The organism is Chitinophaga ginsengisoli, from assembly GCF_003014595.1.
Taxonomy (GTDB): Bacteria; Bacteroidota; Bacteroidia; order Chitinophagales; family Chitinophagaceae; genus Chitinophaga; species Chitinophaga ginsengisoli.
The window spans coordinates 57,672-115,342 of sequence record NZ_PYGK01000018.1 but is presented as its reverse complement, the minus strand read 5'-3'; the positions used below and the strand labels follow the sequence as shown (position 1 = coordinate 115,342).

The 57,671-nt window shown below is 43.2% G+C and carries 52 protein-coding genes, 1 tRNA gene and 1 pseudogene (1 of these 54 only partly in view); 25 read left to right on the top strand and 29 right to left on the bottom strand.

What is annotated here, in order from left to right:
- Together CLV42_RS29260 and CLV42_RS29255 are read right to left on the bottom strand one after the other, a co-directional pair.
- Window positions 1-215, bottom strand: the start of a protein-coding gene (locus CLV42_RS29260; protein WP_106605495.1) for a helix-turn-helix domain-containing protein. Its footprint begins 700 nt before the window's first position; the window shows 215 of its 915 coding nt (coding positions 1-215); it begins with the start codon at window positions 213-215; its stop codon lies off the left edge, out of view.
- 14 nt (window positions 216-229) lie between these two features.
- Entirely contained in the window at window positions 230-1,120 is an 891-nt protein-coding gene (locus CLV42_RS29255) for an NAD(P)H-binding protein (protein ID WP_106605494.1), read from the bottom strand.
- A gap of 170 nt (window positions 1,121-1,290) precedes the next feature.
- Between CLV42_RS29255 and CLV42_RS29250 the strand changes: the two genes are divergently transcribed.
- Window positions 1,291-2,043 carry an SDR family NAD(P)-dependent oxidoreductase gene (locus CLV42_RS29250; protein ID WP_106605493.1) on the top strand — a complete coding sequence of 251 codons (753 nt, stop codon included), beginning with the start codon at window positions 1,291-1,293 and terminating at the stop codon, window positions 2,041-2,043.
- 112 nt (window positions 2,044-2,155) lie between these two features.
- On the opposite strand, the gene CLV42_RS29245 is transcribed toward CLV42_RS29250, so the two are convergent.
- Window positions 2,156-2,602: an SRPBCC family protein gene (locus CLV42_RS29245; protein ID WP_106605492.1), complete on the bottom strand. Its 447-nt coding sequence runs from the start codon at window positions 2,600-2,602 to the stop codon at window positions 2,156-2,158.
- 228 nt (window positions 2,603-2,830) lie between these two features.
- Here CLV42_RS29245 and CLV42_RS29240 point away from each other — a divergent pair, with 228 nt between their 5' ends.
- Window positions 2,831-5,206 carry an ABC transporter permease gene (locus CLV42_RS29240; RefSeq protein WP_106605491.1) on the top strand — a complete coding sequence of 792 codons (2,376 nt, stop codon included), beginning with the start codon at window positions 2,831-2,833 and terminating at the stop codon, window positions 5,204-5,206.
- Window positions 5,207-5,293: 87 nt separating this feature from the next.
- On the opposite strand, the gene CLV42_RS29235 is transcribed toward CLV42_RS29240, so the two are convergent.
- From CLV42_RS29235 to CLV42_RS29225, 3 genes are all read right to left on the bottom strand, one after another.
- Window positions 5,294-8,023, bottom strand: a complete 2,730-nt coding sequence (locus tag CLV42_RS29235; protein WP_106605490.1) for a glycoside hydrolase family 78 protein — start codon at window positions 8,021-8,023, stop codon at window positions 5,294-5,296.
- Window positions 8,024-8,218: 195 nt separating this feature from the next.
- Window positions 8,219-13,480, bottom strand: coding sequence for a PKD domain-containing protein (locus CLV42_RS29230; protein WP_106605489.1), 5,262 nt, complete (start codon window positions 13,478-13,480; stop codon window positions 8,219-8,221).
- A gap of 288 nt (window positions 13,481-13,768) precedes the next feature.
- Window positions 13,769-14,509: a hypothetical protein gene (locus tag CLV42_RS29225; RefSeq protein ID WP_106605488.1), complete on the bottom strand. Its 741-nt coding sequence runs from the start codon at window positions 14,507-14,509 to the stop codon at window positions 13,769-13,771.
- A 314-nt stretch (window positions 14,510-14,823) separates the two neighbouring features.
- On the opposite strand from CLV42_RS29225, the gene CLV42_RS29220 reads away from it, so the two are divergent.
- Window positions 14,824-16,776, top strand: coding sequence for a M1 family metallopeptidase (locus CLV42_RS29220; protein ID WP_146154519.1), 1,953 nt, complete (start codon window positions 14,824-14,826; stop codon window positions 16,774-16,776).
- An 18-nt stretch (window positions 16,777-16,794) separates the two neighbouring features.
- Here the strand turns inward: CLV42_RS29220 and CLV42_RS29215 are convergent, their stop codons facing one another.
- Window positions 16,795-17,289, bottom strand: coding sequence for a hypothetical protein (locus CLV42_RS29215; protein WP_146154518.1), 495 nt, complete (start codon window positions 17,287-17,289; stop codon window positions 16,795-16,797).
- Window positions 17,290-17,493: 204 nt separating this feature from the next.
- On the opposite strand from CLV42_RS29215, the gene CLV42_RS29210 reads away from it, so the two are divergent.
- Window positions 17,494-17,967 carry a CYTH domain-containing protein gene (locus CLV42_RS29210; RefSeq protein ID WP_106605485.1) on the top strand — a complete coding sequence of 158 codons (474 nt, stop codon included), beginning with the start codon at window positions 17,494-17,496 and terminating at the stop codon, window positions 17,965-17,967.
- Between the two features lie 116 nt (window positions 17,968-18,083).
- On the opposite strand, the gene CLV42_RS29205 is transcribed toward CLV42_RS29210, so the two are convergent.
- The 3 genes from CLV42_RS29205 to CLV42_RS29195 all read right to left on the bottom strand — a co-directional run bounded on the left by CLV42_RS29205 (window position 18,084) and on the right by CLV42_RS29195 (window position 20,321).
- A complete protein-coding gene (locus CLV42_RS29205; RefSeq protein ID WP_106605484.1) occupies window positions 18,084-18,842 on the bottom strand; it encodes an SDR family oxidoreductase in 759 nt (252 codons plus the stop codon).
- A gap of 424 nt (window positions 18,843-19,266) precedes the next feature.
- The gene (locus tag CLV42_RS29200) at window positions 19,267-19,977 is read right to left on the bottom strand and encodes a hypothetical protein (RefSeq protein ID WP_106605483.1); all 711 of its coding nucleotides are present in this window, start codon (window positions 19,975-19,977) and stop codon (window positions 19,267-19,269) included.
- Window positions 19,978-20,021: 44 nt separating this feature from the next.
- Window positions 20,022-20,321, bottom strand: a complete 300-nt coding sequence (locus tag CLV42_RS29195) for a hypothetical protein (RefSeq protein WP_106605482.1) — start codon at window positions 20,319-20,321, stop codon at window positions 20,022-20,024.
- A gap of 189 nt (window positions 20,322-20,510) precedes the next feature.
- On the opposite strand from CLV42_RS29195, the gene CLV42_RS29190 reads away from it, so the two are divergent.
- A complete protein-coding gene (locus tag CLV42_RS29190) occupies window positions 20,511-21,740 on the top strand; it encodes a vWA domain-containing protein (protein ID WP_106605481.1) in 1,230 nt (409 codons plus the stop codon).
- Window positions 21,741-21,817: 77 nt separating this feature from the next.
- Here CLV42_RS29190 and CLV42_RS29185 read toward each other — a convergent pair whose 3' ends face one another.
- Together CLV42_RS29185 and CLV42_RS29180 are read right to left on the bottom strand one after the other, a co-directional pair.
- Window positions 21,818-22,453 carry an OmpW/AlkL family protein gene (locus tag CLV42_RS29185; protein ID WP_106605480.1) on the bottom strand — a complete coding sequence of 212 codons (636 nt, stop codon included), beginning with the start codon at window positions 22,451-22,453 and terminating at the stop codon, window positions 21,818-21,820.
- Window positions 22,454-22,689: 236 nt separating this feature from the next.
- Entirely contained in the window at window positions 22,690-23,079 is a 390-nt protein-coding gene (locus CLV42_RS29180) for a hypothetical protein (protein WP_106605479.1), read from the bottom strand.
- Between the two features lie 444 nt (window positions 23,080-23,523).
- Here CLV42_RS29180 and CLV42_RS29175 point away from each other — a divergent pair, with 444 nt between their 5' ends.
- Both CLV42_RS29175 and CLV42_RS29170 read left to right on the top strand, forming a co-directional pair.
- Window positions 23,524-24,063: a lipid-binding SYLF domain-containing protein gene (locus tag CLV42_RS29175; protein WP_106605478.1), complete on the top strand. Its 540-nt coding sequence runs from the start codon at window positions 23,524-23,526 to the stop codon at window positions 24,061-24,063.
- Between the two features lie 219 nt (window positions 24,064-24,282).
- Window positions 24,283-24,906 (top strand): annotated as a pseudogene (locus CLV42_RS29170) (RagB/SusD family nutrient uptake outer membrane protein); the annotation flags it as partial.
- Between the two features lie 384 nt (window positions 24,907-25,290).
- Here the strand turns inward: CLV42_RS29170 and CLV42_RS29165 are convergent.
- Window positions 25,291-26,241 (bottom strand): hypothetical protein, encoded by a 951-nt coding sequence (locus CLV42_RS29165; protein WP_106605476.1) that lies wholly within the window; start codon window positions 26,239-26,241, stop codon window positions 25,291-25,293.
- Window positions 26,242-26,654: 413 nt separating this feature from the next.
- Between CLV42_RS29165 and CLV42_RS29160 the strand changes: the two genes are divergently transcribed.
- Window positions 26,655-27,173 (top strand): YkgJ family cysteine cluster protein, encoded by a 519-nt coding sequence (locus CLV42_RS29160; RefSeq protein WP_170117696.1) that lies wholly within the window; start codon window positions 26,655-26,657, stop codon window positions 27,171-27,173.
- A gap of 165 nt (window positions 27,174-27,338) precedes the next feature.
- Here CLV42_RS29160 and CLV42_RS29155 read toward each other — a convergent pair whose 3' ends face one another.
- A complete protein-coding gene (locus CLV42_RS29155; RefSeq protein ID WP_106605474.1) occupies window positions 27,339-28,223 on the bottom strand; it encodes a right-handed parallel beta-helix repeat-containing protein in 885 nt (294 codons plus the stop codon).
- Window positions 28,224-28,439: 216 nt separating this feature from the next.
- Here CLV42_RS29155 and CLV42_RS29150 point away from each other — a divergent pair, with 216 nt between their 5' ends.
- From CLV42_RS29150 to CLV42_RS29135, 4 genes are all read left to right on the top strand, one after another.
- Entirely contained in the window at window positions 28,440-29,348 is a 909-nt protein-coding gene (locus tag CLV42_RS29150) for an AraC family transcriptional regulator (protein ID WP_106605473.1), read from the top strand.
- Window positions 29,349-29,496: 148 nt separating this feature from the next.
- Window positions 29,497-30,348 (top strand): oxidoreductase, encoded by an 852-nt coding sequence (locus tag CLV42_RS29145; protein WP_106605472.1) that lies wholly within the window; start codon window positions 29,497-29,499, stop codon window positions 30,346-30,348.
- 63 nt (window positions 30,349-30,411) lie between these two features.
- Window positions 30,412-31,290: an NmrA family NAD(P)-binding protein gene (locus CLV42_RS29140; protein WP_106605471.1), complete on the top strand. Its 879-nt coding sequence runs from the start codon at window positions 30,412-30,414 to the stop codon at window positions 31,288-31,290.
- Between the two features lie 75 nt (window positions 31,291-31,365).
- Window positions 31,366-31,731 (top strand): DUF420 domain-containing protein, encoded by a 366-nt coding sequence (locus CLV42_RS29135; protein ID WP_106605470.1) that lies wholly within the window; start codon window positions 31,366-31,368, stop codon window positions 31,729-31,731.
- A 16-nt stretch (window positions 31,732-31,747) separates the two neighbouring features.
- Here the strand turns inward: CLV42_RS29135 and CLV42_RS29130 are convergent, their stop codons facing one another.
- Together CLV42_RS29130 and CLV42_RS29125 are read right to left on the bottom strand one after the other, a co-directional pair.
- The gene (locus tag CLV42_RS29130; protein WP_106605469.1) at window positions 31,748-32,506 is read right to left on the bottom strand and encodes an oxygenase MpaB family protein; all 759 of its coding nucleotides are present in this window, start codon (window positions 32,504-32,506) and stop codon (window positions 31,748-31,750) included.
- A gap of 12 nt (window positions 32,507-32,518) precedes the next feature.
- Window positions 32,519-33,004: a hypothetical protein gene (locus tag CLV42_RS29125; RefSeq protein WP_106605468.1), complete on the bottom strand. Its 486-nt coding sequence runs from the start codon at window positions 33,002-33,004 to the stop codon at window positions 32,519-32,521.
- Window positions 33,005-33,223: 219 nt separating this feature from the next.
- Here CLV42_RS29125 and CLV42_RS29120 point away from each other — a divergent pair, with 219 nt between their 5' ends.
- Both CLV42_RS29120 and CLV42_RS29115 read left to right on the top strand, forming a co-directional pair.
- Window positions 33,224-34,198, top strand: a complete 975-nt coding sequence (locus CLV42_RS29120) for an NADP-dependent oxidoreductase (RefSeq protein ID WP_106605467.1) — start codon at window positions 33,224-33,226, stop codon at window positions 34,196-34,198.
- A gap of 1 nt (window position 34,199) precedes the next feature.
- Complete coding sequence (locus tag CLV42_RS29115) at window positions 34,200-35,132, top strand: AraC family transcriptional regulator (protein ID WP_106605466.1); 933 nt, start codon at window positions 34,200-34,202, stop codon at window positions 35,130-35,132.
- Window positions 35,133-35,184: 52 nt separating this feature from the next.
- Here the strand turns inward: CLV42_RS29115 and CLV42_RS29110 are convergent, their stop codons facing one another.
- From CLV42_RS29110 to CLV42_RS29100, 3 genes are all read right to left on the bottom strand, one after another.
- Complete coding sequence (locus tag CLV42_RS29110) at window positions 35,185-36,084, bottom strand: LysR family transcriptional regulator (RefSeq protein WP_106605465.1); 900 nt, start codon at window positions 36,082-36,084, stop codon at window positions 35,185-35,187.
- 282 nt (window positions 36,085-36,366) lie between these two features.
- A complete protein-coding gene (locus CLV42_RS29105) occupies window positions 36,367-38,316 on the bottom strand; it encodes a sigma 54-interacting transcriptional regulator (RefSeq protein WP_106605464.1) in 1,950 nt (649 codons plus the stop codon).
- Window positions 38,317-38,328: 12 nt separating this feature from the next.
- Entirely contained in the window at window positions 38,329-40,803 is a 2,475-nt protein-coding gene (locus tag CLV42_RS29100; RefSeq protein ID WP_106605463.1) for a sensor histidine kinase, read from the bottom strand.
- 219 nt (window positions 40,804-41,022) lie between these two features.
- On the opposite strand from CLV42_RS29100, the gene CLV42_RS29095 reads away from it, so the two are divergent.
- From CLV42_RS29095 to CLV42_RS29065, 7 genes are all read left to right on the top strand, one after another.
- Window positions 41,023-41,736, top strand: a complete 714-nt coding sequence (locus CLV42_RS29095; protein WP_106605462.1) for an antibiotic biosynthesis monooxygenase — start codon at window positions 41,023-41,025, stop codon at window positions 41,734-41,736.
- A 187-nt stretch (window positions 41,737-41,923) separates the two neighbouring features.
- Complete coding sequence (locus tag CLV42_RS29090) at window positions 41,924-42,592, top strand: type 1 glutamine amidotransferase domain-containing protein (RefSeq protein WP_106605461.1); 669 nt, start codon at window positions 41,924-41,926, stop codon at window positions 42,590-42,592.
- A gap of 76 nt (window positions 42,593-42,668) precedes the next feature.
- Complete coding sequence (locus CLV42_RS29085; protein ID WP_106605460.1) at window positions 42,669-43,472, top strand: alpha/beta fold hydrolase; 804 nt, start codon at window positions 42,669-42,671, stop codon at window positions 43,470-43,472.
- Between the two features lie 65 nt (window positions 43,473-43,537).
- Complete coding sequence (locus tag CLV42_RS29080; RefSeq protein WP_106605459.1) at window positions 43,538-43,840, top strand: putative quinol monooxygenase; 303 nt, start codon at window positions 43,538-43,540, stop codon at window positions 43,838-43,840.
- Window positions 43,841-44,029: 189 nt separating this feature from the next.
- Entirely contained in the window at window positions 44,030-44,509 is a 480-nt protein-coding gene (locus CLV42_RS29075; protein ID WP_106605458.1) for a DUF2975 domain-containing protein, read from the top strand.
- A gap of 30 nt (window positions 44,510-44,539) precedes the next feature.
- Window positions 44,540-44,740, top strand: coding sequence for a helix-turn-helix domain-containing protein (locus tag CLV42_RS29070; RefSeq protein WP_262510014.1), 201 nt, complete (start codon window positions 44,540-44,542; stop codon window positions 44,738-44,740).
- Between the two features lie 196 nt (window positions 44,741-44,936).
- Window positions 44,937-45,010: transfer RNA gene (locus tag CLV42_RS29065), tRNA-Pro, on the top strand.
- 244 nt (window positions 45,011-45,254) lie between these two features.
- Here the strand turns inward: CLV42_RS29065 and CLV42_RS29060 are convergent.
- From CLV42_RS29060 to CLV42_RS29025, 8 genes are all read right to left on the bottom strand, one after another.
- Window positions 45,255-45,890, bottom strand: coding sequence for an NAD(P)H-dependent oxidoreductase (locus CLV42_RS29060; RefSeq protein WP_106605456.1), 636 nt, complete (start codon window positions 45,888-45,890; stop codon window positions 45,255-45,257).
- Between the two features lie 110 nt (window positions 45,891-46,000).
- Window positions 46,001-46,894 (bottom strand): helix-turn-helix domain-containing protein, encoded by an 894-nt coding sequence (locus CLV42_RS29055; RefSeq protein ID WP_106605455.1) that lies wholly within the window; start codon window positions 46,892-46,894, stop codon window positions 46,001-46,003.
- 48 nt (window positions 46,895-46,942) lie between these two features.
- Window positions 46,943-47,794, bottom strand: coding sequence for an SDR family oxidoreductase (locus CLV42_RS29050; RefSeq protein WP_106605454.1), 852 nt, complete (start codon window positions 47,792-47,794; stop codon window positions 46,943-46,945).
- Window positions 47,795-48,463: 669 nt separating this feature from the next.
- Complete coding sequence (locus tag CLV42_RS29045; protein WP_106605453.1) at window positions 48,464-49,360, bottom strand: helix-turn-helix domain-containing protein; 897 nt, start codon at window positions 49,358-49,360, stop codon at window positions 48,464-48,466.
- A 63-nt stretch (window positions 49,361-49,423) separates the two neighbouring features.
- Complete coding sequence (locus CLV42_RS29040; protein ID WP_106605452.1) at window positions 49,424-49,720, bottom strand: putative quinol monooxygenase; 297 nt, start codon at window positions 49,718-49,720, stop codon at window positions 49,424-49,426.
- Window positions 49,721-49,725: 5 nt separating this feature from the next.
- Window positions 49,726-50,130: a YybH family protein gene (locus tag CLV42_RS29035; RefSeq protein ID WP_106605451.1), complete on the bottom strand. Its 405-nt coding sequence runs from the start codon at window positions 50,128-50,130 to the stop codon at window positions 49,726-49,728.
- Window positions 50,131-50,172: 42 nt separating this feature from the next.
- Window positions 50,173-50,970: an SDR family oxidoreductase gene (locus tag CLV42_RS29030; protein WP_106605450.1), complete on the bottom strand. Its 798-nt coding sequence runs from the start codon at window positions 50,968-50,970 to the stop codon at window positions 50,173-50,175.
- 306 nt (window positions 50,971-51,276) lie between these two features.
- Window positions 51,277-51,690 carry a winged helix-turn-helix transcriptional regulator gene (locus tag CLV42_RS29025; RefSeq protein ID WP_106605449.1) on the bottom strand — a complete coding sequence of 138 codons (414 nt, stop codon included), beginning with the start codon at window positions 51,688-51,690 and terminating at the stop codon, window positions 51,277-51,279.
- 104 nt (window positions 51,691-51,794) lie between these two features.
- On the opposite strand from CLV42_RS29025, the gene CLV42_RS29020 reads away from it, so the two are divergent.
- The 4 genes from CLV42_RS29020 to CLV42_RS34045 all read left to right on the top strand — a co-directional run bounded on the left by CLV42_RS29020 (window position 51,795) and on the right by CLV42_RS34045 (window position 55,597).
- On the top strand, window positions 51,795-52,520 hold the full coding sequence (locus CLV42_RS29020; protein ID WP_106605448.1) for an SDR family oxidoreductase: 726 nt from the start codon (window positions 51,795-51,797) through the stop codon (window positions 52,518-52,520).
- Window positions 52,521-52,594: 74 nt separating this feature from the next.
- Complete coding sequence (locus CLV42_RS29015; protein WP_106605447.1) at window positions 52,595-53,362, top strand: SDR family oxidoreductase; 768 nt, start codon at window positions 52,595-52,597, stop codon at window positions 53,360-53,362.
- Between the two features lie 87 nt (window positions 53,363-53,449).
- Entirely contained in the window at window positions 53,450-54,451 is a 1,002-nt protein-coding gene (locus CLV42_RS29010) for an NADP-dependent oxidoreductase (RefSeq protein ID WP_106605446.1), read from the top strand.
- A 987-nt stretch (window positions 54,452-55,438) separates the two neighbouring features.
- Window positions 55,439-55,597: a hypothetical protein gene (locus CLV42_RS34045; RefSeq protein WP_170117695.1), complete on the top strand. Its 159-nt coding sequence runs from the start codon at window positions 55,439-55,441 to the stop codon at window positions 55,595-55,597.
- Between the two features lie 1,151 nt (window positions 55,598-56,748).
- Here the strand turns inward: CLV42_RS34045 and CLV42_RS28990 are convergent.
- Both CLV42_RS28990 and CLV42_RS28985 read right to left on the bottom strand, forming a co-directional pair.
- Window positions 56,749-57,144 carry a hypothetical protein gene (locus CLV42_RS28990; protein WP_106605442.1) on the bottom strand — a complete coding sequence of 132 codons (396 nt, stop codon included), beginning with the start codon at window positions 57,142-57,144 and terminating at the stop codon, window positions 56,749-56,751.
- 59 nt (window positions 57,145-57,203) lie between these two features.
- A complete protein-coding gene (locus tag CLV42_RS28985; protein ID WP_106605441.1) occupies window positions 57,204-57,503 on the bottom strand; it encodes a hypothetical protein in 300 nt (99 codons plus the stop codon).
- Between the last annotated feature and the right edge of the window lie 168 nt (window positions 57,504-57,671).

Sequence of the window (57,671 nt, the reverse complement as noted above, 5' to 3'; positions counted from 1 at the left end):
TATTCCTGTTGACCATATTTCAGCTTGCCATGAAAATTTTTTTTCAATGCAATAGAATAGAAGTTTTGTGTAAGCGCTTTCGGTTCATTATCCCGGAGTTGTCTTACAGATTCCAGGTTTACTACACTCACCAGGGGATGTTCAGGCTTTGGTAAGTTCCTGAACTGGTGGTAGTCGCTGATTGTCTTGAGTTGATGCGGTTCTTTGTTCTTCATTCCCTAAAGCATTATCATCGTTGGTTAAAAACAGCGGCAAATTCCTTCACAAAATCTTCCAGTTTTACCTTTCCGAGGGGGATAGGTTTGTGTTGCTCGTAATCTTCCGCAAAGGCGCCACTGTGAACGCAGGCATACATTTCGACAAGACTGGCAGCAACAGGTGGCCGTACACCTGCCTTTTCCAGACCATCCTGCATTTCTTCATCCGTGCATACTTCCCATCGCAGATCAGGCTTTCCGATAGCTGTACCTAAAAGGTGGACAATCTCGTTGACGGTACGTTCATCGCTTGCAATATACCGCACTTTTCTGGCAGGAGCAGTGGTGGTTATTTCTTCTGCAGCAGCGGCGGCTATGTCTGCCGGTGACACCAATACGATCTTGTCATCTCCGCCATAATTTGCCCGGACAAAACCAGCTCCTTTAATCATGGGCAGATAGTTGTAAAGATTGTAGAAGAAGTAACCGGGTCGAAGGCTGGTGAGGGAGATACCCGGTATTTCACCCAGTACCTGCTCTACATCATGGGCACCGAGCAGGAGGCCGGTACCTTTGTCAAGATGCGCTCCCATTGTGCTTAGGTGAACGACTCTTCGCACGCTTGCCTGCCGGATAGCCAGTGCATAGTTGCGGCCTACTTCCCGGTAGTAAGTTCTCGGATCGTCTGTCCCGGCGTGATTGGGAGGTGTCATCACATATACAGCATCAGCACCGCTGAATGCTTTCGCGAGAAAGCCAGCATCTTCTACTGAACCAATAGCTGCGGTAGCACCTAAAGCTTCGATGTCCTGTTGTTTTTCCGGGTTGCTGCTGATAACGGTAACGGTACGACCTTTCTGTAGTAATTCTTTTGTAAGCGGCTTGCTGATATTGCCTAAGGAGCCTGTTACGATCACTTTCATGGTGTTGAATTTTATGCTACAAAGGTCAGTCGTCGTAGAAAAACGGACGTAGCCAGATTTAACATTGTTGTAGTCAAAACCGGGGTACTTATCCCGCGGTACTAACAAATTTGTAGGTAACCAACGTTCGGATATTATCTGATACCTTTGATCGAAATATTTCGATAGATATGGACTTGTATTTAAAAGGAAAAACAGCAGTCATAAGTGGTGCCAGTCAGGGTATTGGCCGTGCTATTGCAAAGGGATTGGCTGCAGAGGGTGTGAAGGTTTTCGCTACAGCAAGGAATGAAGCATTGCTGCATAGCTTAAAAGAGGAAATAATTGCTGCAGGAGGGAGGGAGCCTGTTATTTTCGTACAGGACTTCGTGGCAACAGATGCTCCGCAGCAAATTGCAACCGCAGCGTTGTCGGGTCTGGGGCATGTAGATATGCTTGTAAATAATACGGGACGTAGTGCGCCTATGGATGTTGCAGGACCGGAGGATGAGTGGGAGGGGGCTATGACGATGGACTTCGATCGTCACCGGCAATTGACACAAGCCTTGTTACCTCATTTCATGGAGCGTAAGCAGGGAGCTATCCTGAATATCATCAGCACGTATGAGTTACGTTCAGTCAATGGTTCTGCTGTTGCAAAGGCTGCTATCGTGGTATGGTCAAAGCAGCTTGCCGGACAATTAGGTAAGTATGGCATCAGGATTAATTGTCTGCAGCCGGGATTGATTGATACGGAGAACATCCGCCGTTTCTTTTCCGCTGAAGAACGGAGGCAGTTTGCAGAAAGAGAGATCCCATTAGGTGATTTCGGTGAGCCAGAGGATCTGGCTAATATGGCGGTGTTCCTTGTGTCGCCCAGGGCGCGATACATTACAGGCTCAGTAGCGGTGGTGGATGGAGGCATGCGGCATTATCCTTTTTAAGGACCGGTTCTTTTTGCGCCAGGGGAACAACTGGCACGGCAAGAAGCCCAGCTGGGCGGCCTAAGTTGCCCAGCTGGGCTTCTCGGGGTAATCATTGATGAGGCCAGTGGATTTAGGATAACACGTCTGTTAACACATCCAGCATTTTTCCCCATGCCTGTTTAGACTGCTCAATAAAATCCTCTGATCCTGGTGGCATCTGGTGTGTCAATGTCAGCTCACATCCTTCCAGGATTGGCGCAATATCGATCACTACCCGGGAGTGGCTGCCGCTGGGGTCCTGTTTCACCGACCAGGTGAATGCCATATGATGTGGCCTGTCTATGGCCAGGAATTCACCTACATGATCGAACTGGTTACCTTGTCTGCGTACCGAGTAGGTAAATTTTCCGCCGACAATAGGTTCGTTGGTAAGGCTGACGATCTCTTCATCTCTTACACACGGACCGAACATGAACTGCCCGATCTGCCGGGTATCGAGAAATGCGTTAAAAGCCTGGTCCGGTAGTGCTGAGAATATACCGGTGATTACTGCATGAACGGGGAATTTATCTGACATGTCTGCTGGTTTTTCTTCCTGCTATCAAATATACGGCAATACCTGCACCCGGCGAGCACGGCCCCTGTTTTTAGACACTGAAAAGGGAACATAGGTAATAGGAGCGGACATACAGTGTTCGTTCCCGGACATTCTGCAGTCGCAGTTTTTTCTGAAATGCTTGTCCCTCGCAGCTTCCATAATTGGCATGGCAGTTGAAAAAGGATAACATTACATAGCACCTGATATATGTTCAAAAACTATTTCAAAATCGCCGTCCGCAACCTGCTACGCCAGAAGCTCTTTACCGGATTGAATATTTTCGGACTGGCTATAGGGATGACCTGCAGTTTGCTTATTTTTCTGTGGGTACAGGATGAGCTGAGCTTTGACAGGTTCAATAAGAATGCAGGTAATATATATCGCCTTACGTCCAGAATAAGTGACAATGATGCTGCCACTGTTCCGCCGGCTATGGCGGCCGCGATGAAAGCGGAGATTCCCGGTGTGAAGAATGCAACAAGGATCGCCCCGTTTCAGCGGATGGTAACAGTCGGTACAGCGAAGTTTGATGAGAAGAATATTTATTTCGCCGATGCCAACTTTCTGAAGATCTTCAGTTATCCTTTACTTAGCGGAAACGTAAATACTGTACTTGCTGCACCAGACGCAGTCGTGCTTACTGAAGCAACTGCCATCAGGTACTTTGGTACCGCAGATGGCGTTATTGGAAAAACTATCTATATCGACAATGATATAAAGGGAACTACGCTGACGGTAACGGGCATTTTAAAGAATGTTCCGGCCAATTCTCATTTACAATTCGACCTGCTGCTACCCATACAGCTGTATGATAAGATTAATGGTCCTGTGGGCGCCTGGACTAATTTTGACTTGTATACCTATTTCGAGCTCGCCGATCATTTTTCCGCTACTCCGGCTGCGCTCAGTGAGATTGAGCGACAAGTCTATGAGATACGCGCCCGGAACGATAAATTTCCGCTACCTGTAACCTTCTTTGCACAGCCGCTCCTGGATATTCACCTGCACTCGCATTATATGCTGGACGTACCTGGACAAGGTAATATCGACTACGTAATGATATCTTCGCTGGTAGCGATTTTTATTTTGCTGATTGCCTGTATCAATTTTATGAACCTGTCTACCGCGCTTTCTTCACAGAGAGCTAAGGAGGTGGGATTACGTAAAACCATCGGCGCCGAGCGTTTTCAGCTCATCCTGCAATTCATGGGAGAATCCTTGTTGATCACATCGGTATCATTGTTGATCGCCATTGTATTTGCAGCATTGCTTTTACCTTTATTCAATGACCTGACTTCAAAGCGTATTTCCATTAGCCTGTTGAATTTAAAGCTGGTGGCATTACTTCCAACGGTTGCTGTACTGGTAGGCGTCGTGTCTGGCAGCTATCCTGCATTTTTCCTTTCATCTTTTAAGCCGGTGAAGGTATTAAAAGGTGTAACGAACCTACAGGGCAGGAAGTCCTTTTTAAGGAATGGACTGGTAATCGTACAATTTGCTATATCGGTTGTTTTAATGGTCTGCACGCTGGTAGTGTACAAACAACTGCAGTTTATAAAGAACAAAAACATCGGCTTTGATAAGGAGAACCTGTTGTATGTAAAGATGCCTGAAGTGGGTGATCTGCATAATAACAAGGAAGCGCTTACCGCCACACTCGAACAATATTCAGGCATCTCTTCCTACACGATTACCGATAACCTACCTACCTATATTACTAACGGTATGGAGCTTCGGGGCCCGGCAATGAAATCTACGGATTACCTGATGGGTTATCGCCTGCGTACAGATGCCAATTTTATAAAGACCTTCAACATGCATCTGGTTGCCGGCCGATTCTTTTCTAAAGATATGAAAGGTGATGATACTACTTATGTAGTGAATGAGACAGCATTAAAGGCGCTGCATCTCATGCCTTCAGAAGCAATCGGTCAGGAAATTACATTGAACGACGCAAAGGGCGCTATCATTGGCGTAGTGAAAGATTTCAACTTCAAGCCCATACAGCAGCCTGTTGAACCTTTGATAATGAAAGATAATTTTGCTGGTGGTTATGTGGTGATGCGTACAACGCCGGGCAATATGCCGGCTATTATAGCTGCCATTAAAAAGGTGTTTGAAAAGGTATACGGCGATTATCCTTTTTCCTATGGTTTTGTAGATGAAGACCTGCAGAAAATGTATCTCGCAGAACAGCGGATGGGCAAACTGTTTAACATTTTTTCCGTTTTGTCTATTATCATTTCCTGCCTGGGACTTTTCGGACTGGCAACCTTTGCTACGCAGCAACGTTTCAAGGAAATAGGTGTCCGGAAGGTATTGGGTGCGAGTGAGGCTGGCATTGTAGCCATGCTTACGAAAGACTTCATCCGGCTGGTGGCGTTGGCACTTGGAATTGCTTTTCCTGTAGCCTGGTGGGCGATGAATAAATGGCTGGATAATTTCTTCTATCGTATTAATATCGGCTGGTGGATGTTTGCACTGGCAGGATGTGTGGCCCTGGTAATAGCGCTTTTAACCGTGAGCTATCAGTCGGTAAAGGCCGCAGTTGCTAATCCGATAAAGAGCCTGAGGACGGAGTAAAACGGTATTTAATATCATTTATAAGTGGTCCCGCAATTGTTATTAGTAAACAATTGCGGGACCACTTCGTGTAAAGATAATATTTGCTTATTGTGCAACAGTGAAATGGTATTGTCCCGATCCTACTTCCAGGATGGTTTGTTCCTTGTCAACGCTGGCCAGTTGTATCTCTTTTTGAGCTGTGACGGGCTTACCGCCTTCCATCACGGTATTATTGTTTTTAGCCGGTATATAGACAGTTGCTGTTGTATTGGCAGGTATGTCCACGTCAAGGCTAAGCTGTCCGTTTTGGAGCCGCCAGGACGATTTAATCTGCCCATAATAAGTCTGCAGTGTAGCATTCGCGTCTGTCAGTGAACCACCGGGATTCGGCCGGATGATAATATGATGATACCCCGGTGCATCCTCTTTCGTATCAATCCCTGTAATGACCCTGTACATCCAATCGCCAATAGCGCCATAAGCATAGTGATTAAATGAGTTCATACCAGCATTTTCAAAGGTATGATCAGGCTTTTCTCCATCCCATCTCTCCCAGATGGTCGTAGCACCCATTTTAACCGGGTACAACCAGGAAGGATAGGTGTCCTGCAACAAGAGTGTATAAGCCATATCCAGGTGCCCAAAGCGGCTTAAAACATGGCATAAATAAGGTGTACCCAGGAAACCCGTAGTAAGATGGTTGTTATAGCTTTTGATATTCTCTACTAAGCGATTGGCAGCCTGTTCCCGCAGGTTCTCAGGTAACATATCGAAATTTAAAGCCAGTACATAAGCTGTCTGGGAGCTGGATACCAGGCGGCCGTTAGGCGTAACATATTCCTTCATGAATGCAGCCTTAACACGTTGCAGTAGAGCAGTATATTCTGTTACTTCAGCTGTTTTACCCAATACCTGCGCGGCATTGATAAGCAATTGTGTGGAATGGGCATAGAAACACTGTGCAATGAGGTATTTATCTGTGATAGCCGCTCGTCCATCCAGGTCATCATCCGGATGATAGAATAGCCAGTCGCCAAAATGGAAGCCGGTATTCCAGAGGTCCTGCGGACTTTGTTTATGCATATATTCCACCCAGGCTTTCATGCTGGGATATTGTTGTTCCAGCAATCGCTTGTCTGCATAAGCCAGGTACATATTCCAGGGAACAATAGTGGCTACATCCGACCAGCCGGCGGAGCCCATAGACCCTTCCCCAAGGACATTGGGTACCACAAAAGGAACACTACCATCGGCACGTTGATCCGCTGCAACGTCTTTCAACCATTTGGCGAAGAAGTTATTCACCTGGCGATTGTATGCTGCTGTTCTGGAGAAAGCCTGTGCGTCGCCGGTCCAGCCTAAACGTTCGTCACGCTGAGGGCAATCGGTAGGAACATCGAGAAAGTTACCGCGTTGGCCCCATTGGATATTATGCTGCAACTGGTTGATCAATTGATTGGAACAACTGAAATTACCGGTTGCCGGCATATCGGAATAGATAGCAAAGGCGGTAAAATTATCCGGGTTGATGTCGCCGTTAAAACCACTTACTTTCACATAACGAAAGCCCTGGAAAGTGAACTGGGGCTCAAAAGTTTCCGTGCCATTTCCTTTAAAAATGTAAGTGTCTTTTTGTTTGGCCCGGCGAAGGTTTTCTGTATAGAAATTGCCTTTCTTGTCGAGCACTTCTGCATGTTGTAGTATAATACTGTCGCCTGCATGGCCTTTGAGTTGTACCTGTACCCAGCCCACCAGGTTCTGGCCGAAGTCCATCACTTTCTCGCCAGCAGGGGTGGTAAATATCCGTACAGGTTTGAATTGTTCGTGCTTTTTCACCGGTTCATTTACGGTGGCGATCAGGTTGCTTTTATTATTGTCGTTGCTTAGCTGAACACCTGACCAACTCTGATCATCATAACCAGGGGTGGACCAGCCTTCTTTTTCTTTCCTGGCATCGATAGTTTCGCCGTTGTAGATCTCGGAATAAAGAATGCTGCCGGTGGATGATTTCCAGCTGTTGTCAGAAGTGATCACTTCTTCAGTACCATCCGTGTATTGGATATTTAACTGGAACAGCAGCCCTATTTTAGCCCCAAAATGGTTCTTACTGTCTTCCCATGCCAGATAACCACTATACCATCCTACGCCTAATGTTACCCCAATAGCATTGGCACCCTGATGAAGCAGGTTGGTTACATCATATTGCTGGTATTGCAGTCTTTTCCGGTAGCTGGTCCATCCGGGAGTGAGGAGCGCATCGCCTACCCGCTGGCCATTGATACGTGCCTCATACATACCACGGGCCGTGATATAAGCGGTGGCTGACTGTATTTTTTTCCCAGCCTGGAATGTTTTGCGGAACAGGGGACTGGGTCGTGAAATGCTGTCCTGGACGAATCCCGGTTCTATCCAGCTGGCTTTCCAGTCGCCGGGTTGCAGGAGGCCCATTTGCCATTCCGCTACAGGACTCCAGCCGGACGCCTGGCCTTTGTCGTCCCATATCCTGACCTGCCAGTAATATTTTTTACCGGAGGTTAGCGGAGCGCCTCCATAGGGCACGTGAACAGATTGTTCAGCGCTTACTTTACCACTGTTCCACGCCAGTTCCTTACCCTGGCTGAGAAGTTTTGAGGAGGTACCGACACGTACTTCATAGGCTGACTGGTGGATATTCCTCCTGTTGCCCGATAACTGCCAGCTAAGCAAGGGCTGGTGTACATCGACACCTGTTGGATTGATACGATTCTCACAAAGCAGAGATGCAACCTGGGTCTGCCCCAATGCATCTATACAGAAAGCATAGATCAGCAGAAAGAAAAGGACCTGTTTTTTCATTTACGCGAAATTTGTTGTTTACGTTTAGATCGTTAAATATAAGGAATGACTGCTTTTAACTGTCCTGTACTTTCATAGTGAGGGCGGAACATTAATAGGTTAGGAAAGAAGGGGGAAGAGATGATAATAATTTATCAAATAAAAAAACTGCCGGCGAAGGACCGGCAGTTTTGTTGTTGTAGATAGATTGTTTTTTTAGTACAACATCAGAGATAATACTTTTTTTGTACCGTATCCCGTCAGTTCTACCATGTAATAACCCTTTGGCAATGCAGAGAGATATAATATATGCTGCTGTTGCGATGTTGTTGTGTTATAAACAACACGTCCCTGCAGATTATAGACGTTGATGACCACTGGTTTTAGCAATGGTTTTTCAAACTTGAGGTATACTTCACCTTCTGATGGATTTGGGAATGCCTTTACTTTATTGGTGCCGGAAGAGACTTCGCCGATCGCGGTAATAACAACCGCGACCGATGACGATATGCTTCTGCAGTCGCCTCCGTTGTACGCTTCTACCGTGTAACTGGCATTAGCCCTTGCACGGTAATAAGAGGCCATAGCACCCGGGATAGCGATATCATTTTTATACCACTGTAACTGATAGTTGCTATTTGTAAACAGGCTGTCGCCACGTTGTGTGATAACCGGCTTTTCAGGCTGGTTGATGATTGTAACGGGTACTGACCATATGGTTGTATCCGCCGGTGAGCTGGAGACGATGCGTATGGCGTAATTAGAGGAACATGCCAGTGAATCGGGGAGGGTTGCTGTCAATGTTACTGACTGCATATCGCTTTGTAATGTGGTCAGTGTGATCACTTGCCCTGGCTCCAGTCCGTTCATTCGTCCTCCGGGATTACTTAAGGTAAGTTGCAGCGTATAGACGTTATCTGGATTTCTGGGCCAGTGGAATCTACCCGCTACTGACAGATCATCCTGGATGTCGAAAACTGGCGTCTGGTTGCCAAACGTCACCGTATCAGGCCATGCTTCCGTTTCCGGAACACTGTAGATGCTGGTAAGGCCCGGGCAGCCGTTAGGTTGTACCACCTTTACCTGGTAATTGCCCGGTGTGATAGGCGTAATATAAGAGGCATGAGTGGGCAGCTCCTTATCATTAAAATACCAGGTGAAGGTATAGCCCGGTAATGAATCGTTCAGCGGAAAGATAGCACTGTTGCCAACTGCCTGATAGATGGCTAATGTATCTTCTATTAATCCGTAAGCCAGCTCCGGCTGAAAACCAGCACTGAGTTCGAGGTGTATAGTGTCTGCCGCACGGATATTGTGGCAGCTGTCAAATATACTGACAGTATAGTTGCCGGAACTGGTAACCTGTATGTCTCTGGTAGTAGCGCCGGTGTTCCACTCGATATAAGCTGCTTCGGCCGGGGCATCAACAGATAGTGTGGCTTTATCCCCGCAAGGGGCTGGATTGCTGTTGATTTTCGCCGTCCATTCTTCTCCTGTGGATTTTATAACCAGTTGTCGTCTGGCCAGACCTTGTTTACCAGACGCAGTTACCACACGCATGAAGACATTGTAAGTGCCGGGTCTGTACAAATGTACAGGCTCTTGTGTACTGCCGGCATTGAGATCGCCAAAGTCCCAGGTATAACGAAGGATAGAATCGCCGGGAACAGATGCCGGACCATGGAAAGAGACCTGAGTAAGGCACGCAGATCCCAGCGTATCATAGGTAAATGAGACAGGGTCAGGCAATGGTGGTAAATAACCAACATTGAAAATCGCATCTACATAGTTGCTGCAACCGCCTTTAATCTCAACAAGTCCTTTGTAGTTCCCGTCCAATGGGTCCACGAAATATGGCTCATGACTAACCCTGACGATCTCGCCGTCTCTCCACCAGGTGAATGTGATATTCGGTGATGGATTCTCAATAGAGAATACATAATCATCTCTGTTTGATAGAATGACTATTGTATCATGCTCGCCCTTTCTCAGAAAGTCCCAACTAGGCGCGAAGTATGGCTTGAGGTCTACATCTACAAACGCAGTTCCCCGTACATTATGACAGGTGTCTCTAACTGTCAGTGTATATCTGCCTGATGATGTGACGAGTGTAGAGTCATCCCATCCATAGTTACTCCAGTCAAGAACAGGAACCTTTAAAGTAGTATTGGCTATTAGCCAGGCGCCGTCTCCGCATGGTGTCTTTCTTACGGTGATAGTAGGAGTATAGTCGATCAGCTCCACCGTTATTTCCCGGCTGGCAAGGCCTTTCAGTCCTGATTTTGTTCTTGTGGAGAGAGAGACAGTGTATGTTTTACCTGGTTTAAATTCATGTAGCGGGTTTTGCAGAACGGAGGTGGCATTATCTCCGAAATTCCATGAATACGCTACCATAGAGTCTTCAGGGAAGCGAGGTCCATTGAACTGTAGTATGTAATTGAGACAAGGGTCAGTAGTATAAGTAAAATTAGCTGCCTGGCCCTCATAGGGAAATTGAACCGATCTGCTTTTACAACCGTTCCTGTCTTGTACCTCTACTACATAGCTCCCTCGTATCAGTCTTGTGTTGAGCGGCGTAGTGACAGCGGGAAGTATTGTGTCATTCCTATACCATTTATACGAAAATTCGCTGGAATCCGGAAGTGCTGTGAGCGTATCACCGGATGGAGCGCTATGAAGTGTAATGCTGGCTTCGAACGGCCTGATGAGGGTCACCTGAACGGTATCTCTCGCGCGTATATTACCTTGTTTGTCTATCAGGCGCACGATATATGTACCGGAGCCTGTAACATAAGTAGTGTCTTTGTTGCCGCCATTGCTCCATACAAGGCTATAACCATTTAAAGGACCTTTGGCATTGGCTATAAGCATCGCACTGTCCTGACAAGCGAAGATCTTACTAATTTGTGCATCTAATGACCAGGTAGTTATTGAAGACGCTTTTACTTCGAGACTGTCGGTATATAGAATGCCACTGCAGGTGTCTTTTACTGTTGCTTTATAGTAACCTGCTTTCAGTACATGTATTGTATCCTTGCGAACGCCCGTGCTCCATAGTACTTGTTGGCCGGCAGGTGTGACAGTTGCTTTCAGGATGTGCACACCCGGGAGTGATGTTACATCGTCGGTGATCTTCACTGAATAATTGAGAATCGGATCAATCACTACTGTTTTCGATATATTGAACTGGCGACCTGATACGGTGCGTGCATTCATTTTAGCAGTATATGTACCTGCTGTTGCATACTGGTGCTGAGTCGTATGGCCGGATGTGAGAGTATCGGGCGTACTGTCACCGTAGTTCCAGATGATTGATCTTACGGTATCTGTGCTCGACGAAGCCGTATAGATGCCTGACTTGAAATTAACTTTCAGCGAGTTACAATGCTCGCGGGAAAAGCTAAAATTAGCAATAAGGCTGTCCTTAGGCATCTGATACTCAAAAGGTATTGATGTGTTATAGCATCCGGCGATGCTTTCTATCCCCAAAACATAAATCCCCCGGATAAGCTCTCCCTGTTTGTACCCATCGCGCGAACCATATCCCACCAGGGAATCATTTCTATACCAGTAATATTGTTGATTGGGTATTACCGGAGCTGGTACAAGATAATCTTCGCCGCTGATATGCTGGAGTGTAATGGTGGGCACAATAGGTTGTTCAATGGTAACATCGCGATTGGCTGTACGTGTTTTGCCGGTATTATCTTTAAAAACGGCGGAGTAGTTGCCACCTGCTGTTACATGAATTGAATCGGATATAATACCTGTGTTCCATGTAACAGTATAAGTACCTGCCGGGGCATTGGTACCTGTCTTTAGCCATGCCTCGGTCATACAGTTGTCTTTGTATACTGTTTTGATACCAAAATTCCACTGACTGGAGCCGGGGGGCAGTACTTCTATCGTGTCTCTGGCGCGCTCCAAGCCACAACTGTCCTTAATAAAGGCAGAATAGCTACCGTAGGCAGTGACATGTAAGGACGCTGTAGGCTGGTTATATCCCTCGAAATATACAGGGATATCCGCAGGGGTGGTAGTGGCAGTCAGTATGTGCACACCGGGTATTGACAGTGTGTCATCTTTGAGAGCGATGGCCCAGTCGCTGGTTTCCCGGGGCACATTAATCTGTTTGGTGAAAGTATCTGTAACGCCGGATTGTGTAAATGCCACCAATTCAACAGTATGCATACCGTAGGTGCCGAAATTATAGATGAAGGCAGCAGCAGTATTAACATTTTCATCATCAATACGCCATTGCCATGCGATCACTTTATCCTGACTACCCACCGGAAATGCCATTGCACTATTGAAACTTACGGATTGTTCATGGCAGGGCGTTATCGTATATAAGAAATCTGCGGTTGGCCTGGTGACAGTTGTAACGCGAATGGAATCTGTGATAGCATCAGGGTATTCGGCGTTTTCTGTTATATCAACCCAGTATTTCCCCGCCTTTGTGATTGTCAGGGTCTGACCATAGTAGCTGAAAGAAGGATCTTCACTTCTCCAGTTAAAGCTTGCGCCGGTATTGCCCGCAGACAGTGTGAGTTGTGTTGCGGTAACGGGCAGAATGGTGTCCCTGCCGTTCCAGCTATTATGTTTAACCCTGCTGCCACGGATAAACGCCGGTATTTCCAGTGCCGCCTCGCTACAAAACAGGGTATTATTACCATATTCATAGTACGGTTTAACGGAAATCCTATACTGCCCGGGGTTGGTATAATAGTGCTTTATCTTGTTTGAACGGGTGCTTGTAGAAGTTGTGCCATCGCCCCAATACCACATCAATTTGTTAAAGGTGCTAGGCTCGGAAGAGGCATTGACCCAGGCGCTTATTGCGAAACCATCACTGGTCCAGGTCATGGCGTTACCATAATTGGCTGTCACCTCCGGACCAATGAGTGGTCCTACAAGGGTGGTATCATACAGTGTAGTACCGCATGCTGTATAGGCTACTGTGTAAGTACCCTCCGAATTGATCCGAAGGTCTTTTGCTGTACCGACTTGCGTCTCGTTCCTGAACCAGCGGTAAGTACCGAGGCTGTCGAAATTGGCCGGGGCCAGTTCATTTTTTAATGTGAAAGGGAGAAAGGTATTACTGCAGAAAGCATAGACAGGTGGCAACTGAAGGGCGGCGCCTATTCTGACAGGACCAGTATACTGATTGCCTTGTCTCGTAGCTGAGTAACCAAACTGATCTCTCACGGTAAGTTTTACGGTGAAGATGCCTTTTTGTGTGTACGTGTGTGTTACAACAGGTCCCGAGCTATCGATCGCCCCGTCACCGAATTCCCATTTCCATGCCACAAAGGCAGCATTGATAGGGGACCAGCTGCTATCTTTAAATGAGACAGTGAAAGGGGCAGTACAGGATTGTGTTCCGGATTGTACAAAATCTGCATCAGGGTTTCTCTGCTGAGATGAAACTACATGAGACAGCAATAGCAATACAAACACTTGTAGTGTTGCCTTCATAAGGTATAAGGAATTGTTGAGAATATAGTGGTGCAAATATATGTTAAAACATTTATTTGTGTTAAGGGGCCTTCTGATATGTTTTAAAGTACCGCTATAGGGAGCGCAGGGATAAAGACAGCCCCACTATACAGCTTTAATATGTGATAAGATCAAATACTAAAGCCTCCATGTCAACAGGAGGCTTTAGTATCATAATTTATTATACTGCTGGGCTTAAGGGGAGGTTGCCCAATCATAAAGATAATCTGACGTGTCCCTATTTTCATGTGGGAAACCAGGATGTTATCAATAACGCTTTACTACCCGGAATACAAACCGTTTGGGTTCACCTTCAACCCCTGCATCTTTCATTTTCGTTTTAAGCATATCTGATTTCCAATAGGCATATGCTTTCGCCGTATCTGTCAATGCGACTACCACGAATACTTTGTGATTATCGTCTACATCATGACCATAAGCCCTTGTGACCAAACCATTTTCCATTCTGGTTTGTTTGCCTTCTTCGAAGGACTTCTGCCAGGTATCCCAGTCTTTGACCTTAAGCAATACGCTGGCGCGGATGTCTGTACTGACCTGGGCTGTGTCCTGAAACATCATGGTAACAAAATTAAAGGTAGGGGCACCCATAACGCCTCCTTTTTTCATGGCCTCTTTCAGGCTGGCGTCTTTGCTAAATGCTTTTGCTTTATCCATGTCATCCACTTTTACGGCCACCATTACCATGTTTGAATCGTGCACGCCACGGCCAATTACATAGCTATGTATCTGGCTTGCCAGGCGCATAGGGTCATGTTCTTCGTATGAGGTCATCCATTTTGCAAAGTTGGCAACCTTGTGTGTTGCTACCATCATACTTTGCGGTGTTGTCACTACAGTGCTCGTTACCGGAGCAACTTCAGCTGGGGGAGTAGTGTCCATAGCAGTAGTGTCTGTGTTGGTTTTTTGTTTGCCACCACCACCACAGGATGTCAGGAGAATGATCGCAGTTGCATAAACGAACATACATGAGAATCTTAATTGCTTCATCGACTTTGGTTTTTTAAAATTAAAAAATAGGTAGAAAGGAGGGAGGGGTAATATGTTGATAATGAGTGATAAAGTTAAATGATATTCATTTAATGGCCGAATTTTTATTTACGAATGTGACAATGCTATGATATCTGTTTAAATGGCAGATGGAACAAAGTTATTGTAGTTTGCCTATATTGGACATTCGGAATCGGTTGCGCTCAGGGGCTGTCATGGAAATGTACGGGCAGAGTAATGAGGTGATGAATTGCTTTCATGCAGATAAGGGAGAATGGTTGTTTTCCGATAATATTCATAACCTAATTACAAAAATGGATAAGAGTTTCGTAAAAATTGCAGCCATTATTATCGTCGTTTTTACCGGTCATATATCACTTAGTCAATCAAGGTATGATCCTTCTGTACTATTTCCAGCACTTCCATTGTTGCCGCCAGGTAATGAATACCGCACTGCCACAGGGGAACCTGGCCCTGCCTATTGGCAGAACCAATCAGATTATGTAATAGATGCAACGCTTGATGACCAGCGAAATGTTATTGAAGGCGTAGTAACAATTACTTATACAAATAATAGCCCGGGAGCGCTTTCCTCATTATGGTTACAGTTGGATCAGAATGTCTATAAGAGTTATTCCAGGGGAATTTTGTCAGGATTATTTCAATATAAAGATGCTGGTGAACAGGTGAAGGATGGTGGGTTTGAAATTGCGACGGTAAAACTTGCGGACAATGCAAAAACTAGTATTACCTATGATATTTATGATACGAGAATGAAATTGTCTCTGCCAAAACCACTACAAAAGGGGCAGCAATTGACCTTTCAGATACAATACAGTTATCTGTTTCCTGTCAACTATAAGAATGCGGATTTTCAGGTGAACAGAACAGACATTATGCCGTCCAGGAATGGTAATATCTATGCGGTGGCACAATGGTATCCTAGGATGTGTGTATTGGATGATATAGAAGGTTGGAACACCTTACCATATCTTGGCAATGGAGAGTTTTATCTTGACTTCGGTAATTTTCAGGTGAATATTACCTTGCCTTCATCTTACCTCGTAGAGGCGTCCGGCGATTTGATGAATCCGGAGGAAGTGCTTACGCCTGTTCAGCTTAAGCGGTGGCAATCTGCCAGAGATGGCGCGAGCCGGGTGTTCATCAGAGCAGCAAATGAGGTATTGGAAGCCTCTTCCAGGCCAGCAAAACCAACATGCACCTGGAAGTTTAAGATGGACCGTACAAGGGATTTTGCGTGGACGGCGTCTAAATCATTTATCTGGGAAGCGTCAGCATTCAATTTGGGCGATGGGAAAAAGGTGATGGGCAGTTCGTTATATCCGGTTGAATCTGATAAATCTAACAGCTGGGCAAGATCCGGCGAGTACATCAAATTTACATTACAGCATTTTTCCGAAAGGTGGTTTACGTATCCGTTTAACAAAGCTGTGAATGTTGCGTCCAATCTGGATGGTATGGAATATCCAGGTATTGTATTTTGTTCTGCCAGAGATACAGGTAATATTTATTGGGCAGTGGTGAATCATGAATTAGGCCATACCTGGTTTCCTATGGTAGTGGGTAGCAATGAGCGTAAGTATGCCTGGATGGATGAGGGTTTTAACCTCTTTATGGATAATATGGCAACAAAGGAGTTTAATAAAGGAGAGTTCAAAGGTTATGCGGAGATTGACATGCCTGTCGCCGCCCTTTTTGTGGATACGCTGTTGCCCATTTTAAGCCGTCCAGATATTATACCCGGTAACCAGGTATATAGCATCCAGTACCAGAAAGTAGCTTATTTGTTGGCCTTGCTACGCAATGAAATAGTAGGTGCTAAACGTTTTGATGCAGCTTTTAGAAAATATATCAGTGACTGGGCGTACAAACATCCTACTCCATGGGATTTTTTCAGAAGCATGAATGCTTCCATTGGTGAAGACCTTACCTGGTTCTGGAAATCCATGTTTATGGAGAATTTTAAGCTGGATCAGAAGATTACCAAAGTTGAAAATGGGGATAAAGAAAGAACCTTTGTGACCATTGAGAATACTGAAAGGGCAGCAATGCCACTTGTCGTTGATATAACATATGTCAGCGGTATACATGAACGAAAGTCCTTCCCTGTCGAGATATGGCAATATAATGCTGTGTATACTTTTGCGGCGTCCAGGAAAGAGGTTGTTTCGAGGGTAGTTATTGACCCGGATCAGGTTTATCCTGATGTGGACAGGAGCAATAATATTTATGACCTTAAAAAATAGCCGGAAGCTTATAAATTATCAATGCCACTGATCAAGGATTTTTCTTTTCATTTGCCAGTCAGTTGTATTCCCGTTTATAGTGATGGTACTTCTATTTTGAGCTACTGAAATAATGGTACCTACAGCGGCACCGACTACAATACCAACAAGCGCACCTGCGGCAACGTCATTGCCAGGGGAACTCTCATAGCCCAAAGAGCCATATACGTCCTCATTTGCCTGGCCTGTTGCTAAGCCCAGCAATGCGCCGGATACCACTCCGATAGTTGCCCCTATTGCGATTGCATGACCAAATGTTCTTTTTGTTTTGATGGTGCCGATTTCTCTTACGGGAATCTCAAGTTGTGTTTTGTGGCTCTGAAGTATAATGGAGGTATCTGTGGTGGCCGTAAAATCTCCTTTGGCAATCTTTTGACCCTGTAGGTCATATAATCTGATAAATCTTTTTTGAGCTTCAAGGGGGCTTATACCGCAGAACAGCAGTGCCAGAAGTAAGCAATAGTTCTTTTTCATAACCAGCATTTATAGGTTGATATACTGATAATTTCTGCAAAGCGTTGTTGTAATCAGGGGTTTTTTATAAGATCTGGTGGCCCAGTTTTTGGGGAGTTGCTGTATTGAAGTTACTGGTTTTCTGTAATCTGCCCATATTTAATTTAGCATGGCTTGGGCTGTATATAATAAGCCTCTACCTTTGATCCCACAAACGCATTATGTATGGCAAAAGAAATTGAGAGAAAGTATCTGATTGATATTGAGAAATGGCAAAAGCTAGACAAGCCTTCGGGGCAACATTACCGGCAGGGTTATATAGTCACAGATCCGCAGAAAACTATAAGGGTCCGGCTTACAGATACAAAAGGCTTTCTGACGATAAAAGGGATTTCTGTTGGCGCTACAAGATTGGAATATGAGTATGAAATACCAGTTGTTGAAGCGAGGGAATTATTGGATAATTTCGCTGTCTCTGAATTATCAAAGATCAGGTATCATATTGGGTTCAGGAACAAGATGTGGGAGGTTGATGAGTTCTTAGGCAATAACGCCGGACTTTTTGTTGCGGAAATTGAATTGCTGAGCGAGGATGAAACTTTTGAACTTCCGGAATGGGTAGGTAGGGAAGTTACTGAAGATGAGAAATATTATAATTCTAATCTGACGATAAATCCCTATAGAAATTGGAATCAGTAAAGAACTGAGGTCGGTCTTGGTTTTGTTTGTTAGGCAATACATGTAACAGGCCCCTCTCAATGTTGAAAAAGGGCCTGCATTCGTCTGTGTTATTGAAAGATGTTGTTTCACCCTGATTAGCCTACTACCTGAACTTGTTTGTCCAGCCACTGTTTGAGGGTGATTTTACCCAATCGTACTTCTCCAAGAGGAACCAGGGAGCGGCCATCTATGAGACTTCCAAAATAAGGCGCCTGTGGATCAGCGACCACTTTCCGGCTATCTCCTTTTGCTTTGAGGTACTGGCCTACAAATTCAGCCATGCTGAAACGTTCAGGCCCTGCTACTTCCGTAATGCCATTGATCGGTGCTGCTTCCGCCGCGTCAGCCAATGCCTCGGATACTTCTGCCGCTGCAATCGGCTGGATAGCACCGGTAGACAGATGAACCTCATTTCCCTTCATGGAGAAGTCTGCGATGCCGCCTGCGAACTCCATAAACTGAGTCGCGTGTACGATGGTATAAGGTATGCCTGATTCCCGGATCAGTTTTTCCTGGGCCACTTTTGCGCGGAAATAGCCATTATCCGGCAGGCGGTCTGTACCAACGATAGAGAGGGCTACATGGTGTTTTACACCTGCAGCAGTTTCTGCCGCGGCAATATTTTTCTGGGAGGTCTGAAAGAAATTAAGAACCGCAGTATCTTCAAAAGAAGGGGAGTTTGAAACATCTACCACAACATCTGCTCCTTCAAAAGCTTCGCTTAAGCCTTCACCAGTGATAGCGTTAACTCCTGATGATGGAGAGGCCGCAATTACCTGGTGGCCACGCTCGCTTAATATTTCAACAAGTTTTCTACCAATGAGGCCGGTGCCTCCTATTACTACTGCTTTCATGATTGATGTGTTTTGCGGTTTGGGGCCGGTTAAAAAATCATGTATGTGCTGATTTATGATAAGAAAGTTGACAGTAATCCCGGTAGGGAATATTAATCTATAACAAGAAATAAGAAGAGGTGTTCACCAGTAGCCGGGAATGAAAAAGAAATAATTTCTGGGGGTGTTCCGGAAGGAATAGGAAGAAGGCGATATTGCTTATCTCTTATGACTTTATATCAAAACACGATCAACAAACCACAATAGGACTCTTTAGGAGTCACCCTTGTTTGTAGCCCGGGGTGATAACCCCCGGGGACCCGCGTTATGGTAAAGAACCGGGGTTCCATACACAGATTGAACCGGAGACTTGTTATGGCTGCCGTATTATTATTTCCTACCAGGATAAGCGCTTTGCCTGGCCAGTTAATATGGTTATAAGCAGTTATTTTTTATAGAAATGGAAACAAGCTATCGTGGTATCTGACCAATCAAGGCATCTTTTGAATAATTGTCCTATTGCCATTTCTTCTGCCGCCCAACGATAAATTGTTTTGTGCTTTTCCTTAGATCCATTTATGCCGATCTTGTAGCCAGTAATATAAAGGCTTGATCCGTCGAATCCTGATCTGCTTTCCATTTCTTTAAGTCCCCAGAAATCACAATAGAAAATGCCTTTAGTTAGCTCTTCCCAATCCTGTTTGGTTAGCTGCTTTATTGTGTGACTTTTGACTTTACGTGCCATATCGTCTTGGGAATCATATAAGCAGAGATCCAATATAATACTGTCAGTACGTTTCCCAATGGTCATTATAGCAGTTGTCGGGCAAAAGGCTGCGTCATAGCAAAACCTATATGCTTCCTCAAAATGCTTTTTGTTGATCGGAATCGTGTCTTCAAAAAAGATTGGCTTCCACATTTTGGGAGCATATTTTAATAATTCAGCTATTTCGGCATAAGATTTTTTCAGATAACCTGTATCATTACGGTGATAAGCCATTAGTAGTCTGAAATCTTCTCCGGATGTATCTGCAAAGGGCAGCGAATCCATTGCCAGAAAGTAATTGTTCATAATTAAATCCCTGTTCTGTGGCGAAGGCTGTTGGCTGCAGGCTACAAAGAAAAATATCAGAAGGGTAAAAATAAATTTTGTCATGGGAGGCTGAACTCTCGTTTATTATAGTATATAAAGTGTGTAATTCAAGGCAATTTTTGTACCTCACTAATTAATTCGGCAACTAACTTGTTTGAATAAATCAAAATCTCCTGTTCAATTTTGCCTTGTTTCAGCGTTGTTTTCTTTCCCTGAAAATCCATTTCCTGAATAGCATGCAGTTGCGCTTTTAACAAGCTTAATTGAGCCTGACGATATTTCTCCGCAAGCTTTTCCAGTTTGTCATCAGTAACCTGATTCTTGATGGCAAGGGCCAACTCTTTCTCTCTTTGCTGTAATTGTTCCCGCTTTTTGGTTGGCTCTGATCGTGGGGCGAAAAGTGGCATACGTATGATTTAAAGCAATAAGCACCCCGAAGTTAAAATACTTCGGTTGTTTCTGCAAAAGGAATACTCTTCTCAATAATCATTGAATGAAAATCAATCTTTTCCCCTTTTATGATTTTCTTAACAGTTGTATTTATGGAAATCTGATCTGGTGGGAATCCTGTAAGGTATCACCTAAATCAATCACCCATGAGCCAAAAAATTCTCTTTCCTATTCTGACAATTGTCGGAGCCTCATTGTTTATCAGCGGTTTATATCCTCTTATGCAGAAAGACAGTATTGAAGATCAACGATCTTTAACAATACTGCATGATACAACTTCAAATAAAGCTGCGGATAAACCTGTTCAGTCGAGAATCCAGATCGTATTTGCTTTAGACGCCACCGGTAGTATGAGTGGTCTTATAGGTGCTGCAAAAGAGAAGATATGGTCAATTGCAGGGAGCCTCGCGCAGGCAGATCCGGCGCCTGTAATTGAAATGGGCTTGTTGTTCTACCGGGATAAAGGAGATGTGTTTGTAACCAGGAAAGTCGCTTTATCGAGTGATATAGACGATGTATATGGAAAACTGATGCAGATAGCTGCAGAGGGTGGGGGTGATGAGCCGGAAAGTGTTAACCAGGCCTTGTATGAGGCGGTGACAAAATTTAACTGGGACACGTCTGACAATACATATAAAACGGTGTTCCTGGTGGGAGATCGCCCTCCACATATGGATTATCAGGACGATATAAAATACCCGGTGAGTTGCGGACTAGCTAAACAAAAAGATATCGTGTTGAATACCATCCTGATGGGGAATGACAGTAAAGCAATGCGTATATGGCGGGAGATCGCATTATGTAACCAGGGCAGCTATGCACAGGTAGGGATGGACGCCAATGATATAGCTGTGAATACCCCTTATGATACTGCGATAGCTGATTTGTCGGACAGACTGGATGATACCAGGATCTATTATGGTAGTGTAAAGGAGAAGTCTGTTGCTTATGAGAAAGTTGCCAATAGTAAAATGATCGCTGGTTCAGCGAAGGTAAACGTAAAGGCACAACGGGCGGAGTATAATTCGACGAAAGCGGGTAAAGTAGCGTATTATGGTCAGCAGGAATTGCTGGAAAATTATAGGGATAAATCAGTGTCTCTTGAGACTATCAAGGAGGAAGAATTACCCGATGTTATGAAAAACATGACTGCTGCACAAAGAAAGATATTCGTTGAACAAAAAATTGCAGAGAGGGATAGTCTGAACAGGGAGTTGATCAAATTTACCAAACAACGGCAGGAGTTCATAGAGAAGGATCTTAAGAGCCGTAAATCATCCGAAGTAGATAGTTCGTTTACAAACAGGATATACAAGAGTATCCAAAAACAAACTGAAAAGAAAAATATCCATTTGAAGGCTGATGCGAAGTTTTAGGTAAGAAAATAAAGAGAGCTGCGATTAAATGCAGCTCTCTTTTTATTGATGAATCGCCGATCTTTTGTGTATATGTTTTAAAACTTAAATCCCGCACCTACGCTCAACAGCCAGGGATTGATCTTTGTATCAGCATGTACAGTCGCGCCTCCGGCCACTTCGGGAACTGTGGTGACTGTATTCTCTGTTTTCAGCCAGATCTTCTTTGCGTCTATGTTGATGAACCATTTTTTACTGATATCTATATCAAGGCCCAGTTGGGTTGCAAAACCGAATTTATTCTTGTAGGAAATATCAGCAATGGCAGGACCTTCTTTGATACCGTAGAATATCGTGTAGTTAATACCCGCGCCAACATAAGGAAGTATTCCTTTGCTGACCGGCTGGTGATACAGGAAGGTCAGCGTAGGTGGCAGGAGCCATACTTTTCCCAGGTCTACGTCACCAAGGGCAGTACCCGTAGCTGTTACCTTATGTCTCGTAGTGCCAAGGATAAGGTTAGCCGATACACGGTTAAAAAGAAAGTAAGTGAAGTCCAGTTCCGGGATAACGGTATTGGATATGTCAGCGCTTCCGCCTATTGTACTGATGGTAGCACTGGCGTCAGGAACTACGGCGGTGGCTCTCAGGCGAGCACGCCATTCTCCTTTCTGTTGGGCAAATCCTAATAAACTGAGGCAGCATAGCACATTAAATAATAGTAACTTTTTCATAATGTCATTGGTTTCTTGTTGATGCAAACCTAGAGCAGATACACAATGAAAAAGGTGATGGGAAGCAGGGGCATTACTGATTCTGAGGGCTTAAATAACTGATGTTGCTCAGAAAATAAAAAGACCTTCCCGATGTAGCGGGAAGGTCTAATACATTTAGAGCTAAAAAAAAGCAGCGGCATCAACGGGTATGCTGGAGATGCCTGATTGTGTCCTACAGCAAGATTAGCGAGGCATCAAATTCCACCAATGAACTCTAAGCAATATCCCGTACCACAAGCGCTGCTGATGTGAAAATAAACACCGGAGATAGATGTTTGTGCTTTCATACCACCGGCCAGGTAGTTGTTGGGAGAACTTAAGCTGAAAGCGTAAGTACCCAATACAGTACCGGACAATGTTTTGAAAGTAATAGAAGATGGAATGGTTCCACTGCCGTTTACTTCGTAGGCAATGGTGCCGGCAGGCTGGCCGGCTCCCGGTGTACCATCAGTTGTACCGGTGATCGGAAAGGAGTAGCGACGGGCACTCTTTTTGATCACAGGAGCATCAGAGCGTACAGGAGCAAAACTTGACAAGGAAAAAAATGCGCATAACAGGAATGCGATAGGGAACAACTTTTTCATAGATAATGGTACTTTTTTTGAGTCCGGGTTAAAAAATTATCGTAACAAATATAAGTGTTTTTGGGACAGGAATAGCAGCTAAACATTTGCTAATGTGAAATAAAATTTCCACCTGTATGGTGCTTCACCAACAAGATAAAACAAACAGAGACCTGGGGAAAAGACAGAAGGTTTGTTGAAGGTATCAACCATATTGCGAAGCTATTTAAGCAGACTGCTCCGTGGGTTGATAGAATGGGACATCCAGCATTCATATTGAAGATGCATGTTGCCAGCTGAAAATGAGAATTAATCCTATATGCAACATGTGGATAGCTTGTGCTTTTAAGCATGATTTCTGATGGCATGTTACTTGTGTTATAGATATGGATCGTGCCGGCTGCTTACTGTATAAATGTATGCATTGCCGCGTCCGGTTGTATTTTTTAACCAAAAGGTATTACTATGAAAAAGTATCTTTTTGGCCTTGCTATCATCCTCTTGGCAGGATCATTGCTCCCTGCGATAGTGAAAGGTCAGGACAAAGAAAGGATAATTGCTGATAGTAAAAAGGCCAGAGCTGCCTTCGTTAAGACAGACAAACTGATGGATGCTCTTTTCGACCACAGTTACGGGTATGTTATTTTCCCTAATGTCGGTAAAGGGGCTGCAGGTGTTGGTGGAGCCGCCGGTAGAGGTGCGGTATATGAAAAAGGACGTTTTATTGGTCTTGCGAAAATGATACAGGTAACTGCCGGTTTCCAGTTTGGCGGTCAGGCGTATAGGGAAGTAGTATTTTTTGAAGACAAAGCAGCATTGGACCACTTTAAGGATAATAAACTTGAATTCTCAGGACAGGCTTCTGCGATTGCTGCTAAAGAGGGAGCAGCAGCCAATGTTAAGTACCGGGACGGTGTACTTGTGTTCAGCCAGGAGAAGGGTGGTTTGATGCTTGAGGCAGCGCTTGGAGGACAGAAGTTTACATATCAGCCACATGCGAAGTGACATTGAGCCTATTCAATCCAGGGGATGAATCAGCTATGTGTTTATGAAAAGGGTGAAATCACTTGCATGGTGATTAAACGAAAGCCTGTGAACTGTGGGGTTTACAGGCTTTTTTATGTTTATAGATGTATGCTGATAAGGACTTCGTATATCTATGCTGTTATATGCTAAAAGCCGGTAAAAATTTACCGGCCTGTTTTATAGGTTGGTGAATGCAGTTTTTTGCGGGCATTATTGTATTTCCACTTAGTTCAATTGTTTGGTGATGTACCGCTGGTGAAGATTACTGACTATACAGTAACGAGTACTTTACCAAGGGCTAATGTTGATCTTGTATGGGAAACTATTTTTAGTGATCTGCAACTTGCAAAAGAATTGCTTCCCGCTAATTATCCTTCCGCAGGCCGGGTGAGGGCCAATAAATGGAGCGCCGCGGCTCTGCTTGCGAGGTGTTATCTGTATAAGCGTCAATGGGCAATGGCGGAAGGAGAAGCAACAGCAGTCATCAATAGTGGTCTTTACAGTTTGGAAAGCCTGGAAAAAGTTTTCCTTACGGCAAGTAAAGAAGCCATTTTCCAGGTATTTCCCACTATGATCGGTTATAGTACGATGGAAGGTTTTATGATTATTCCAATAGGAAGTGCCCGACCACCCTTTGAGCTGAGTGGTTCACTATTGGCGTTATTTGCGCCTGACGATAAGCGAAAAAATGCATGGATAAGAAGCCGGGCGATTAACGGACGAACATACTATTATCCATTCAAGTATACCAAACGACCTGATTTTTCAGCCGGTTTCAAGGCTACTGAATACAGCACATTATTTCGGCTGGCGGAGATCTAGAGGTTTGCTAATAGTAGATCTTTACGATACAATGTCTGTTTTGAATGCTTGTATTATCCTTGCGTTCTTAGCCTGTGCGTTGGGTGTTAATCTGCGGCTTTTGAGCAGGTCCTGTAGCTGAAATATAGTAGTCACTTTCCCCCGCCTTCTATTGGGCGTTTAATTGTATTGTACAAGCGAACTGGCTGGCTGGTTATATTGATGCTGATTAATTCCCCCGTAATTAGAATAAGCCAATTCTGGTAAAGTTCATGGTCATTCGTGCTGCAGTATACAAAAAAAGTTCACCAAGTTGGTTAATGATTAGTTAATAGAATACATTTCCCTATTAAAAAGACCCACTTTGAGGGTGGGTCCTTTATCGTGTTTCATATATGACGATACTTATACCTTAACAAGATAAGCCCTTACCTGTATCGCCTCTAACCTCCTGGATTGCCCTGTTGTTCCGGCCATATTATTTTCAGGAACCCAGTTCATCCATCCCAGTCCGTCTGCATGTACTCTGTAGTAGATATACAGCTTTGCTGTTGTGGAAGGAGAAGAATCATTAAAGGTTAAGGTATAATTAGGGTTATTCAGACCCGGTCCATAAATCTTTATCGCCTCTATCCTTCTGCTTTGACCAATGGTGCCGGCAAATGAACTGGATGACACATAACTTTGCCATCCTATTCCTTCTACATGCGCCTGATAGGTAAACGGAAATGAACCGGTGTAGTAAGTAGTGCCCAGGTTATCTGCAGCCGCAAATTGGATAAAGGGGAGAGAAAAGGCTTCCAGTCGTTTTGACTGGCCCGTGGTACCCAGGAACTGGCCAACGGCTGGAGCCGGGCTAGGGTTAGCAACATCAGGGGCGCCGCCCGTCGCAGGATTGCCATTCATCGCATTGAAATCTATGGACACGATTCCCAGCGCCTGTACATTAGCGCTGGTTGTTCCACTGGTGGTAACCCAGTTGCCATTCAGTACAACTCCTCCCCCTATACCCGGTACAGGGCGTGTTGGTAAATTAGCCGCTGCGATCGCAGGTATTTTGGCAGAGGAGAGATTGGTCTCAACGGTTTTCAGAAGATCCCTGTGATCGTCCTTTCGGAGTGCTAAAGTGTTATAATAAGATGCTTTCAGATTTTCTGCCTGTCCATACAATTTATCCTTTACAAGATCCTGATACAACAAAGGGATGATCTCATTAGGGATCTGATCGGAGCTTTTGTAAGTTAATGAGGCATCTTCTTTTGGAGTCGGTGCAAGTGATGTTTTGTCCTCTTTTTTACAGGCAGTAAAGATAAAGAGGAATAAAAATACGCAGAGGGACCAATGAAACGTTTTCATTTTTGTGGGTTTTGAGGGTGATGAATAATAACAAACTAGTCTATCGAGCTATTGCTCGTGATAAATAAAATAGGCAAATGTCAGAATGGAAAGTTGGGTCAATCTTACTTGATTCGAACAAGCATGGGTTACAATTCCAATAGTATCAATTTGCGACTACTAATGTAAGGATAATTTTGTATCATCGGGAAATTTTATCTTCCTGCTGGTACAGGTTATTTTTTCACTGCGATTGTATAATGATGTATAACAAAATAACCTGTTTCCTGTTTCGATACGTTATCTAAGCAGGATAAAAGCGGTAAAAAGCGCTATGGTTTACACAAGCGCCAGTAATTGAACTTTCAGCCTCTTTGCGGTCATGCAACATAAGCCACGGCATATTTCTGTAAAGATTTATGTATCTTGCGTGCTTGAATATCATTACACAACTAGACGTTATTGCGCTGGCGGCAGCGGAAAAAGAAGCCGAAAATCAGGCATTCAAAGCATTTCTCCGCTCACATGAATCTGCGGCTATTGACGAGCTTGTACAAGAGCTTGATGCAACTATTACCCCACAAATAGATTGCACAAGTTGTGGCAACTGTTGCCGTTCACTTATGATCAATGTTACGGACAGTGAGATTACCAGTCTGGCAGCGCATTTGAACCGGTCTGAAGCAGACATAAAGGAACAATACATTGAAACCGGTTCGAACAATGACATCATGGTGATGAATACCATTCCCTGCCATTTTTTGACCGCTAACTGCTGCAGTATCTATGAGCATCGCTTTGCAGAATGCCGTGAATTTCCAGGCTTGCATCAACCCGAATTTACCAGTCGTCTCTTCGCTATGCTGATGCATTACGGCAGATGCCTTATCATTTATAATGTGCTGGAAGAAATGAAGAAGAGGCTTGGCTTTAAAGGTGAATCCAATACATAATTAAGAGATGACTGCCCAAGAAGTTCGGGCTTCAATAGGTTCCTGATTTGAACAACAAAAAGGTCGAAACTTAAGATGTGTTTCGACCTTTTTGTTGTTTCGGAACTTTAGTTTGTTCAGGAGTATTCTTCTACTTAACAAGGCGGATGCCCGTGTACCTGCGGCTTAATATATCCTGGAAAACAGGGCTTTCCCATTACCTGTACCGGTGCTTCCGGTGATGGTAATATGTCCGGTATTACCGTTTCCATCATAGCCTGAGGCTTTGTTATAATTTGATGTACAGTTTGTAACTGTATGTGGTACATTTTGTCCGGCGCTGCCCAGTTTGAAACCATTACCATCCCCATTACCGCCATACCCGTTATTGGTGGCTGTACAGTTGGTGATAGTAACTGTAGATGGTTGTCCGTAAAGATCCCAGCCGTCATCGGAATTGTGATTGGCGGTACAGTGATCAAATTTGTTACTTGCTCCGGCTGATAACTTGCAGGCGAAACCATCTGCATTTTCGCCGCCATTCTGTGTATCATAGTTGTCATTGGAATTACAATAACTGATGTTATTGTGATGCGATTGGTTGTAGATCTGCAAACCGGAGTCGTGGTTGCCGGAAGTGGTAACGTTATATACATAGTTGTAACCACCATACTGGAATACAAGGCCGCAATCAGGGGCATTCTTAATGGTCATGTTAGTGATGTTCCAATAACTTCCATTACATTTTACACCCCAGCCGGATGAAATGCCTGAACAATCCAGCACACCGCCGGTTAAATTGATCTTGGAGCTGGAAGTACCACTGTTAAGTAGCTGTAAAGTACTGGTCAGTTTAATAGTGCCGCTGATGGTGATGATATCGCCAGCCTTTGCAGCACTAACGGCCGATTTCAGGGTTGATTCTGTATTCACTGTTACACTGCTGGCAGCTGCATTAACAACAGCTAAAGAGGAATGGTTTTCATCAGCAACGCCAGGGGATACTGAATTGTTTTTCTGACAACTGGCAAGGGCCAGACAAAACAAAGCAATGAGGGAGATGTTTTTCATAATGTGGGTTTTAATTGTTGAAAGATAGTAATGAGGGGTATACTGAATTTCAGCAATTAATTGATAGATTGAATAAGTCGGTGATGATTTTTTTACGCAATCGTTATCGGCAACGATTGCGTAAGGATGGGACAGATTTATTTTTTAACTATAGCGGGAGGCCCTTTTAAGAATAAAATGGCTAATTTAGTAGCGGTTCTATTCAAGTGAAAGAGTATGGCAGACATTTCTCAACTTCAGGATTTTCCTACCCGTACGCCGGTGACCCGCGACTACTTTCAAAACTGGAATATCAAGGTCGTAAACGCGGAGGAGATTGCTTGTGATAATTACATTTCTCCAAACAGAAGGGATTTCTATAAGATCTTGTTTATCCGCGAAGGGAGTGGACTCTTTTCGCTGGGCATGAACAGCTATCATATTGACGGCAATACTATTCTTTTCCTGCATCCTAATGAGATTATTTCCTGGCGTAGCATTTCATCGTCGCTGGTCGGGCATTACTGTCTGTTTAAGAAAAGGTATGTAGAGGAGTATCCATTGCTGAAACTGACAATGGAAAAGCATCAGCTTTTCTCAGACACTTCCAGAAGTGTTATCCGGTTACAGCCCGATTCAGTTGAAGTGATCAATAGCCTATATATGCAAATGCATGAACAGGCTGGAAAAGGCGGCGCCCTGGTGGAAGAGGCGATAGCGGCCTATTTACAGTTGATCATCATTGAGAGTGTAAAAACAGCCGACTTTCCAGGGCCGGATGGTGTATCTGACGAATATGGGCATATTCATCATTTCTTCCAGCTGCTGGAGGCAGAAGCTTCGCAGATCAACCAGCAGCGTCCAATGAGAATTAAGACAGTGAAAGAATTTGCCGATAGCCTCGACCTGTCTCCTAATTACCTGAATGCCCTGCTAAAGAAACATACTGGCCAGAATGTAAGTACACATATTAAGAATCGTTTGCTCGAAGAAAGCAAAGCACTATTGTTGCAGACTGACTGGCCATTGCATGAGATAGGGATATCCATGGGCTTTGCAGAACATCCCAACTTCACCCAGTTCTTTAAAAAGAACCTTGGCATAACCCCAAGTGAATTCCGAAAAAGCTATGCAGTGCCGGCCTGAGTACGGTCGGTCATCGTTTCTCCCGGAATGATCTGTTTCCCCAGGGAACTCCCTAAAATTCCCAATAGTTGAAATTCATAAGTGTTGCATCGAAGATGCTAAGGCCATCCTCTGCGCTTTAGGTGAACTTTGGTGTAAACTTCAAACAATGAAAACAAAAGTATGGTTTATAACAGGCGCCTCCAGAGGCTTTGGCCTGGAAATCGCAAAAGCCGCGTTGGCAAATGGCGATAAAGTAGTAGCGACAGTACGCAGTCAGCCAGAGAAACTGCAGCGTGTCCTCAACAATGATAATCTATACGTTGTCTTGCTGGATGTGACAAATGAAGATCAGGCCAGACAGGCGGCCCGGCAGGCAGTGGAGCGCTTCGGCCGTATTGATGTATTGGTCAACAATGCCGGTTTCGGCCTTCTTGGGGCTGTGGAGGAAGCGAGTGATGAGGAAGTACGTCAGTCGTTTGACACAAATGTATTCGGTTTGCTGCATGTAACACGTGCTATCCTGCCTTATTTCCGTGCACAACATTCAGGTCATGTGATCAACCTGTCGTCAGTGGTAGGGTTAACTGCTACTGCTGGTTGGGGGCTGTACGCTGCCACCAAATTTGCCGTAGAAGGTATAAATGAGGCACTGGCCGTAGAATTGAAGCCATTGGGTATCCATGTTACTGCTGTGGAACCGGGCTTTTTCCGCACCAATTTCCTCGATGGCTCTTCTTTAACCGCTGCAAAGGCAGTGATTGCTGACTATCAGGATACGGCTGGCCAGATGCGCGCCTTTGCCTCTCAGATCAGTTATAAACAGCCTGGTGATCCGGTCAAATTAGCTAATGCCGTCATGTCCCTGGCTGCATCACCTAAGCCACCGGTACACCTGCCACTGGGCAATGACACGTTGAATTATTTCAATCAAAAGATGGAGCAATTCAACCAGGAGATAGAGGAATGGCGCTCAGTGACCACCAGTACTGATCATGAGGATGTGAAGCAAAATGGGTAGTCTGAAAGATGGAAGGTGAGTCCTGGCAGGACTATTTTATTCGAATAATCAAAAAATTATAATATGGAAAAGCAATTGAAGATATTGGTAACCGGGGCGACCGGTAAGAGTGGCGGTGTTGCCATCGAAGAATTATTGAAAATGGGAATTCCGGTAAGAGCCTTAGTACACAGTGTGGACGAGCGTTCTGAGAAGCTTGCAGCACAGGGAGTGGAGATATTCGTGGGAGACTTGCTCCGCTTTGATGATATAGCAGCTGCTATGGCAGGTATTGACACGGCATATTTTTGTTTCCCGATCCTGACACCAGGTGTTTTGCAGGCAACTGCTTATTTCGCGCAGGCAGCGAAGGAAGCAGGTTTAAAAGGGATCGTAAACATGTCGCAAGTGTCTGCCCGGCGTGATGCAAAAAGTAATGCCGCCCAGGACCATTGGGTGGGCGAACGTATACTGGACATGTCTGGTGTACCGGTTACACACCTGAGGCCCACATTCTTTGATGACTGGTTTTTATATATACGTGAAGATATCCGTGAGAAAGATACGATTGTTCTGCCTTTCAGCAACGGACGCTGGGCACCGGTAGATTCCGCAGACCTGGGGCGCGTGGTAGCCAGGATCCTGACTCATCCTGCAGCTTATGCGGGGCAGACCATCCGGTTGTATGGCCCTGAGGAATATAACGTATTTGAGATGAGTGAGGTCCTTTCAAAGGTGTTGGGCAGGAAAATAAGCTATGATCCTGTTAGTATACAAAGCTTCAATGAACTGGCAGCTGCCAGAGGTGCACACCCACATTTTATCCAGCATGTTACACACGTGGCACAGGATTGTATCGATGGCGTCTTTGCTGGTACCAATAATACAATCGAGGACATTACTGGTCAAAAGGCCACCACACTGGCTGCGTTTTTTACCGACAAAAAGGCCGTGTTTCAATAAGATAATAAAGTAGTAAAGAGGCTCCTGTATTGCGCAGGGGCCTTTTGTATTGCTGGTGAGTGATCAACTACATTTGTGCTTCTTTTGCCGGCACTTTTTGCCATCAGGAAGAAGGAAATAGCGATGCATCGTGCATTTGTTTTTTCAGCTTTCTTATGCACTTCACTGTTTTTATTGTCTTATATGCTCTATCATTTTACAATGCCGTCAACAGTATTCGGTGGTGCCGGGGCAATAAAATACATCTATTATTTCCTGTTGATTACACATGTTGTACTTGCGGTCATTACAGTTCCTTTAGCGTTGGTATCCATGGGGCGTGGCCTGAATATGGAGGTTGAATTACATAAGAAGATCACGCGCTGGACAATGCCGATCTGGTTGTACGTGAGTTTGACAGGCGTGATCGTCTATCTGTTAATATCCCCGTACTACCGGTAAAAAGAAGTAGTTGACTTTATCTTTGGTCCATCGTCTTCACCTGCTCCTTAAATTTACGGGGCACCATCATTAGTATCAACTGCTTATGCCATTTGTAGCTGCGGATCAATCTGTAAACCGGAATCAGCAAGGGAACAACCCATGGACGTCCCAGATGGAGTAAATGATTGACTTGTTTAGATACCAGCATCCTTTGAATATCCAGCAATAGGAAATAACGGACAATCCCCAGATGCTTTTTATATTGTTGGAAAAGGTTATTGGTAAATGAACTATTCAGGAGATTGTGCGTCAACTGGTACTCATACAGCGTTTTCCATTCGCTGTAATTAACAGGAATACCGTGGATCTGCATGTGATCGCCAATTCCCGCAAAGGTATTTACAATTTCGTCTTTCTCTTCGTTGGTTAGCCTTCTCTGTAATAATTCAAAAGAGGCGATCGAATAATAGATGAGCATATATAATACACCCTGATAGCCTTCATTGGATATTTTGCGGCCACGTGCCAATTCAACATGCTGATGTATTGTATTTATTTTTTCAATCGAAGCAATCGCTTCTTTTTCTTCTTTAAAAAGAATGTACTGTGCGTATTTTACTGTTGAGAACAAACGTCCGATAGGATCAGCAGGCAATTTGCCTGTAAAGTATAACCAGTCTACTTCTTTGTTCAATGCAAACTCTGCACTGGCGCCTGCAAATATGAAAAGCGTAATATCTGTCGTGCTCCATATTTTCTTTACAATTGATGTATCCTCCACAAATGTCTTCATCACAAATACTTTTTAAGCTATTGCTTTTTCCAATTGTCTTATCCTTCTGTGACATATTAACAGGGGGATTATCCCGATAACTCCGAACGAACAGTCGATCAGCCGCCAGTGCACAGGTATCTTCCTGATATATCCAGCTATAAAGGCGAGCGGAATAACTGCTATGCAGGCTATACAGCCGAATTCAATGCTCCAGATATTTTTTACAGGGTCCTTAAGAGGGCCGATAAATGCGATAGCAATGACGATATGAGCAAATGCCAGCCAGTCGTATCCATATGCAAGGTAAGGATATTGTGCATTGGTATCCTTTATTGCCAGGTAACAGGTATATAACCATTTATAAAAGGTAGAAGATGGCCAGGGCCACCACGAGCAAACCCATTGTAGCTCGGTTTCTACAGGGAAAGCGGTGATACCGCTCAAAAGGAGGGAGACGATAAAAATGATGAGCCAGGCCTTTATTTCCTTCCTGAATTCTGCTGAATTGGGTGTCATAGAAGTACTTTGTATTGCAAAGTAAGTAAACTTATTTCATTCTGCCAATACTACCTGCTTATTTTTCGTATTGTATTCCGTAGTTCGGATTTGGCTTAGATATTTGTAGTGTGTTGCCGATCAATGACCGTACTTCATTTTTGGCTACTACAAAGTCAAATTCGGTTACTCCGGTTTTTTAGTAGGATTGCAACTTTGTACTAACAAAAATGATTAAAAATGAAAGCAGTAAGAATTAACGAATTTGGTGGAACGGAAGTTTTGAAAATACAAGAAGTAGAGCGTCCCGTTCCCGGAGCGGATGAGATTTTGGTGAAATGTTATGCAAGTGGCGTAAATCCTGCTGATTGGGTAATCCGTAACGGCGGGAATGATTTTTTAAAACCCATTTTAAAATTGCCTTTGATATTGGGTTGGGACGCAGCAGGTATTGTAGAAGAAGTGGGTAGCAACGTAACTAACTTCAAAAGGGGAGATGAAGTGTATGGTGTCCCAAATTTCCCCGGAGATGGAAGTTATGCGGAATACTTTTCGGCGAAAGCAAATCAGTTTGCTTTGAAACCTAAAAGCATTTCTTTTAACGAGGCAGCAGGTGTACCTTTGGCTGGGTTGGTTGCCTGGGCGGGTAACTTTCAACTAGGACAGTTGCAGGCAGGCCAGAAAGTCCTCATTCACGGCGCGTCGGGTGGTGTTGGCAGTTTTGCTGTGCAGTTTGCAAAAGCAAAAGGTGCGTATGTTATCGGGACGGCTTCTGCAGGAAATCTTGCATTTTTGAAGCAAATTGGCGCCGATGAGGTGATTGATTACAGGAACCAGCAATTTGAAGAATTGTTGCAGGACATTGACCTTGTATTTGATGCTTCGCCACTGCGTGATAACAAAGAGCGATTAAAATGTATAAATGTATTGAAAGAAGGCGGTATCTATGTGAGCGTAAACGTTGATTTCGCGTTTGGCGACGAAGTCAAAGAGGCACTTACAAAAAAGAAAGCCAAAGGTGAGGTGGTAGGCGGCAGTGGTAGTTATGTTTCTGCAGAATACTTAAGTGAAATAGCTCAATTGATTGACAGCGGCAAAGTGAAAGTTGTTATTAGTAAGGTCTATCCATTGGAACAGGTGGCCGAGGCACATAAGGAAAGTGAAAGCTGGCACGTTCGTGGTAAACTTGTATTGGAAGTCAGAAAAGAACACTAAAATGACAAACAGGAGAGTTTACAGGATAAAAACAATAGGTGAATTTCACAAATTCAGGAACTTACCTAAACCTGAACATCCGTTGATAAGTGTGATAAATGTTGAAACCGCTAAACATTTACACAGCGATGAACCAATGAATTTGCTGTTGGATTTTTATATGATTGCCCTGAAAAGGAATCTCAATGAGAAAGGGGCTGTCAGACTAAAATACGGCCAGCAGGAATATGACTTTGATGAGGGAACCATGTCATTTATGTCACCCAATCAGCTTTTCAGCATCGCGCTTGATAAAGAAGAAGAATTAAAACAATCGGGATGGGTGCTGCTCATCCATCCCGATTTTCTTTGGAATACATCTTTGGCAAAAAAAATAAAGCAATACGATTTTTTTGATTATGCCGTGAACGAAGCACTTTTTCTTTCAGAAAAAGAAGAAGCAATTATTGTCAGTATCATTCGGAATATTCAGCAGGAATATCATTCAAACATTGACGATCACAGTCAAAATGTTATCATTGCACAACTAGAGCTATTGCTTACTTATGCCGAAAGGTTTTACCACAGGCAATTTAACACCAGGAAAATAGGAAATCATCAGATCCTGAGCCGTTTGGATGAGTTACTTACCGATTATTTCAACAGCGATGATTTAATTCAAAAAGGATTGCCTACAGTTCAATTTATTTCTGAAAGTCTGAATGTGTCTGTAAGTTATCTAAGCCGTGTACTTAAACGGTTAACAGGACAAAGCACGCAGCAACACATTCACGATAAGCTGATTGAAAAGGCGAAGGAAAAATTATCTACAACTGATTTATCCGTTAGCGAAATAGCTTACGAATTGGGGTTTGAACACCCGCAATCTTTCAGCAAACTGTTCAAGGCAAAAACTAAGCTGTTGCCTTTGGAGTTCAGACAGTCGTTTAACTGATGGCGAAAAGCGATGACAGGTCCTTTTTATTTTAAGAATAGATGGATGTTATTCAGGCAAACCAGTTCTGTGTCAATAGCTGTTCGAGCTGTTTGATTTCCCTGGCATATATCGTTTTTTTCCGTTTACCAAAATACAGGGTATTCTCCACGGGAAAGCAGCCTTCCCAGGCCAACCTGACTGTCTTGTTTTCAATCTCCTTTTTGCACAGGAAGTCCGGCATCACAGCAAAACCTTTGCTGCCTCGCAGGCAACGGAGGATGGAACCTGCGTTTGGCACTATATAGTTGGGCTGGACGTCGGGCTGTTCGTCAAAATTGGCGATCCAGAAGTTTTTAAGGTGCCCCATATCTGCCGCGGCGGTAAACCATATCTGCTTCCTGAGCCATTGCCTGATGGCCGCTTTGTTATTGACTAATATTAGTTCGTCCAGCGCGGTGGTATCTGTTTCGCCGCCACAGATCAGCATAATGCGCTCTTTGGCGAAAGGAGTGTATTCGAGGTTGGGCTGCCGCCCTTTTTGTGGTGTTAATACGAGGTCGAGTGCTCCCATATCGAGGTCGTGCAGCATCTGGTCATATTCACCGAATCTGAGGATCAGGTTGAAGGGCAACCGGGCAACATGCTCTTCAAGCGTGTGTTCGAAGGTCTCAAAGCACATACCTACGCCAATTGTCGGTTTCTCTGCTTTGGAATTCCTGCAGAACACCTGCTCCGCCTGTACAAGGTTATTCATAGAGTCGATGATACAATTGTACAGGATGGTCGCCCGTTCGGTAGGTATCATCTTTCTAGTTTCACGCTCAAATAGAAGATGGCCTGTGTAGGTTTCCAGCGATCGCAGGTGAAGGCTTACGCCGGGTTGGGAAATAAAGAGCGTTTGCGCAGCAGCAGACAGATTGCCTGTTTCATAAATAGCTTTAAAGGTTCTAAACCATTCGAGGTTCAACATAAATAGGTGTGTTTTATGGTCAATGCAGCAGGTAAATTCCGCTGCAGGTAATGACAGCCATCGGTGTGCCAGTTGATGATAAGTCCGTAACCGGAAAGATTTACGATTGCAATGCATTATAAAACAGGTGTTTATGCTGGCATGGTGAGGAGCGGAAAAAGTGGAAAGTCCGAAAAAATTGGAGGTGAGTGTAGATGTCCTCCGAAAGTATTGGAGTCTGTACATCAATGGCTTTAATCGATCCGGGCAAGGGAATTATTGCCCGGTACAGACGTTTAAGGTTTAATAATTACCTTCTGAATTCATGAAATCATCCCTTTTGATATTCAGCTTATCTATTTTTGATTCCAGCGTGGTGGGCTTAATATTCAATAGTTCTGCAGCGCCATTGATGCCCCGGATACGGCCGTATGTTTTTTTGAGAATTGAAATGATATAGTTTCTTTCCGTGTCCCTTTGAATGCGCTTTACGTCTTCCAGATTTTGAATATCCCCCTTTGGAGTAGAAGCAGTGGCTGTTCCCGTTAAATTCCGCCTTAAAGTTAATGCAGACTTTCCGTTGTTGAGAATGGCAGATTGTTCTATAACATTTTCGAGTTCTCGAATATTACCCGGCCAATGATAAGCCAACATATCCTCCATCATGGATGTTGCAATGCCCATGAAGGGCTTATTGAACTCCCGGCAAAAGCTCTCTGCAAAATAATTGGCGAGGTCTTCTATGTCGCTTTTTCGTTCGCGCAGCGGTGGTAATGTAATGGGAAAAACATTGAGGCGATAATAGAGGTCAAGCCGGAAATTACCGGCAGCTACTTCTTTCTCAAGGTTCCGGTTAGTAGCGGCAATGATGCGAACATTGACTTTAACAGGAGATCCGCCGCCGAGGTATTCAATTTCCTTCTCCTGCAAAACGCGCAATATTTTTACCTGCATGTCAGTTGGAAGTTCGCCGATCTCGTCTAAAAAGATGGTGCCGCCATCAGCCAGCTCAAACCGGCCTTTTCTTTTTTCCATCGCGCCGGTAAAAGCGCCCTTCTCATGGCCAAATAGTTCCGATTCCAGGAGAGTAGCCGGAATGGCCGCGCAATTTACCTTGATGAATGGCCCGTTTTTACGGGGTGAAAGTAAGTGAATGGAGTGAGCCACTTTTTCTTTACCCGTGCCGCTTTCCCCCAGTATCAGCACCGATGTGTTGTAAGGTGCAACCTGTGTAGTGAGGTCGAGGGCCGCTAATAAGAGATGGTGCTTTCCGATAATACTGCTGAATGCCGGGAGCCCGGAAGATGCTGCCGTTGGTATTATCAGTGAGCTTGCTGAATTAACCAGTGTTTCAGCTACGGCTATCAGACACTGGCGTAGCCGGTTCAGTAAGGCAATATGGTGGTGGTTATAAATATCCTGCCTGCGGCTATAGAAAAAGTAGTGAAACGACTGCCCATTACCAAGTGTAACGGGAAACACCAGGTATGATTGTATCGTAAATGTTTCGATCAGTGTTTTCTGCAGCGACGGAACATTTGGTTTTTTGTCGGACGTTTCATGATTATAAATGAGCGGGCTGACATCTGTATGACTGTTGGCAAGGATCACAGTCAGCGCAGTTTTCGTTAAGTTCGAAATGGTCAGTAATTCTTTTTCACCTATGAACTGGTATTCGTCGAACCCAACACGCAAATACGCTTTGTCGTTGAATGCGTCCATAGTAAGTGGTCGGAGGCCGCTTGCGATAAGATCGAATGGGAGGTGTGATTGCAAGATCCTGGCTATCTTCAGCAATTTTTGTTCACTTTCCAGATTTTCATGGCTCACCTCCGTTATTTGTTGCTGCAAGAGGCTTTCCTGGTGCATGATCGATTCGAGCGCCTGCTTATGACGATACCATGCGATATCCAGCATGACCAGTAAGTCCTTTTTCCTGAATGGTTTTACCAAAAAACCATAAGGCTCTGTTGTCTTTGCTTCTTCCAGTATGTTTTGATTGGAATTGGCTGACAGATAGATAAAGGCAATGTTTTCAGACCTTAATTTACGGGCGATATCGATACCCGAGCGTTCTCCCTGCAACCGGATATCGAGCAACGCGATATCTGGTTTTTGGTTCCGGAGAGATGCTTCCGCTTCTTCGGCAGAGGCTGCGATGCCGGTTATAGTATAGCTGAACCGCTCTAATATTTGCCGGAGATTATTAGCTACAATAAATTCGTCTTCCACAATGAGCACTTTTTTTTTCATACAAAAAACAACTTAAAGGTTGACCAAAGTTTTGTGCGAAAAGTGACTGCTTAATTCCAGGAATCTGATCGTTATATGCAGGCCATTATTGCTTTCAAAAATGAAGCTGCCATTCAATTGTTTGGTAAGCCCCTGCATCAGGTCAAATCCCAGGGATGTATGTGCCTTTGTATCGAACTCCGGCGGCAGGCCTATACCATTGTCTGCTATCTTCAGCACTAAATGACGGGTTTCATCCTTGTATAAATGTATACGCACGATCCCTTTTCGTCCATGAGGGAATGCATACTTAATGGCATTGACGATGCTTTCATTGATGATCAGGCCCAGCGGGATGGTCTGCGATACATCCAGGTTCAGCGGCTCAACCACCTGTTCAAAAACGATCCGGTTGTTCGTATCGAAGCTCTCCCGCGCATAACTCACCAGTTCATTGATGTAATCAGGCATGGCAATGGTGGCAATATCCTCCGATTGATAAAGTTTTTGGTGTATGAGCGCCATTGCATGCACCCGGCGCATGTTGTCTTCAATAGCCGCCAGCGCTGCATCGTTGTTGATGTATTCAGACTGTGAATCCAGCAGACTCATGATGATCTGTAGATTGTTTTTGACGCGATGATGTATTTCCTTTAACAGCCACTCTTTATCGGCAAGCAGCTGTTGTAGTTGTTCATTCTGCGCCATGATCACCTGATTATTCTTTTTTCTTAAGCGGCTTTGCCGGTATAATAAAGCTGCGATAATCAGCGCCGCAAAAATACCGGCTATCGTCAGGTCCCTTACGAGGGCTGCCTTTTCTGAATTGGCTTTTTCAAGTTTTGCCTGCTGTGTCAGGGAGCTTATCTCGTTCTCCTTTTCCTTCATCTGATAAATGACCTGGAGCTCTTCTGCCTGTCTTAGTTTAGATATTTGAAAACCTGAATCACGTAACTGCATATATTTCCTGTAATGGGTTACCGCAGCGGCATTGTCGCCAAGTACAGAGTCGATCAAGATCAGCTGTTGGTATGCCTGAAGTTTGGACGCCAGGTAGCCGCCCATAATGGAGGGGGAAATGAATCGCTTATTAAGAAATTCCCTCGCTTTCCTGTATTGTTTCCGTTCTATCATTAAGTAGGCAAACTGACCATCGACTTCAGATCTTCTCATCGGTCCTCTGATAGCTGCGGCCTGGGTTTCCAGGTCATCAAGTTTATTAATATGTATTGCTGCCTGGTCTGGCAGATGGAGCCCTATATAACAGTTGGAAAATACAGTGTGATAGGCGAATTGGTCCGAAAAAGTGGTGGGGAAACCTACTTTTTTTGAGATGTCCAGTGCAAGGTCCAGCGCTTCTTTTGCCTGCCCATTCTCCTGCATAAAGAGCACCACATTATCTAACATACGGTACACAGATGTATTACGCTCGGCCACGAAACGGTTGACCGACTTTTGTGACCATTCAAAGCTCTCTTTTGTTCTGCCTTCCCATCCATACAAATGCGCCAGGTTGGTATAAAAATAACCCCAGGCGAGACTGTCACGGGTCTCCTCAGCAGTTCTGATCAGTTGATAGGCATACCGCAGCGGTTCGCCAAACTTTCCCTGAAAGAGCGTGACAGTAACAAGCGCCTGCGCATTATAATGGATATAAGGATAATGAATGGATGCTGCCAGATCAAATGCTTTCAGATGGTTTTCGTACGCGGCCTGTATTTGCCCGATAATCATCTGTAAATAACCAAGATCTGTCAATGCATTTATTTCACCCTCAAAGTTGCCAATGCTGTGATAGAGCACCGCCGCCTGCTGCGCATCATCGATCTTTCTTTTGAGCGTGGAGACCATGGGCGGTGTGAATTTACTCCGGTAGGCTAATGCCCTTGCTTCTGTATCTTTATCCCCCGCCTGCCTGCATCGTGCAATCAATGTCTGGCAAACCGAAAGGGCCTTTTCATCATTGCCCAGGGCATATACTTTTACAAGCAGGCAGAGCGCCAGCCTGGCGAGCTTATCTTCCTTCAGTGATCCGCTTTCCTGTATGGCGCTGGTCAGAAAATACTCGACACTGTCTTTGTACCTGTTATAATTATGAGGCTGAAAAGCATAATAAGCACCCAGCAAAAGTAATAATTGCACATGTTTTTTGCCCGAAGCCTGCGAAAGCTGGCGGATACCCTGTGCAGGTTCATAACGGTCGATCCACTTTGATTGTGCTGCCAGGTCCGGATCGTCGATCCCTTCGGCTAACAGGGAAAACCGGCTTATTCCCATGGAGCGGCTGGCTGCGTGCAGGCAACTGTCCAGGTCCACCTGTCCTTCCTTGGCAACTACCAGAAAAGTGGCGCCCATCAGGAGGCTTAGCCGCTGCCAGGAGGGCTTGTCCTCATGCATCGGGTGATAAGAATAGCCGGGAATGGCTGACGGTGGCGAAAGTTGCGATAGCCCCCTAAAGGGTGTCAGCAACAGGTAGAATATGAGGTAAGCAATAATTCCCCTTGACATATTATTCTTTTACGGTGAGATAAAACGGGCGATTCCAAAGGGTCTTTGCAGGAAAGCTAATAAAAAAACGGCAAAGCAATTTCTTTTTCCTGCACGACCCGCCAGGGCTGCGACTAATCAGAATAATGAGAGTATCTATTACCCAGCTTATTTGTCCCGGGGAAGGGTTCTTGCCATATTTACCTGCTAATCCGATTGCTTTTTCAATATCTATCGAAAATGAAAATGCTTAAAAGATGGAGGACGACCGTCTTATCCTTTATTGGTACATGCAGGAAGCGGACAGCGGTTCGGCCCTCAGACAACGCTATAGCTGTTGTGTTGAAGCAATACCAGGTGAAAACTTTCTGGCAGAATAAGATCGGAGAAGTATTGAGTGCGTATGTACTCAGTTCAGGAAGGGCGCCTGGTAATATAATGGCAGAAGCTTATTATGAACAGGGAGATGCTGCTATTATATGGGTCATTGAGCGATGGAGCAATGAGGCTTTTTACAAAATGAATAGCAAGAGTGCAGCAGCAAAAATGGTCAATGGGCTGGCAGAGCTTGGGCTGGCAGAACTGGTTGAGATTGTCTTCCTGGAAGACCTGGAAGGGATTTCCCGGGAAGCGCCCCGGGACGATGACCAGCCCCTGACCATCATGTTGCTGGCAGACCTGAAAGCGGGTACGGAAGACCGTTTCAGATCAATCAATCAGGAGATGATATCCGCCTTCCGGAAGGAATCAGGCTTGCTGGTCTTTACATTGAGCCGCATGGTACACCATAAGACGAGGTTCGTCATTTACAAGAAATTCCGTAACCTGAATGCATTCCAACATCATTTAAAAGATCCCGCTGTGCAACCCGTGCTGGAATTTTTGCAAACGGCTGTCAAAGAACCTCCCTTTGAGAAAGGATATCATCATCTCATTCAACTGGCGCCGTTATGACACGTAAATAGCTATTAAAAATTGCATTAAGATAAAGGCTATCAGAATTATAAGAGCAGCTATTACTCAGCCTATTTTATCGGTAAAAGACTTCGTATCAACTTTGTTCTGGTAGTGGCTGATTGGCTGTTGACACATTAAAGCACAATAATAATTACCCATCTAATCACCTTTTCAATTCTTAATCATGAAGAAGAAGATCTTATTTATGGTAACCAGCGCCGGTATTATCGGCCCTAAAAAACGTCGTACCGGAAGTTTACTGACCGAGTTGGCCCACCCTTATGAAGCATTCAAAGAGAAAGGATATGACATTGATATCTACAGTGTCAAAGGAGGGGAAGCCCCTATAGATATGGTGGAACTGGAAGATCCCATCAACCAGGCATTTCTTAAAGGTGATGGACCAACGAAGATGAAAAATACGGAAAGCGTCGAAGGACTGTCGATAGATGGTTATGATGCCGTTTTTGTTCCCGGTGGTTTGGGGCCTGTTGTTGACATGACAGATAATCCTCCCGTACAAAGGATACTGGGCGAGATGTATGAGAATGGTAAAGTGGTGAGCGCGGTATGTCATGGTCCGGTCTCTTTGGGGAATGTAAAGTTGAAAGACGGTTCTTACCTCGTCAGGGGTAAAAATGTAACGGGGTTCAGTATTGCTGAAGAAAATGGTTATGCAAAGGATGATGTATCCTTTGAACTGGAAGATCTGTTGAAAGAGCGTGGGGCCAATTATACAGCTATCGCTCCCTGGCAGCCGTATAGTATTACTGATGGCCGGCTGGTCACCGGACAAAACCCTGCCTCAGCCCAGGGGGTAGCCGAAAGAGTCATTGCTATTTTAGAATCCTGACCCTTCACTGAAGGTTCCTTTAAGCCTTTGCGCCGAATACCGGCAAAGGGCATATCATCACGTTAAATCAAAAATTATGAGCACCATCAAACTAACGGCAGGAAAAATTGCCGGGATCGGACTCCTGTTGTTGAGTCTTTCTTTCATCGCATTTACCAGCGTGTCCCGGCCATCGCCAATCTCCCAAAAGGACGATAAACCCACAATTGTATTAGTACATGGAGCCTTTGCTGATGGGTCGTCCTGGAATAAGGTAATACCCATTTTGCAAAAGAACGGATACAAGACCATCGCTGTTCAGAATCCACTGACCTCTTTGGGAGATGATGTGGCTTTTGTGGAGCGGGCTATCCGTGAAGCGCCGGGAAAAGTAGTGCTGGTGGGCCACTCCTGGGGAGGTGTTGTTATTACCCAGGCAGGTAACAACGAAAAGGTAAAATCCCTCGTCTACGTAGCTGCCTATGCGCTGGATGAAGGGCAAAGTATCGAAAGCCTCAATAAGGATGCTGCCGCCAGGAAGATACCCGATGCGCCCGGCCTGGCAGATCCTGTCATTATCGATAGTTTCATTCAACTGAAAGAAGAAACAGTGATCAATCATTTTGCGCAGGACCTGCCCCGGCAGGAAGCAAAGGTTATTGCAGCCGGTCAGGGACGCTTTCACGTGAGCACCATCTCTGCCAAAGTATCCAATCCGGCCTGGAAGAATAAGCCCAGCTTTTTTATTGTGTCGGACAATGATCACATCATTTCTCCACGGGTAGAAGCTGAGATGGCGAAGCGTATTAATGCCACAACCTTACATCTTCCAACCTGCCACGTGGCCATGCTGGCAAAGCCGGAGAAAGTAGCTGAAGTGATCCTGCAGGCTGCCCAATAACGCTATACGTCAGATGCCTGCGGCCATTCACAGTAAAAATCATTTGTGAACAAAAATATATAGCCATGGCCACCACACCTATTCATGTATTTGCCCGATGGAAAGTAAAAGAAGGATACCTGGAAACTGTCTTAAGGTTATTGAAAGAGGTACACTCGAAAACAGTGCTGGAAGAAGGAAACCTTTTTTACAAAATTCACCGGAGTAAGGCAGATGCAAATACCCTGATCTTATTTGAAGGGTATGTCAGTGAGTCTGCGCAGCAGGCACATGTGAATGCTGATCACTTTAAAAAAGGGGTAGTTGAACAAATTGTTCCCTTATTGGAAGAGCGGGAAGTGATGTTGGCTATTCCGTTGGAAGATTGATTCAGCATCCATTCAGAGACTACTAAAGGAGGAAGCCTTGAAATTCTTTGTAATAAGAATTTCAAGGCTTCCTCTTTCCGTCGGAATAACCAGATACTTATCTGGCTATCTGAAAAACGTCAAATATTTATTGTTTATCGATAATTATTTATTATTTTAGAGGTGTGATCTAAAAATCATACCATCATTATGAAAAGGATGTCAATAATATTCCTCCAGGCAGTCATCGTGTTAATCGGCATTATAGCACTTGCCATTTTGATTCGACTTCCCTTAACCGAAGGAAGAGCCGCAAACTTAGACTTGTTTAGCATTTACCTTGATCCGTTCATTTTGTATGGATATGCAGCATCCATCGCTTTTTTTGTTGCGCTATACAAGGCGTTCAGATTACTTGGATATATCGGACAAAACAAAGTATTCTCATCAGGTTCGGTTAAGACTTTAAAGAGCATAAAGTATTGTGCAATTGTGCTAGGTGTTTTAATCGTGGCTGCAGGACTATACGTAAGAATATTCCATCATAAAGACGATGACCCTGCGGGCTTTATAGCCATGTGTATCGTGACTACTTTTGTTTCTATAGTAGTTGCAACTGCTGCTGCGATATTTGAAAAAATATTGCAGAATGCCATAGATATGAAATCTGAGAATGACTTAACAATTTAAGCTATGCCTATTATCGTAAACTTAGATGTCATGATGGCAAAGCGAAAAATCTCTCTGAATGAACTTTCTGAAAGAGTTGATCTGACATTATCTAACCTCTCTATCTTAAAGACAGGGAAGGCAAAAGCAATCCGGTTCAGTACATTGGAAGCAATTTGTAAAGCATTAGACTGTCAACCCGGTGACATCCTGGAACATGTAAATGACGAAAAAGTAACGACGGACAGCTAGCAAACTGTCGGCGGGACCCCTTTCAGAAGTAACATCGGTTGCAAAATAATGTCCCCTATACCAATCTGATTGTCAATTATATAAAGCTCAGCGGGTGGGGTTTATAGGACCGGGAAAATAAGTGATTTAAAATTTTAAAAAATGAAATTTATTGTTACATTTGCATCCCGTCGTTAAAAAAGCGATGGTACCGGTTCGGGACGTAGCGCAGCCCGGTAGCGCACTTGCATGGGGTGCAAGGGGTCGCTAGTTCGAATCTAGTCGTCCCGACAGAAAACTAAAAAGGCTTTAAGTCATTGAACTTGAAGCCTTTTTAGTTTGAGTAAATTTAGCACTTTATGGCTACCAAATATTCAAGTCGTTGTAAAGAAATAGTTTATATGGTTCGAATCCAGTTGAGAAAAAATACTGAAAATATAGTAGGTGAGGTTTTTTATAACGAAGTATAAACGTGTTGGACCGTTCGATAAGTACTTGAAATGATATTGTTCATATTCTCTATTTCTTCAATTATCTAATTCAAATTTTCTCGCTGAGAAAGGTGGCTTAACCTGAAAACTTCTTTCAAGTGTAATGGATAGTTTTCAAGATCTTTAGCAATGTCACTTCTTCTGAAAATATCAAAACAGTTAAAGCCCTCCATGATCTCATAACCACAAAAGCGGTAGTTACTTGTAATGTTTAGGAAAAGGTCTGCTACGCTTTTACCTTGCATCAGTGGTTGTGCAGGATTGTCAAACGCTTCGGCGGGTGCATTCCAGGTTGCGCAAATCATAAATTTTTTCCCTTGCAAGTGTCCGCCTGTCCCATACTGTTTTGTCGGATCGTCTTTAGTTCTTCCGTCATCCGTCAGGAATGTTTTACTGAATAACCCTGTATTGAAAACCTCATCAACATATTTTTTATATATCCACGGAGCACCGAACCAGTTTACTGGCATTTGTAAAATTACGATGTCGGCTTCTAAATGCTTTTGTACTTCTTCTTTAGGATTGTAACCATCTTCAATGGTTGTCTCTAATACTTCAATTGACGTTGATCTGAAAAAATCTTTCGCAGCCTGATAGAATGCATTGTTTAATGTCCCTTCGGTCCAGTTAGGATAAGTTAAATGTGAATTGATGAGCAATACCTTTTTTGCCTTTGCCATTTCTTTTAATTTTTAAGTGCTGATTTGATAACACAAAAATAGAAAGGGCCGACATGGTAGAAGGATATAAATTACCAGAAAAAGGGAAACAAATTACTTGTTAAAAAGTCTTAAAGCCGTTGCTTACTCACGAGCTTGTCGGACACTTGAAGCCTGTATTCTTTGGGAGTTAGATTGACTTGCTTTTTGAAAAACTTAGCGAAGTAATTTGGGTATTCAAAGCCGAGCTCATAAGCAATTTCTGTATTGTTTAAATCAGTTCTTTCTTCAAGCATTTCCTTTGCTTTCTTAACTACAAACTCGTGAATGTTTTCAAGAGGTGACTTTTGGGTAAAGTATTTGATGATATCGCCCAAATAGTTTGGAGTCAAACCTAATTTATCTGCAAAATATTGAACCGTGGGAATATGCTTTTGGGGTTCATTATAATAGGTTATCAGGAGTCGCTGAAACTCGGATACTATGGGGCTGTATCGTATAGGATTCGATGAGAATTGTCTTTTGTAAAACGCTTCCACTAGCGAAACTAGAACATGCACATAAGAAAATAACACATTGAAATTGTCTTTTCTGCTATCGTAGTATTTCAGCATCAGGGCAAAGATGGTTCTGATTTCTTGTTCTTCTCTTTCTATTAAATACAATGGTTCGTGTTGGCCATAATCAAGGTAATTTTTGAACAGAAAACGGTTTTCTTCAATCAGTCTCTTAGAAAGCTGTACATACATTCCATTAAATGTAGGTTCTATGTCCCAGCCGCCTGAATGCCCAGGACTGTTAAAGAAAACAGCTGTAATGGGTTTTGGATTGCCTGGATCAAAGTCAGAACCTGTCTTGTCAAGGAAATTGCTCTTAATGGCAATTCGGTAAAAGTCAATTGACACAGGTTCTGACTTCAGACGCATTTTAGGAACGTCATAGTAACCTACATCAATGTTACTGTCCAAAGGATTCGCTACCCCCAGGTACTTATTAAATGACTCAAAGTCTTTGAACAATGTCATTCTATAAAGTTAAAACATTTTCAATTGATGTTGTTACAGTCGTTTTTTTTATACTGCTGTAGGCTCATAGGCCAGGGATGAAGATAATTCCCGATAGGCATTGGCTTGATCTATTAATTCCTTTGCCTTTCTTTCTGCTTCGGAAATGGCATCTGCACCCGCCATCCAACGTTTGGGAGGTGTTTTCTCTGCTGCAATTGTAAGCAATTCCGCTGCCAACTTAGCAGGATCACCACCTTGTTTGCCACTCATGCTTTCCCACCAAGGCTTCAGTGCAGCAATACGATCAGCGTAGTCTTCCAATTGAAGCTCTGACCATATTGTTGAAGATGGTTCCAATAAGCTGGTTCTGAAAAATCCAGGTTCTACAATGGTTGTATTGATACCAAATGGAGCAATTTCTAAGTTTAAAGATTCCATCCAACCTTCTAAACCAAACTTAGACGCGGCATAAGCTGAACAGAGTTCGTAACCAACCAATGCAGCTGTAGAAGAAATGGATATGATATGTCCGGATTTATTTTTTCGCATGACGGGTAAAACAGCCCTTGTAACATTCATTGGTCCAAATAAATTGGTAGCCATTTGACGTTCCATCTGAGCTGGGCTTAACTCCTCGAAAAAACCTGCATACCAATTGCCGGCGTTATTAACGAGCACATCGATTGTACCGAATTTTTCAATTGCTGAATTTACTCCTGTAGATATTTCCTTCGGATTAGTTACATCCATTTTAACTACCAATACACTATCGGCAGTGTTACCTATTGCCTTTGTAACCTTACTTGTATCTCTACCTGTAGCGACAACTTTATTGCCCGCAGCAAGTGCTGCTTTGGCAATTTCCAGTCCTATGCCACTACCTGCACCGGTTATCAACCATACTTTGCTTTCTTTCATTGTGTTGTAGTTTTTTATACAATACAAAGGTAAAAGCCGGAAAAACAGCTCAAGAGTACATTTTACCACTAAAAAGGAAACAAATTACTGATAAGTAAGACTTGTCCGGTTGTCCCGACCTGGTCCGAATGTATTCCGCTTTAAGCTCACCGGTAATTAATTGATCATTGCCACTTTGGCAGTAATATTAAAAGTGATTCCTTTACTAATAAATTCTCCTAATACCTTTAAATCCTGCATCAGCAAGTTCGAAATTCGTCCAGTCGTCCCGACTTTTCTGGACAAAATGAAGCTTTTCATTTTGTCCTTTTTTGTTTTATTACCACCTGACTTTCATTGTTTTAGTTGAATTTAGAATTTATTGATCCTTGTTATTCGACATCAAATATTGCTCTTTCTGGTCAGTCTTTGTTAATTATGTAGTTAGTCTTGAATAGATTCGAACTGTTATAACGTATTGATACTTATTTTTTGGGCGTTCAAGGTAGCTTGTTATAATTATTTTATGCTTAGCGGTTATATTTTTGAGCATTGCAATCACTTTCGGATACAAGAAATTAAATAGTGCGTTTGTTGCTTTAGGTGGATCTTTATTGGCATATGCGTTATTCCAAATTTAAGCAAGTTCATTGCCTAAATGTAACATATAACTATTATCAGCCTATTTGCTCAAGTCAAAAACTGCTCCCGGTACTGCGTTGGCGTTACACCCACTTCTTTTTTAAAAAGCCTCGAAAAGTACGGCGGATTTTCAAACCCTAGTTCGTAGGCGGTTTCTGCTACTGTTTTTTCTGAATTCATCAGCAGATTTTTAGCTTCTGCAATCAACGCAATGTGGATATGTTCCAAAGCTGTTTTGCCGGTTTCCTGCTTTAAAAGATCACTTAAATAGCGCGTCGACATTGCAAGTTCGTCAGCAAGATATTTTACCGTTGGCAAACCATTTTTCTGCAGTTTTCCGCTTTCGAAATACTCTTGCAGTTGTTTCGTGAATTTTGAAACTGTAGTGCCTGAAATTACTGTACGGTTGAGAAACTGACGTTTGTAATAACGCTGAGAATACCTCAAAATCGCATCGATATGTGCCAGGATAATTTCACGGCTGTATTCGTCCTGATTGTTATAATATTCTTTCCTGATTTTGTTGAAAATATCCCAAAAATTTTCCTCCTCTGTAGGCGAAAGATGCAAGGCCTCATTAGTTTCATAATCAAAAAATCCATACTTTTTGATAGTGCTGTGCAGACTGTGACTGGTTAAAAAATCTTCGTGTACATAAATCATAAAACCCTTTTCCGTCAATTCAATATCATTCATCAGAATAATCTGATTGGGTTTTAGAAAGAACATCGAGCCACTTTCGCTATCGTACTTCGTCTTACCATACATCACCGTTCCGGATTTTACTTTCTTCAAAGCTATTTTGTAAAAGCCGAGCGTGAACTCTTTCTCTACAAACTCACAACCTCTGATATCATCAAAAGTGACCAGGCCCAGCATCGGGTTTTCCGGTGGCGGAAATCCGTTTGCCGTGTAAAGTTCGGTGATGGTTTTATAGTGTTTCATTATTTTTTATACTTGTTTAATAGTATAAAAATGCTGCAAACTACAGCATTTTTATACTAAAATTTAAAACAACTCTAAAGCAGTCGATTTTGGCGGAGCTGTCCATTTGCCGTTTAAAAAAGCAAAAAAGTCTATCACATAAGGCTGTTCCAAGTGCCATTGATACAATTCCTGGGATTGGTATACTGCAAAAATGACGAGGGTATTTGGTTCGTCTCTTTTACGGGAAAGCACAAATGTTTCGGTACCTTGCTCCAGCAGAATAAGGTCTTTAGTCTTGATTGCCGATAGCAAAACTTCCGGTATATATTCCGGCTTTATCAGCAATTCTGTAAGCGTAACTATTTTTTTGTTTTCCATAATAATTAATGTTTTGTTTCAGCAGGTGTGTCGATGTTCCAGATGTCGCGGTGCATTTTCCATTGTACGTTTTCCTGTTTCCAGATGAGGACAAATTTCCCTTTAAATACGCAGATATTATCCTCCATAAACAGCTCTACTTTTCCTGTTTCGGTTACAATTTCCGGTCCGCCCATCACCTCGTGGCAAGTTAATTTAATGTTTCTGATGCCCAGTTGAAAAGCTCCTTTAAAGAAGGCATTTATTGCATCTGTACCGCACATTTTAGGGTAATGGGTCGGGAAAATACAAGCATCGCGGGTGTAATGTTTTGCAAATTCAGTGGCATCGCCTTTGGCGAAGTTTTCGTCGTAAGCCAGATGGTTTTGCTCAATGATTTCCTGAACCTGACTGATATCGAAGTGGTCCATTGTTTAAATACTAATGGTTGACGTTTTAATGTGAGGTATTACTTATTTCAAGGCTTTGAGCATTGAACTTTCCAGCATTTTCGGGGCAAAATTTTGAAGAAAAACAATCATTCCACTCATTTTTCCCACAGGATTTCTCAATTGAGGATCTTTTTTACCAATTAATTTTGAAATGGAATTTACAACTGCTTCCGGACTGTCGGCTTCGTCCAAGCCTTTTTGTGTAGCAGCATCTGCTTTGGTTCTTAAGTTATTGTAATCGGCTATGGCATTACCTTTAGAAGCCACAGCGTGCTTGCCCAAATTGGTTTTAAACCAAACCGGTTCTATTACACTTACCTTGATGTTAAAGGAATTCAGCTCATATCTCAATGCCTTGAAATAGCCTTCTACAGCATGTTTTGAAGCCGAATAAAAGGATAGATTTGGAGGTCCAATCAAGCCAACAATAGAACTGACAGTAATAATCTGCCCGGATTTTTGTTTTCTGAAAATCGGCAAGATGGCATTGGTTACTTTCACTGTTCCCCAAAAATTGGTTTCAAACTGTTGTCTCGCCACGTCCATTGGCGTTTCTTCTGCTAATCCCGTCAACATAAAACCGGCGTTGTTTACCAGTACATCCAACTGCTTCACTTCTTTAGCTATCTGCTCGCCAAATGCCTTGATGGATGTATCATCATCAATATCCAATTTCACCAATCGAAAAGGGAATTTACCGACATATTTTTCCGGTTCACGACTGGTTCCTATTACTGTAAAACCTTTGCGATGCAGGTGGTTGGCCAACATCAATCCAAATCCTGAAGAGGTGCCTGTGATTAAAACTGTTTTGCTCATTATCTTATTTTTTTTAATTAATGATACAAAGTTAGTTGGCGCACAATGCTTGGATGTTATACAAAAGTGGATTTATATGATACGAAATGACGGAAGGTTTAATTGAAGATTTATTATTTGGGCGCGCCCACGGCGAAAGAAGCTTCATTATCAAAAACACGTTTCCTCCGCCGGGGTCGGGCTATCCGCTGCAGGTCCTCGCTTGTTCCTCGCTGTGGACTTTCCGCTGCTATCTCTCAAGCAAAACAAAACAGTTTGCCAAACCTTTCATAAAACAAACTGGAAAAGAGCTTATCATTTTTCAACTTACACCCGGTTTTTCAACTTCTTAGAAAACGTTTTGATATAAGCCTCCTTGTCTTTCTTTACCTCCTTGATGAGTGCCTTCCGTTCAGGAGAAATATTGCAATACTTATCCGCCCACAAATTGATTTCAATCATCAGTGGCAAGAGGTCGATACCTTTTTCGGTTAATTTATACAAAACTTTCGCTTTACTTTCAGGGTGAGGTTCTTTGCTGATAATACCGCTTTCTTCCAACGTTTGAAGCCGTGATGCCAAAATATTACTGGCTATTTTTTCATCCGATCTTTGAAAATCACCATAAGTACACTGTCCGGCAAACATTAAATCTCTTACGATCAGCAACGACCATTTGTCTCCCCAAATATCCAACGACTGGCTCACCGGACAGTCGGACCGCTTCTTATTTTCTTTCATATCAAAAAAAAAATTTAAAAAACCACTTTCAATTTGAAAGTAATTTAATAACTTTGCACTTGCGATTTGAAAGCGAATTTAAGCCATTTTCAAGAGATATACAAATGCAAACAACAGGAAATACAGTATTCATCACCGGCGGAAGTGCCGGAATTGGCTTAGCTATCGCTAAGAAATTAATTGCCGAGGGCAATACAATCATCATCAACGGTCGAAACGAAGCGCGCTTACAAAATGCTTTAAAAGAATTGCCGGGAGCAATTGGTATTCAGGGTGATTTTGCATTGGAGGAAGATAGAATCCGGATTGCAGAAGACTTAAAAAACAACCATCCCGATTTGAACATCATCATCAACAATGCCGGTGCAGCCTTTGGTTATTTGCTAAGCGAAACGACCAACGCCCACGAAAAGGCAAAAATTGAAATGAATGTAAATTATATTGCCATCATCCACTTTACAGAATTGATGATACCACATTTGCTACAAAAAAAAGCTGCAGCGGTAGTGAATATTTCTTCGCTAGCGGTCTATGGTAGTCATAAATTCCTGCCAACTTACTGTGCCACCAAAGCAGCTTTGCATAGTTACACCGTGGCTTTGCGTTACACTTATGAAGAGCAGAAAAACATTCAGATTTACGAAGTTTATCCACCCACTGTGAACACCGAATTTTCGGCTGAAGTCGGCGGTGCCAACGGTATCCCGGCTTCAGAAGTGGCAGATGAACTGTTTTGGGGGTTGGAGAAAGACCAGTTTGACATTCCGGTGGGAGAAGTGAAGAAATATGCTGCGGCAATTGGTGAAGCAATGGCGAAGCTGGCGCAATAAAAAATTTGAGTAAGAAAATTCAGCAAGGGACTTTCTTATCTATTTTTTATATGACAATTATTTAATCGATCAAAATGAATATTCAAAATAAAACCATCCTCATCACCGGCGGTGCATCTGGTATCGGTCTGGAAGCGGCCAAACAGTTTTCGGAAGCCGGAGCCAAAGTCATCATCACCGGAAGAAATAAAGCTAAATTGGACGAAGTGTCAAAACATTATCCGGCAATTACAGCTATCCAAAGTGATGCGGCGAACGAGACAGATGCAGAGGCACTTTTCAAAAAAATAACAGAATTGGGTGGCATCGATATTTTGTACCACAATGCTGGCGTGGGAGTTCCTCCAATTAATTTAGGCATTCCGAACAAAAAACATCTGGAAGGTGCGGCGTATGAAATGGAGGTGAATTATTTGGGTGTCATCAGGCTGAATAATCTGTTTATGGATATGCTGAAAAATAGACCGGAAGCGGCGATTATTCATACGACATCGATTCTGAGCATCATTCCGTCAGCAATTGAAGCGACTTACTCTTCATCAAAGGTAGCCTTGGCATTTTACACTGTTTCACTGCGCAAACATCTGCAAATCCTCAAGAGTAAAGTGAAAGTTTTCGAACTGTTGCCCCCTTTAGTTGATACCGATATGGTGGCGGATAGAGATGACAAAAAAATCAGTCCGCAGGAATTGGTGAAAGGTTTGATTAAAGGGGTAAAAAAAGGTGCCCCAATCATCCGTATTGGCGACAGCAATGCGGTTTACCACATCAACAGATTATTTCCAAGGCTAGCCTACAGATTGGTGAATAAAAAGAAGGTAGAAAAATTATTGCTTTCCTAATGAGATGACATCATCTTGAGAGAAGCTTTTTTGCATAGACTAGTCTATCCAAAAACAACCTTATCATTCAATAAAAAATTAAACATAATGAAAGCATACACCATCGAACGCTACAGCAAAACAGCACCTTTGAAGCTGAGCGAACTGCCTAAACCTACCGTAAAAGCCAACGAAATTTTAATAGAAATTCACGCAGCTGGTATCAATCAACTCGACGCCAAAATTAAAAGTGGCGAGTTTAAAATGATGCTGAAATACAGGATGCCGCTGATTTTAGGTCACGATGTGGCAGGCGTCGTGGTTGAGATTGGCACTAACGTAACGCGTTTTAAAGTTGGCGATGAAGTGTACAGCCGACCTGCCGATTACCACATTGGCGGTTTTGCCGAATTTATTTCGGTTGATGAAAAAGATGTAGCTCTCAAGCCGAAAAATATTTCGATGGATGAAGCGGCTTCTCTGCCCTTGGTATCACTAACAGTTTGGCAGGCTTTTATGGAAAAAGGACATTTGAGAAAAGGGCAGAAAGTATTTATTCAGGCAGGTTCCGGCGGCGTAGGAAGTATTGCCATTCAGTTAGCGAAACATCTGGGTGCTACCGTTGCAACCACGGCCAGCAAAGGCAATTTTGATTTGGTGAAGAATCTTGGAGCCGATGTGGTGATCGATTATAAAACTCAGGATTTTGAGAATATATTACAAGATTACGATCTTGTTCTCAACAGTCAGGATGTGAAAAGTTTGGAAAAATCTCTTCGTATTCTAAAATCGGGTGGTAAAGTGGTTTCCATTTCAGGCCCGCCAGACCCTGCTTTTGCTGAGGAAATGGGCCTGCCTTGGCTGTTGAGATTGATCTTAGGTTTCATTAGCAAAAAAGCACGCAGACAGGCAGAAAAATTAGGAGTGCGCTATTCTTTTTTATTTATGAAAGCCAATGGCAGAGAATTGGCAGAAATTACAAAATTGGTAGAGGCTAATGTTTTGAAACCGGTAGTGGATAAGGTTTACCACTTTGGAGAAATGAATGAGGCACTGGATTACGTGAACAGTGGCAGAGCCAGAGGGAAAGTGGTGGTGCAGGTTAGATAAACATCTTTCAGAAATACTTACAATAAATAATTCAGCAGTGACTACATTCAACACAATCCTGTAATGCCAAATGGAACCGCAGGACTAAAACAGGTAATACCCACTTTACCTCCCGATTTTAAATATGAGCCGACAACCCTTGCAGAGAACGGCCAGATAGTAACGGTGCACGGAAGATTTTCCAATTGGTTTGGGAAAAGCTATATTTGCTGTGGATATTTTCAGCGTAAAAGACGGGAAACTTGCGGAACATTGGGACGTACTACAGGAAGAAGTACCAGCGGACAAAACCGCGAGTGGGAATGCTATGAAAACTGATGGGCTGTTTCGGATCAAGCTGTACGCGCTGATCTTTGGATCAGCATTTCTTCTCTCAGCAAATCCTTTTAATTCTTTAAGTTCAGGCCAAATAAAAGGCTCAGCGGTTTAGAAGCTACTTGATGTAATCTTTGATCTGTCGAATGGGATTTGAGCGTTTCAGGAATGAGGTGCATCTTCCTCATTTTCAGTAAGGTTTTTGGAGGTGATTTTAAATGGAATCTATCCTGATCGAACTTTGAGGATTGACTGTCGATTCTTACGCATTTAAGCCCTATAAATTCTTTGATCTTATAATATTCATTCGAACCCTTGGAGACGCTTAAAGCCGCTTAAAATAGGCTTATATGACATTTTCGGAACGAATCTCCTAAGCATAATATGCTAAGGATAGTGAGAATGACGCTGAAACTTCCGAAAACTTTTTTTGACATCCCCAAATAGAGCCTTATTTGAATTTATGGGTACCCGATTAATTTTCATGGTTAGTAATGAGGCGGCCTTTTGTGTTTCCTTATTATATCTGATTTCAGAAATAGTTTATTTTTGAGTATTACCAAACCCGAACGAGCTGCTGATTTCCCAATATCCCTTGTTTACAGGAGAACAAATGTCCACGATTTTTTTTATATTGGCTATTAATTTTCTTAACCCTTTAACCCATTTCTCATGAAAAAGAAAGCAGTACAGAAATTACACCTGGGCAAGATCAAGATTGCCAGCTTAAACAAAAACGTTAAGGGAACGGTGGGCAGGAGAATAAGCGCGGACCCGGATAACCCTTGTGATCCTATTCACACGATGCTGGGTAGCTGTCGTGTGTGCTGAAAATGTTGCTTGGGGCACTTGCGGGGTGTTTTCAGTATTTACTAGTCGTCCCAACAGCTTTAAAAGCTCTGAAATTCTTTAGTGATAAAGGATTTCAAGGCTTTTCTCTTTTGTGCCTGCTTTGGGCCTTCACTTCATGAATGACACCCAAAATGGCCCTCATTGGTTTCACACTTGTTTTATCATGAATAATCAACTTGCTGATTGATATTTTTGGTAATTATCTTGAATTCTTAGCAGGTGCCGGCATTTACATAGTATACGCAATCAACCGGATTTTTATTATCGCTATTGTGGCAGCGTTGTTTACATTCATGCTTAAATACCTGCCGGACGGAAACGTGAAATGGAAGGATGCAATAAAAGTAGCTATATTTACATCCATCTTTTTATTCTTGGCAAAGCTGCTATAGGTTATTTTCCTGGTCATTTTAATGTGACTTCTATCTATGGTGCTGCAGGATGTCTGGTTGTTCTTTTGCTGTGGATTTATTATTCGAGCGTCACTATATACTTCGGAACAACATTTATAAAAGTATATGCGTACCTGTATGGAGGAAAAATAATTCCCAAATCCTATGCCGTTTTTGTGGAAACGAATGAGATTTCGCCACACTAAAAATTAATTCCTTTGGATCAAAAGTAGCCTGGTCACGTATTCTTCCAAATCATAAAGAAAAACTTTATTGTTTCGGCACGATTCAAATAATGATTCCAAATGTGAAGTTTTGAAAAAACCCGAAGTAATTAATCGCGCGAGTGCCGGATTGGCTTCAACCCAATCCGTTTTTAGAGAATGGTCCTTTAAGTAAGAGATAACGATCTCAACTTTGAAATAAATGGCGACGTGTGCTACCCCTTGATTTAAAATGGAAAGCTCATGAAACGCTTTCGGATAGTTTTCAGGACTAAACTTCTCGTTGTCCTTAATAATGGTGCTAATTGAATTGTTTGACATAAATATAAATAAAGTGTGATTGACATAACCACTGATGGATAAATTATTAAATAAATTTTGAGTAAGTGTTTTATGACTATTCTGGCAGTTTACTGTTTACTGCTGGTGGAAGAAAACCGCCCCAATACTCAATTCAAGACGGCTTACCTGTTTCGTCAGGAGATGCGGGCGGGGGCGCTGAATAGAACTATTATTAAAAGCTCAATTCTTCACCCTGAATAATAAAGAAGAGATTCTGCAACTGATGTAGATATAACATATTCTTTACAATAGGTTGATGCGAAAAGTCTAAAGGAAAGTAGTCAGCATCCAGCTCAATAGAATAGGTTCTTTCGGGCCTTTTGCGTTGCCATAATTTAAAATAGGTATGAAAACTGAATCCCAGGTTCAACAAGATCTGGTCATTTATTTTTACCCGTTCAAACCTTTCAGATTTTGCAATTTCAAATTCACAATCATTATCGTCGTTTTCAAAGCCTATAACTTTATCTTCTGTATTTCTTTCTCGATTTTCTATGCACCATACTCTGCGAAGTTTATTATCTACCAAAAGATAATTGCCAATTCTGAATTCCTCAATTAGTACCATTATTTATGTTTTAAAAGTAGGTAATGGAGTGGGCCGGTCTCCACCGATCAGAATATCAACTATTGTTTGCTTCTTAATTTATTCTTGCTAATAGGCACTTTATGTCCTTTCTTATCGATCCAATAATACTTTGAATGCTTGTTAATATAAATGGTTTCTCCATTCGGGCCTTCCTTGTCCTTATAAATTTTGTCGGTAATAGCATTCTTGCCTTTTGAAGCGAGTTCGGCAGTTTTATTGCCAGCTTTCACCACACCTTCTTTGACTTTTGTGGTTACTTTTTTAGTTGTATCCTGTGCATTGGCTGAAGAAAATCCCAACAGAATGGCCAGGATTGAAATTCCTATAAACTTTTTCATGATTTTAATGTGTTGCAATGGTTTCTTAATTAATTTACTATTACTATTCCGCATTACAACATGATGCAAAAATGAATCAATTAGCCCAAATAGCTGTTACACAATTAGATAATTAAGTTACATCATTCACACATTTGCAGGCATCCGGATTAATAAGCGTAACTTACA

Coding starts and splice junctions, on each gene's coding strand:
- CLV42_RS29255 (WP_106605494.1), bottom strand. CDS start 1,120: ATGAAAGTGATCGTAACAGGCTCCTTAGGCAATATCAGCAAGCCGCTT.
- CLV42_RS29250 (WP_106605493.1), top strand. CDS start 1,291: ATGGACTTGTATTTAAAAGGAAAAACAGCAGTCATAAGTGGTGCCAGT.
- CLV42_RS29245 (WP_106605492.1), bottom strand. CDS start 2,602: ATGTCAGATAAATTCCCCGTTCATGCAGTAATCACCGGTATATTCTCA.
- CLV42_RS29240 (WP_106605491.1), top strand. CDS start 2,831: ATGTTCAAAAACTATTTCAAAATCGCCGTCCGCAACCTGCTACGCCAG.
- CLV42_RS29235 (WP_106605490.1), bottom strand. CDS start 8,023: ATGAAAAAACAGGTCCTTTTCTTTCTGCTGATCTATGCTTTCTGTATA.
- CLV42_RS29230 (WP_106605489.1), bottom strand. CDS start 13,480: ATGAAGGCAACACTACAAGTGTTTGTATTGCTATTGCTGTCTCATGTA.
- CLV42_RS29225 (WP_106605488.1), bottom strand. CDS start 14,509: ATGAAGCAATTAAGATTCTCATGTATGTTCGTTTATGCAACTGCGATC.
- CLV42_RS29220 (WP_146154519.1), top strand. CDS start 14,824: ATGGATAAGAGTTTCGTAAAAATTGCAGCCATTATTATCGTCGTTTTT.
- CLV42_RS29215 (WP_146154518.1), bottom strand. CDS start 17,289: ATGAAAAAGAACTATTGCTTACTTCTGGCACTGCTGTTCTGCGGTATA.
- CLV42_RS29210 (WP_106605485.1), top strand. CDS start 17,494: ATGGCAAAAGAAATTGAGAGAAAGTATCTGATTGATATTGAGAAATGG.
- CLV42_RS29205 (WP_106605484.1), bottom strand. CDS start 18,842: ATGAAAGCAGTAGTAATAGGAGGCACCGGCCTCATTGGTAGAAAACTT.
- CLV42_RS29200 (WP_106605483.1), bottom strand. CDS start 19,977: ATGACAAAATTTATTTTTACCCTTCTGATATTTTTCTTTGTAGCCTGC.
- CLV42_RS29195 (WP_106605482.1), bottom strand. CDS start 20,321: ATGCCACTTTTCGCCCCACGATCAGAGCCAACCAAAAAGCGGGAACAA.
- CLV42_RS29190 (WP_106605481.1), top strand. CDS start 20,511: ATGAGCCAAAAAATTCTCTTTCCTATTCTGACAATTGTCGGAGCCTCA.
- CLV42_RS29185 (WP_106605480.1), bottom strand. CDS start 22,453: ATGAAAAAGTTACTATTATTTAATGTGCTATGCTGCCTCAGTTTATTA.
- CLV42_RS29180 (WP_106605479.1), bottom strand. CDS start 23,079: ATGAAAAAGTTGTTCCCTATCGCATTCCTGTTATGCGCATTTTTTTCC.
- CLV42_RS29175 (WP_106605478.1), top strand. CDS start 23,524: ATGAAAAAGTATCTTTTTGGCCTTGCTATCATCCTCTTGGCAGGATCA.
- CLV42_RS29165 (WP_106605476.1), bottom strand. CDS start 26,241: ATGAAAACGTTTCATTGGTCCCTCTGCGTATTTTTATTCCTCTTTATC.
- CLV42_RS29155 (WP_106605474.1), bottom strand. CDS start 28,223: ATGAAAAACATCTCCCTCATTGCTTTGTTTTGTCTGGCCCTTGCCAGT.
- CLV42_RS29150 (WP_106605473.1), top strand. CDS start 28,440: ATGGCAGACATTTCTCAACTTCAGGATTTTCCTACCCGTACGCCGGTG.
- CLV42_RS29145 (WP_106605472.1), top strand. CDS start 29,497: ATGAAAACAAAAGTATGGTTTATAACAGGCGCCTCCAGAGGCTTTGGC.
- CLV42_RS29140 (WP_106605471.1), top strand. CDS start 30,412: ATGGAAAAGCAATTGAAGATATTGGTAACCGGGGCGACCGGTAAGAGT.
- CLV42_RS29130 (WP_106605469.1), bottom strand. CDS start 32,506: ATGAAGACATTTGTGGAGGATACATCAATTGTAAAGAAAATATGGAGC.
- CLV42_RS29125 (WP_106605468.1), bottom strand. CDS start 33,004: ATGACACCCAATTCAGCAGAATTCAGGAAGGAAATAAAGGCCTGGCTC.
- CLV42_RS29120 (WP_106605467.1), top strand. CDS start 33,224: ATGAAAGCAGTAAGAATTAACGAATTTGGTGGAACGGAAGTTTTGAAA.
- CLV42_RS29115 (WP_106605466.1), top strand. CDS start 34,200: ATGACAAACAGGAGAGTTTACAGGATAAAAACAATAGGTGAATTTCAC.
- CLV42_RS29110 (WP_106605465.1), bottom strand. CDS start 36,084: ATGTTGAACCTCGAATGGTTTAGAACCTTTAAAGCTATTTATGAAACA.
- CLV42_RS29105 (WP_106605464.1), bottom strand. CDS start 38,316: ATGAAAAAAAAAGTGCTCATTGTGGAAGACGAATTTATTGTAGCTAAT.
- CLV42_RS29100 (WP_106605463.1), bottom strand. CDS start 40,803: ATGTCAAGGGGAATTATTGCTTACCTCATATTCTACCTGTTGCTGACA.
- CLV42_RS29095 (WP_106605462.1), top strand. CDS start 41,023: ATGAAAATGCTTAAAAGATGGAGGACGACCGTCTTATCCTTTATTGGT.
- CLV42_RS29090 (WP_106605461.1), top strand. CDS start 41,924: ATGAAGAAGAAGATCTTATTTATGGTAACCAGCGCCGGTATTATCGGC.
- CLV42_RS29085 (WP_106605460.1), top strand. CDS start 42,669: ATGAGCACCATCAAACTAACGGCAGGAAAAATTGCCGGGATCGGACTC.
- CLV42_RS29080 (WP_106605459.1), top strand. CDS start 43,538: ATGGCCACCACACCTATTCATGTATTTGCCCGATGGAAAGTAAAAGAA.
- CLV42_RS29075 (WP_106605458.1), top strand. CDS start 44,030: ATGAAAAGGATGTCAATAATATTCCTCCAGGCAGTCATCGTGTTAATC.
- CLV42_RS29070 (WP_262510014.1), top strand. CDS start 44,540: ATGATGGCAAAGCGAAAAATCTCTCTGAATGAACTTTCTGAAAGAGTT.
- CLV42_RS29060 (WP_106605456.1), bottom strand. CDS start 45,890: ATGGCAAAGGCAAAAAAGGTATTGCTCATCAATTCACATTTAACTTAT.
- CLV42_RS29055 (WP_106605455.1), bottom strand. CDS start 46,894: ATGACATTGTTCAAAGACTTTGAGTCATTTAATAAGTACCTGGGGGTA.
- CLV42_RS29050 (WP_106605454.1), bottom strand. CDS start 47,794: ATGAAAGAAAGCAAAGTATGGTTGATAACCGGTGCAGGTAGTGGCATA.
- CLV42_RS29045 (WP_106605453.1), bottom strand. CDS start 49,360: ATGAAACACTATAAAACCATCACCGAACTTTACACGGCAAACGGATTT.
- CLV42_RS29040 (WP_106605452.1), bottom strand. CDS start 49,720: ATGGAAAACAAAAAAATAGTTACGCTTACAGAATTGCTGATAAAGCCG.
- CLV42_RS29035 (WP_106605451.1), bottom strand. CDS start 50,130: ATGGACCACTTCGATATCAGTCAGGTTCAGGAAATCATTGAGCAAAAC.
- CLV42_RS29030 (WP_106605450.1), bottom strand. CDS start 50,970: ATGAGCAAAACAGTTTTAATCACAGGCACCTCTTCAGGATTTGGATTG.
- CLV42_RS29025 (WP_106605449.1), bottom strand. CDS start 51,690: ATGAAAGAAAATAAGAAGCGGTCCGACTGTCCGGTGAGCCAGTCGTTG.
- CLV42_RS29020 (WP_106605448.1), top strand. CDS start 51,795: ATGCAAACAACAGGAAATACAGTATTCATCACCGGCGGAAGTGCCGGA.
- CLV42_RS29015 (WP_106605447.1), top strand. CDS start 52,595: ATGAATATTCAAAATAAAACCATCCTCATCACCGGCGGTGCATCTGGT.
- CLV42_RS29010 (WP_106605446.1), top strand. CDS start 53,450: ATGAAAGCATACACCATCGAACGCTACAGCAAAACAGCACCTTTGAAG.
- CLV42_RS34045 (WP_170117695.1), top strand. CDS start 55,439: ATGAAAAAGAAAGCAGTACAGAAATTACACCTGGGCAAGATCAAGATT.
- CLV42_RS28990 (WP_106605442.1), bottom strand. CDS start 57,144: ATGGTACTAATTGAGGAATTCAGAATTGGCAATTATCTTTTGGTAGAT.
- CLV42_RS28985 (WP_106605441.1), bottom strand. CDS start 57,503: ATGAAAAAGTTTATAGGAATTTCAATCCTGGCCATTCTGTTGGGATTT.